Raw genomic sequence first — 57501 nt, 5'->3', positions numbered from 1 at the left:
AAGTAGACGAAGTTAAAGAATTTGAACGTGCGATTACATTTTATAAAAATCATTTAAACGAGGTTTTTAAATAGAGGAGTGAACGTATGAATGCCACACTATCACGAAGGCGAAAAGGCATTTGGATTGGACTCGTATCTTTCATCTTGTTATCAAACTATTTATTGTATGCCCTTCCGATTGTACCAGCCGCTCCGAAAGAAGTAGTGCTTGGTTCTTTGTTAGATTGTATGTTTGTAATTCCGGTTATTACATATTTCTTTATTATTCGAAAAAGATACTCGCTAACGTATATATTTCCTGTCGTAATAGCTGGATATATATTTGCGAGATTTATTATTCCAAGTGACTATTTACAAGCTTTTTCAAACGTTTCTTATATTATAGTTGCGGGAGAAATTGCTTTTGTAGGTCTAGAACTATTCCTGTTGTATAAAATCGTTAAAGTACTTCCTAATACAATCAAAAGATATAAAGAATATAGAAGAGAATATTCTTCATTTTCTTATGCGATTGATGCAGCGTTTGATGCTACTATGAAAAGAAATAAATTAGTAGATATCATTGTAACAGAGTGTAAGTTAATCTATTATGCATTTTTATCGTGGCATATAAAAGTACCGGAAGGTGAATCCGTATACTCATATCACAAAAAGACCGGTGCAATAGGTGTATATATCATGATCATTCATGCGACCATAATAGAAAGTATTGGTTTTCATTATTTACTTCATCAATGGAATCCAGTAGTAGCATGGATTTTACTTATTTTAAACGCATACGCAATGTTTTATTTTTTAGCTGAAATACAAGCAATGCGTAAAAATCCAATTATTGTTACAGAAGAACGAGTAATCATTCAAATCGGATTAGGAAAGAAAATTGTTATACCATTTACACAAATTGATAAAATTGCGTTTTATAAAGGCAAACCTTTAAAGAAAGAAGAAGAGAAAGAGGTTCTTGACGCAACTGTGATGGAATTTATAAAGGAACCTCCGACATTTGAAATAACGCTAAAAGAGCCAGTGAAAGCACAATTGTTATATGGATTTTCTAAAACAGTAAGTCGTGTTCATTTAAATGTTGATGAGGAACGGAAGTTTTATGATATGGTTACGGAAAAGTTGAAACATGAATAATACTATTGGAGTTCCTTCTAATTTAGAAGGGGCTTTTTTGTGGAGTAGAAAATGAGATTATATGGATTTTATCTTTAAAAACAAGAAACAAATTAACTGAACGTTTTCTTAGTGGAAATATAAAGGGGTATAATGAAAGAACTAAAATAAAAGGGGAAATAAAAAATGAGTTGCTTACGTACGTCAGACATTGAAATTATTGAAAGAAAAATCCGATATGATGGTACAACTATAGATCATGCTTGTTTACTAATAGAAGCGCAGCAGGACAAAATTATTTTATATCATGAAGTACAGTATTCTTTTACAATGGCAGCAAACGATAAGAAGTTAACAATCCCGAAAGGAAGTTATACAGTTGCATATTACTGGGTAAATCTTCCATATAATTTATACGTTTGGAGAGATCAGGATGGGGGGTATCTAGGTTCGTATTTTAATATTGTAAAGAATACATGTATAACGGATGAAGTGGTATCCTTTGAAGATTTAATCCTTGATATTATGATACTTCCAAGTGGAGAATTTTTTATATTGGATGAGGATGAATTACCTGAGTCGTTAGAACAATTTGAAGACGGGTATGTAGAAAAGGCTCTTCATACAGTCAAAAACACAATTCAAGAGTCACTTCCAAAAATCATTTCAGAAACTGCTACTCTTTATAAAAAAATAAATATCGTTCATTAAAACCTAGTTGACTTATCGGAAATATTTGTATAATATGTAGTTAATTCTATAACGTATTGCTGATTGGAGAAACCAAAGGCATTTTATCTATTGATAAAATGCCTTTGGTTTTTTTATTATACAAATGCTGAATCTATTCATTTAAATGAATCATTTCAAGGAGGGGAAGAAGTGACTGTTTCAATTGATGGGGTATCAAAATATTTTTCGAAACAAACTGGTACGGTTCAAGTATTAGAAGATATTAATTTTCAATTAGAGAAAGGTGATTTTGTCACTGTAATCGGACCGAGTGGTTGTGGGAAAAGTACGCTTTTGAAAATTGTTGCGGGGTTAGATAACGAATTTGAAGGTGAAGTTATCATCGATGGAGAGCAAATTGTAAAACCGAGTAAAAAACAAGGTTTTATTTTTCAAGAACATCGTTTATTTCCGTGGTTAACAGTTGAAGAAAATGTTGCTGCAGATCTGTCGTTAAAAGATAAGTATGTAAAAGACAAGGTAAAGGAATGGGTTGAAATCGTTCGATTGGATGGTTTTGAAAAATCATATCCGAAAGAAATTTCAGGCGGAATGTCACAACGTGTTGCGATTGCGAGGGCTTTATTAAGAGATCCGAATGTATTATTACTTGATGAACCATTTGGGGCACTGGATGCTTTTACTCGAAGTCATTTGCAAGAAGTGCTGCTGAACATTTGGGAACAAAAGAAAACGACAATGATATTTGTTACTCATGATATAGACGAGGCGATATATCTTTCAAACCGAATTATCATCATGAGTGCAAAGCCTGGGAAAATACATAAAGTTATTGAAAATAGTTTGCCTTATCCGCGAAATAAAACTTCTCAATCGTTCCAACAACTTCGAACGAAGGTGCTACATCAGTTTGAACACGGGGGACTGATTCAAACAAGTATATAGGAAAAGGGTGGATTATATATGTATAAAAAATGTAAGGTTCTTTCTTTTGCATTAGTTATATCTTTACTTTTATTAGGATGTGAAAAAAACACTGCAAGTAGTAAGAAAGAAGAGGTAACAATACAAATTGGTATACAGCAAGGATTAAGCCCGCTCTTACTGGCACAGAAAAAAGGGTGGTTTGAAGAGGAGTTAAAAAAAGAAGGAGTTAAGGTGAAATGGACAGAGTTTCAAAGCGGACCTCCTTATTTTGAGGCAATCGCATCAAATCGGTTGGATTTTGGTGAAGTGGGGAACTCCCCAGTTATTTCAGCGCAAGCTGCAGGTATTGAATTTACTGAAATTGCTAATACAAGTTATGCGAGAAAAGGAACAGGGATTCTTGCACAAAAAGATAGCAAGATTACGAGTGTAAAAGATTTAAAAAGTAAAAAAATTGCAGTAGCAAAAGGAAGTAGCGCATTTAATTTATTATATCGAGCATTAGAAAAAGAAGGTATAAATGCGAAAGATGTAAATGTCATTCAACTGCAACCAGATGAAGCGCAGCCGGCATTTGAATCCGGATCAGTAGATGCATGGGCCATTTGGGATCCATTCATTTCACTACATACGTTAAATAAAGGGGCAAAGGTTATTGCAGATGGTGAACTATTAAATGTTTCTTCACCAGAGTTTTTAATTGCGAGAACAAAATTTGCGAAGGAACATCCAGAATTAGTTGAGAAATTCCTTAAAGTTTATGAAAAAGCACGTGTATGGCAAGAGTCAAACTTAGATGAAGCGATAAAAATATATACTTCTGCAAAGAAGATAGATGAAGAAATTGTAAAAGAAGTGTTTGATCACGACAAACCAATTTTAGTTCCGGTAACGAAAGAAATAATAGCCGAACAGCAAAAGTCAGCGGATTTTCAATATAAGCTCGGCTCTATAAAGAAAGAAATCAAAACAGATAAAGTTGTAGATAATTCTTTCGTAGAAAAAGCATTAAAGGCGAAATGAAAAGAGGTTTTGTAAATTGGAGAATACGAAAGCTGTTATGAAAAGGGCGAGTATAACGATTGGCAAAAACAATGTAAAGAAAGTGCGAAAGACGAATGTAAAAGTGCTAGTAAGAGCGATTACTATACCGATTATCGTATTAATTATTTGGCAGTTAGCCGGCGTATTCGATTTAGTTTCTAAAACAGTTTTACCAACGCCATTAGATATATTACTAGCTTTTCAAGAACTTATTAAAACAGGAGAGTTATTCGGTCATTTAAGTATCAGTGTATTTAGGGCTGCGGCTGGTTTCTTTATCGGCGGGAGTTTAGGAATTATTTTAGGAACGATTGTTGGATTTTCAACGAGAAGTGAGCAATATTTAGATCCATCTGTACAAATGTTAAGAACTGTACCTCATTTAGCTGTTGCGCCACTTTTCGTATTATGGTTCGGTTTTGGAGAAACATCGAAAGTATTATTAATTGCGGACGGTGCATTTTTTCCTCTATACGTAAACGCGTTTTTAGGGATACGAGGTGTAGATTCAAAGTTATTCGATGTTGCCAGAGTGTTAGAGTTTAGTAAAAGAAAATTAATTACAAAATTAATTTTACCAGCAGCATTGCCGAACCTATTACTCGGAGCAAGATTATCATTAGGAGTTGCATGGGTGAGTTTAGTAGTAGCAGAACTTATGGGGTCTACAGAAGGTATCGGCTATATGATTATGGATGCAAGGCAATTTTCAAATACAGATATCGTATTTGTCGGCATTATTATTTTTGCATTCGTTGGAAAGTTTTCTGATTCACTCGTACGTTTACTAGAAGTGAAGTTTTTAAGATGGCGAGATAATTTTAAAGGAGAGACAGGGAATTAACATATAAAGTGAAACTTTAATCAGTAGGGGACATCCCCCACTGATTATCAGCCCTCACCAATCGGGATCTTACTGCCCGCAAATAGCGGGGTAAATTATTAGGGGTAATTTATATAGAGTATGTTAGTATACGTTTCAAAATAAATAAGGGGTGTGTAAAGATATGGAATTATTATGGTTTATTCCGGCATATGGAGATGGTCGATATTTAGGAACGACAAAAAGAGGAAGAGCAGCTGAATATGGTTATTATAAGCAAGTTGCACAGGCAGCTGATTATTTAGGATATACTGGTGTATTACTTCCAACTGGTCAAGGTTGTGAAGATCCATGGGTGTTAGCATCAGCTCTTGCGGCTGAGACAGAGAAATTAAAATTTTTAGTAGCAGTTAGACCAGGGTTAATGTCACCGACAGTTGCAGCGAGGATGGCATCTACATTTGATAGAATTTCAGATGGGAGATTACTTATTAATGTAGTAGCTGGAGGAGATCCTGTTGAATTGCAAGGTGATGGATTGTATCTTGAACATGATGAAAGATATGAAGTTGCAGATGAATTTTTAAAGGTTTGGAAGTCAGTATTACAAGGTGAAACGATCTCTTTAGAAGGAAAACATATTAAAGTTACGGAGAGTAAAGTTGTATTTCCTCCGGTTCAAACACCGTATCCACCAATTTATTTTGGCGGATCGTCCGCTGCAGGTAAAGAAGTTGCGGCTGAACATAGTGATGTATATTTAACTTGGGGAGAGCCACCAGAGCAAGTGAAAGAGAAAATAGATGAAGTAAAAAAACTTGCGGAAGAGAAGGGGCGTAACGTACGATTTGGTATTAGACTACACGTAATTGTAAGAGAGACAGAAGAAGAAGCATGGGAAGAGGCTGAAAGGTTAATTCAATATGTAGATAATGAAACAATTGAGCTCGCTCAAAAAACATTTGCAAGATATGATTCAGTTGGACAAAAACGAATGACACATTTAAATAAAGGAACGAGAGAGTCGTTAGAGATAAGTCCTAACTTATGGGCTGGAATTGGGCTTGTAAGAGGTGGTGCTGGCACTGCGCTTGTTGGAGATCCGCATACAGTAGCAGAAAGAATAAAAGAATATGAAGCGTTAGGAATTGATACGTTTGTATTATCAGGATACCCCCATTTAGAAGAGGCATATGAAGTGGCAGAACTGTTATTTCCTTTATTGAAAGACGAGAAGGAACAAGAAAATAAAATTGTTGGTGAAATGATAGCTGATGCATATGCATTAAAAAAATAGTGAGAAATAAAGTTGAACCAATCGGCTATTAACAGGCAGTTTCACTTATGTTTTGCTTCATTTTGTTTACTGCCTGTTAATACGGGATAAAAAAACTCGCAAGTATTTCACTTGCGGGTTTTCGTCGTAAACTATTAGAAAATATGGTAAAATTAAATAGTAACTTAAGGTACGGTTGGTTGTTCAATTATCACTTCTCCAAATAGGAGGGGGGTGATAATACGTGAGTGAAATAGCGTTGCTACTGCAGGGTGGACTGTTTCTCGTTGCATTGTTAACGTTCGTCGTCGTTTTAATAGACAAGCTCAAAAAATAACAACCCACCTATGCCAATAGAATGTGGGTTGTTTTGTTTGTAAGAAACAAATAGGATAAATGAACAATCCAATCTGCTAAGTTACGTGGACTAGTGTGTAGCCGCACACTGGTCTTTTTTATTTATTTACAATTAATAATTGGTTTATGTGATTGTATTGTTCTTTTCATACTTATTATAACACAGTGTCTTTTCATCAAGAAAGGAGACCGTATGTTCTGATTTCGATTAAATAGTAGGTTTTTTTTCTTTAAATAGCCCATCCATATACTGTTTTAAAGTTTGGACATAAAATTCCTGCCTATTTACATCATTTACGCCGACAATTGGAGATGAAAGTTCATATCTCTTTTCTGATAAATGAACGACAACGTCAAATATATCAAATAGACGAATGAAACAGAACAGGCCATCTTTATCACTTAATAAAATAAAGTAATGGTTCTCGCTATTTGTATTTAATGTATTCCATAAAGAACTTTTACTTAAATCGCGAACTATACTTTTTTCTTTTAATTCCATAAAATCGGCATTTGATAGAATGTTAGAAATAACAATCGCATCTGGATCTTCAAAATAGCCATCAACAGCTTGGACAGCGAAAGTATAAGCTGTTTTTAATACACTCATTTTGTATTTACGGTTATCTAAAAGTAATTCACGTTGAATAGAGCTAGCTACTTTCGTTACACGTTCTTCTTTCCAAATTTCATTATGTAGCGAAATATCGTGCTTTTTACATAGTTTCATAATTAATGCATTGGAATAAAGTATTTCATCACTTACTTCAACAACATCTGTCTCAGCAGCCGCAAGTTCCTCACCATGTTCATTCGTATAGAGCGGGGAATCAATTTGTTTTTTCATTTGCTCAATCTTAAATTGACTTAATTTATGCCGAATTAAGGGGCGATCAATATTTGCTGTCATTTGTTCATGGCAAGTATCACAAATTGAGTTTGTGAAATAATATCCACATAATATTTCGGGGATGACATATTGTTCACTAAGTTCTTTCGTATCTTTTCTGCATATGATGCATTGTGTCATTTTTATCACCTTTACCTGCAAATTTGTATGTAATCTCATTGTAGTGTATTTATTGGTATTTTGGAATATTGTAAAGGAAAATATTATGTGAAATTCTTGCTTATTTTGGTACAATGAAGAGAAGTGCTAGTTTAAAGGAGGACGTTTTTTTGAAATCGAAAGTGCACTTTTGGACATTAGAAGTGCTAATGGTTGTAGCGATCATATTTATTTGCACAAAAATATCGTTTCTATTTCAACCGATTGGTATCTTCATATCAACGTTGTTTTTCCCAATCTTAATCGCGTTATTTTTATACTTCATATTTAACCCATTGTTAGTCTTTTTGGAGAATAAAAAAGTACCTAGAAATTTAGCGATTTTACTGTTATATCTTTTTATTATAACATTAACTGCAGTTGGAGTTGGGGTAGTTGTTCCAACGATCTCGCAACAGTTAATGGATTTAGTAAAAAATATGCCCGGTTATATTAAAGAGGGAAAACTATACATACAAGATTTATCCCATCATAGATTGTTTGAATGGTTATCTACACAAAACTATGTTTCCATTGAAACAATTGAAAAAAATGCAATTGAATACTTAAAGGATATACCAAACACAATTACGTCGAGTGCAACGGCTTTATTTGGTATTATAACGAACGTCGCATTAGTTATCTTTACAGTACCGTTTATTTTATTTTATATGTTTAAAGATGGACATGCGTTTCCAGGGAAAGCAGTTAGTCTATTACCTGAGTCTTACCGTGAAGAAGGACTTCGTATCATTAAGGAAACGAACGAAACATTATCTGCATATATTCAAGGACAAGCGCTCGTTTGTATATTTGTAGGTGCTTTTACTTTTATCGGTTATTTAATTATCGATTTACCGTACGCTTTCGTTTTAGGAATTATAGCAGCATTTACAAATATCATTCCTAACCTAGGTCCATTTATCGGTGCAGCACCAGCTGTTATTGTAGGTCTGTTCGTATCTCCGATGCAAGCGTTGTACGTAATTATTATCGTAACAATTGTACAACAGTTTGAAAGTAACATCATTTCACCGCGTATTATGAGTTCAAAATTAAATATCCATCCGTTAACAATTATTATTTTAATTTTAGGGGTAGGTAACTTTGCGGGAATTATCGGAATGATTTTGGCAGTACCAGTTTATGCAGTAACAAAAACAGTTGTATCGAACTTAGTGAGATTGTTTAAGACGAAACGAAGTAATCGAAAATAGTATAAGTTGAGAAAGATACACCGCTTTTTAAGTGGTGTATCTTTTGTTTGTTAATCAATGTAAAAAAGTGTATGCATAAACTTTTATTATATATTTATTACATATCAAATATAATGATAAACTTGTATGATATAGCCCCAATAAAAATTATGTTATGTGGAATCCCTCTGAACTATCCAAATCATTTCCTTACAGCGTGCTAGCAACATCATAATCGACCCCTTTCAAATTTTATATTTTTAAAAGATTATAGATGAGAGTAGTACTTGCTTCTACGATCTCGAATTTCGTCTATAACCTGTTTATATTGTTGTTCTTGTTTTAATTCCGCATCAGAATAGTTTTTTTTCTGAATTGTAATTGTTAAAAAGAAAAGGTGAAACTTCATGATACATTCCTCCTTTCGAAAGGAATTATAGATGGCTACAGTAGTGACTTTGACGTTCTTTTACATCCTCCATAGCTTTATTAATTTGATGGTCATGCAATATCTCACTGTCTGAGAACTTAGTTTTGTGAATGGTGATCGTTAAAAAGAATACTTTAAATTTCATTTGTTTTTTCCCCTTTAAAAGTTATTTAGAAAAGACGGCTGTAATAAGAAGCTTGGTGCTCTTTCACTTCGTCCATAATAGTTTGAATGTGTTGCTCACGCAAAATCTCACTTTGAGAAAGCTTACGTTTTTGAATGGTGATTGTTAAAAAGAATGCTTTGAATTTCATGAAGGTATTGCTCCTTTAAAATATATTTTTAATACATTTGCGTATAGTATGAACTTTTAATGTCAGTCATTTTATCAGTCAGTTGTTTTAATTGTTGTTTACGAATGATTTCATCTTCAGATAAAGTGTTTTTCTGAAGTACAGTTGTAAAAAAGAAAATATGAAAAGTCATAAATGAATTCCTCCTTTCGAAAAGGAATTACAGGTGATCACAATAAAGCGCTTGGCGCTCCTTAACATCATTCATAGCTTTTTCAATTTGCTCATTATGAAAAATTTCATCTTTGGAAATTGTATTTCTTTGAATCGTAATACTTAAAAACAATACGCTAATGGTCATCGAATGTTGCTCCTTTCTTTAAAAAATAATATAAGAGGCTAAAAAATCGCACAAAAAAGCCACAGGAAGATATAGTTCTCCTATGGCTGGGCGTCAAAAGGCCACAGGAAAGTATACGACCTCCTGTGGCGAATTTATGAATTAATAGAAATAAAGTGCGATTTTCAATTCTCCATTAGGGTGGTCGAATTCATATTTAATTGTCCGAAAAACAAAGGTGCAGTTAACGCTAAAGTTAAAGCATGTAATTGTAATTTCATCATTTCCTTCGACCTCCTTTTAGAATTTTTTCTTACGTTAGTAAGTATATACAATTAATGGATAATTGTAAACATAAAAAATGAAAATTTTTAATTTTGATTAAAATGCGTATATTTTAAAGGGTTTTGGAAAGAAGTATTGTAATGAACGAAATATCGATAAAATGGGGGATGCTAAATGAAATATATGCATCGTAATGTAGTTGTTATGCTAACAATTTTTTTATGTATTACTGCTTGTTCTAGCGGAGAAAGAATAAAAGAAATATCTGATGTTGAACCTAGTGACTTTAAGAAATATGCTGGGACATACGTTGGTAATAACTCAGATGTAGTTGCAATTGTTAATCATTTACCCGGTGGTGATACATTTCAAAGTATTAGTTTGGAGAATGAAAGTATAAAGGTAAACTATGGTGCAAATGGAACTCTGACAGAAGACATGGTTGAGACGTATTGGTTTGATGGCAAGGACACAATGGAGAAGAATTTTCTCTTTAACGTTATTTATCTAGCGATTTTAGTACCAAATGCGAAAAGTTACGAGTTTCAAGTAGAAAATAAAAATTTCACGATAAAAAGAGAAGATATACTATCAATCTTGTATGAAAAATTTGATGATTTTCCAAAAGAAAATGATATATGGGATAAAAAGAAAGTAGTAAAGTTCCTTAACGATAATAGCGAAAAAATTACAATGTTTATAAATGAGAAAGAGTTTCGGAAATCTATATTTGTTAAATATCCAGTGCAGTAGTTGAAATGATAGGAGGAGAATAGGTGGAGTTAGTATACAAAATTACTTATCATCGAATGCAAGATCATTATTTACCTAAGTTATTACAGGCAATTAGCCTCGTTAGTGAAGAAGATTTGTGGAAACAAAGGGACTCTATTAATTCAATTGGTGGAATCGTACTGCATATTAGTGAACATATACAGAGAAATACTAGTCGTTATAAAAATCCAAATATAGTTTTTGAAAAGGGAATCGAGGAGTATTTTCCAGTAAAGCGACAACGTACTGAAGTTTTGCTACAGTACGTTGAAGAAGTATTTGATGAATGGAGAAAAGCATATTTACAAGCATGCGAAGAAAAAAAGCATATGGATCTTCATAGCTTATTACATTTAGCGGAGCATACAAGTTATCATTTAGGGCAAGTAGTAGATCGTACAAAGTCCATAACGGAACAACAATTTAACTTTTGTCAAAATGGAATAAATGAAAAGAATTTGAGAACAAGAGTTGAAACTTTGGAATTTTAGAAAAGAGAGTCATTCTTAAACGAATGACTCTCTTTTTTTGTAAAAGAAATTTATGGAAATAAAAATTTTAATGTGGTATGGTTAATTACATAAGTAATGAACCTAAGAACCTAAGGTGGTGAAATTGTGAAACCTACTCTGGAGCAAAATAAATTAATATACTTACAAATTGCAGAAACGATTGAATCTGATATTTTAAAAGACATATTACTTGAAGAAGAACAAGTTCCATCAACAAATCAATTTGCGAAGATGTTACAAATAAATCCAGCTACTGCAGCTAAAGGGGTAAATGTATTAGTGGATGAAGGGATTCTATATAAAAAGAGAGGGATTGGGATGTTTGTTGCAAAGGGAGCGAAAGAAGTCGTACTTAAAAAAAGACAAAATACTTTTATGACTGAATATTTACCTAAAGTGTGGGAAGAAGCAAAAGTACTAGAAATATCCAAAGATGAATTGATGGATATGATTCAAAAAATTACGAAGGAAGGGAAATAGGGATGATTGCACTTGAAACAAAAGCCGTAACGAAAAAATATAAAAAGAAAATAGCAGTAAATGAAGTAACGATTTCATTGGAAGAGCATAAAATATATGGTTTGCTCGGTAGAAACGGGGCAGGAAAAACGACACTATTAAATTTACTTGCAGGCCAAATTACTTCAAGTAGTGGAAGTATATCAATATTTGGCGAACATGTTTTTGAAAATAGTAAAGCGATGCAAAATATTTGTTTTATTAAAGTGAAAGAAGCTGCGTATCTAAATAATAAAATTAAAGAAATTTTTAATTTATGTAACATGTTTTATAAAAACTGGGATCAAGAGTTTGCTGAAGAACTTGCCAAGAAATTTCAACTTAATTTGAAAGAAAAATACCATAAACTATCACATGGAATGCAAACTGTTGTAGGAATTATTCAAGGATTAGCAAGTAGGGCGCCAATTACCATTTTTGATGAACCAACTACAGGTTTAGACGCAGCACATCGCGAGTTGTTTTATAGTTTACTACTAGAAGATTACGGTGAGTATCCACGAATAATAATATTATCAACACATTTAGTAGAAGAAGTAACCCATGTTATTGAAGATGTAATCATCATAAAAGCAGGCGCACTTGTTGTTCAATCATCGGTGGAAGATTTATTGCAACAAGCTCATATTATTTCAGGAAAAAAAGATAAAGTAGATGAGTTTTCGATAAATAAAAAAATAATAAATCGAGAAGTTTATGGAAATAAGGGGATTGCTGTTATATGGGAAGAACTTTCTAATGAAGATTATTACTCTCTTGAAAAAGAAGGGTTACTGATTGATAGAATTACATTACAAAAACTATTTATACACATAACTGGTGGTGAAGTGAAATGACGATGTTAATGAAGCAAATGCTGCTCATTTAAATGGAGCGAACATTGGTTATTTACCTGAAATTATAAATAACCCTTCAATAGCAATTATGTTATTTATAGTAGGGAGTGTTTTCATCATACAAGATGAGCTATTTCGTTTAGCAGTTTCATTCGGTGTAACGAGAATACAATATTTTATCGGAGCAATTTGTTACATTGTACTTCAATCTGCATTATTTTCATTTCTTCAAGTTATGCTTTTACAAGATTTAAAATATAACTTAGTAAATGTTAATTTTGGACAGCAATCGGTACAACAATTTATTTTGCAATTTTTATTTTATGTTACAACAGCATGTTTCTTTCAAGTGGTAGTAGTTTTTAAGCAACGATTTAAGTGGATTGGTCTTATGATTGGTGGAACACTTTTCTTATCAACAAATAGTGTGCTTTATGGGGAAGCAGGAGTAACCAGTTTATTATTTACGAGTGATGTATCCTCAGTAGATATTCCATATTTTACTGTTATTTCAATTGGATTAACTGTTCTTTATATCATAACTAGTAGTATATTTATTCGAAAAGTATCATTCGAAAAAACGATTTAAAATAGTATTAGATTACTATAGAGAGAAGGGTAGCAAATGGGAGACACATCTTCACTCATTACATTTTTTTTATGCATTGCACTAATAATATTCTGGCGTCGTTATCGATCTATGTATAAACCTATAAAGGGAACTGGGCTACGTATTTTGTGGCCATTATTATTTTTAACACCGGGTGTTTTATGGTTTTTTGGTCCCGTACATCCAGCTATAGTACAAGTAGTTATAGCAGTATCGATTGGAATTCTTCTCGCCGTACCACTTATAGTTTTAACAAATTATGAACGAAGAGATGATGGGAATATTTATACGAAAAAAAGTGCAGCTTTTTTAATTACTTTTATTGCACTTGTCTTTTTAAGATATGGTTCAAGACAATATATTGTTGACTTAGATCAACAAACAATTGGTTTATTATTTTATGTTGTTGCTGTCTCGTATATTATTCCTTGGAGAATTGCTTGTTATATAAAGTTTAGGAAAGTTTGGCGGGAAAATAATAATCATGCTTTATAAGAAAAAACTTTTCTTTTGAGAAGTTTTTTCTTTTTATATGTAATTGAAATCATTTGTTGAAGTGCAAGCTACCATACAATATGATGAATATAAAAAGAGAAAGTAGGGGATATAAAAATGCGTACAATTTTACTTTTTCTAAACGACATGTCTATTAATGAAATAGAGAACATTAGGAAAAAATATGATCCTTTATTTGGTTTAATCCCACCGCATATTACAATTGTATTCCCATTTGAAAGCTCGATTTCAAATGATGAGCTGAAATTACATATTTTAAAATTATCAAAAGGGATACAAGAGATAGAAATAGAATTTGCGAATCAAATTTCGGGTGAAGGGGAATATTTATTTTTACGAGTTGAAAAGGGGCAAAAACAAATAGAAGAACTACATGACTTGCTATATACAGGAGCCTTATTACAATTTTTGAAAGAAGATATTCCGTATATACCGCATGTAACAGTCGGGAGAAAAGAACGTACTGAGTTAGCTGCTGAAGTAGCTAAGGATATTCATAATTTCCCTGAAAAGTTACAATGTATAGTTGATAGAGTTAGTGTAGAGCGAATTGGAGAGAATGGGGAATCAATTATAGAATTTGAAGTACCGTTGCAAAAAAGCTGACAAGTGTCAGCTTTTTTTATCCGTAATATGAAGTAAAGCACCAATCGCACCGCTATTACCACCATCTCGTAAAAAGATTGGTGTTTTCTTTTGATATTTTGTGTAGTTACTAATAATATTTTGAAGGTGTACGTTATTACATAGAGTGGAACCAATATAAATAATATGGTCAATGTTTTTTGTTTCGGCGAATTGAAGGCTTAATGCAGTAACAACTTCACCGACAAGTCCTTGCACAGTTGCTAGTATATCAGCACTACTAAAATTTGAATCTGTTTTGGTAGCTTTACCAAAATTGCTTGCAGTTAAGCTATTATCAATAGGAGAGAGAATGCCACCATAAATATCACCGACCGTAATATCTAGTTCTTTTCTAGAACCTAATTTTGTTAAAGGAATCACATCTTCAAAATGATCTATATTTGTTAACAATTTTGAAAGCCCCATAATAGTACCACCGCCAACACCCGTTCCACCAGCTCGAATATATTTTTCATTATAAACGTAATGAATGGAAGTACCTGTACCTATATTTGTTAAAATAAAGTTGTTTATATCATATTGCTCTTCTTTTAATATGTATCGGACACCTACAAGAGTAGCTTCAAATTCGTTTAGTTCTACTATATTATATGAGTCTGAAAGTAGTTGCTGTAATTGTTTTGCTTTACCACCTGTTATACATATTTGTTTTATACGAGTGCTTTTCTTAAGCCAATCTATTATTTTATCTTGTTCATTTGAATAAAATTTTTCAAAAGCTAATTGCTTTTGTTCGTTCAAATAAGCAATTTTCGTTAATGTTCCTCCAGCATCGATACCGATAGTACTTTCCATTTTCCTGCTCCTAACCAAGTAATTTGTTTACTCTGTTCATGTTGGTGAGACGAATTTGTAGGAGGGAGATATCCTGACGAATTACATCGTCTCTATTCTGCTTGATATATTAATAGCTTTTCTATAGTTACAATCGGCTGATCGTTAATAGTTGCAGTACCTTTACCGAGAATAAAACCTCGACGATTGCGAGTAAGCTTATAATGTAAATCAAGTTTATCACCGGGATATGCGTTTCCATGGAATTCAACCCCATCCAACGAAGAGAGGAAGCCTAGACCTTTAGAGTCACTTGTATTTACAAATGCACTAAGCTGAGCAAGTGCTTCTACAATTAACATATGAGGCATATGTTTTTGATTATCATTTATAAACCACTCATTATTTGAAATCAGTTTATATCCCGTAACAGATTCACCATGTTTTACATTTGTTACTTTATCAATCATTAAAAAAGGATAACGATGAGGAAGAGTGTCTTGAATATGCATATGAAAATACCTCCAATAAATAATACCCCTGCTACAGTTAAGCAGGGGAGTTATCATTAATTTTTAACTAATTCATTTACTTTTTCAAGAGAAAAAATACCGCTTTTTCTAATGTTTTCAACAACTTGTTGTAACACTTCTTTATCTTGAACAAGTGCAATACGTACAAAGCCTTCTCCATGAGGTCCAAATGCATGACCTGGTGTAACAACGACATTCGCACGATCCATTAATGCATAAGCAAAATTTATCGAAGTCCAGCCTTTCGGAATTTCGGCCCAGACGAACATACTACCAGCTGGTTTATCAACATTCCAACCAAATGTTCGGAATCCATCAACTAAAGTATCTCTACGTTCTTGATAAATACCGCGATTTTTCTCACAAAACGCAGCGCCATTTCTTAGTGCCGCTGATGCCGCTTTTTGAATTGGTAAAAACACACCATAATCTGTATTTGATTTAAATTGAGTAAGTGCACGAACAATTTCTTCGTTTCCAATCATATATCCAATACGGCTACCTGCTAAACTATAACTTTTTGATAAAGAGTTGATTTCTACTCCAACTTCTTTAGCACCAGGTACAGAGAGGAAGCTAATTGGTTTATTACCATCAAAATAAAATTCAGCATAAGCAAAATCATGGACAACAATAATGTTATGCTTTTTCGCGAATGCAATTACCTCTTTAAAGAAATCTGCATGAGCCATTGCTGGAACCGGATTCCCTGGGAAGTTTAAAATCATCATCTTCGCTTGATCGGCAATTTCTTCAGGAATTAGCTCTAAGTTAGGTAAGAAATCATTTTCTTTCTTTAATGGCATGTAGTAAGATGTTGCACCAGCCATTTGAATTCCAGTTTCATAAGCTGTATATCCTGGATCCGGAACTAATATAATATCTCCCGGATTTGCATAAACCATAGGTAAATGAACGAGTCCGTCTTGTGAACCCATTAATAATAAAACTTCTTTATCGGCATTTAATTTAACGTTATGAGTGTTGTTGTAATATTCAGTTACAGCTTCGTGAAATTCTGGAATACCACTTAATGTGTATCCATAGCTTTCTTTTTCACTTGCTGTATGTACCATTTCTTCTCTTACGAAGTCAGCAGGCGGCATATCCGGATTCCCGATACTTAAATCAATCATTTTGTGACCTGCTGCAATTTTTTCTTTTTTATAAGCCCCTAATTCACTAAATATAGAAGATTGGAATGCTTTCATTCTAGTTGCTAACGTGTAAGTCATCAAAACCCCTCCTAAAAACAGTGTTTTCTTTCTGCGTTTTTAATTATTCTGAAAACACATGTTTACATTTTATCATTTTTTTATGAAAATTAAAACGATTGACAAATTTAGAGGGAGGATAATAAGGAGAAACATATAAGACGCAGAAAATATTTTCTGCGTCTTATATGAAGTGTAATCATTTCTTTTTATATGTACATAACTTTTCCACTGCATAAAAGTATACATTTAATTTGCCATCGACAACTTTTAAAGTTTGATCCGATGTAAATGAGTTACCATAATCAATGTGATATACATTAGAATTCTTTACAAATGAGCCTTTGTATAAATCTTCTTTTTCCTTTGATGTTTGCATCTCCACTAAATATTGAACAATTTTTTCTTTCTTTTCTTCTTTTACAACTGTTTCAAATTTATAAGATGCAGGGCAAAGACCATTTTTGTTGTCAACGACTTCCCAAGAACCGTATATATCATTATTGCTACATCCGCTAAGTAGAACGATGAATATTGGAATAATTAATAGAACCTTTTTCATTTTGTACTCCTTTCTTTTCATTTTTAATAAACGTGCGAATACGATACGAATATTGTAATAAATAAAGTTTAAATTTTTATAAAGAATTATTTAATTTCACATAAAAATTTAGGCGGAATTGAAAAAGCATGAATCTAGTGTAAAGTCAGATCCATGCCGAGTACAGTAGCCTATGTTATGTCTCTTTTGAGGAAAAATAAAGAGGAAAATAGGATTACTATCCCATTTAAAATATATATAATTGCAACAATGAAGGCTAGCCCACCTGCGCCAAATCCAGCTTTATCAAATATAGAAGCGAATGCTACGGTAGCAAAAAAACAATAGGAGTTAGTATTAAAAAAATGAAACCTGCGATAATTCTTCTTTTAAGGTTATGTCCAGATAAGGAAATTGCTAAAAAGTTTATGATGCTAAACAGAGCTAATACAAAAATAAAGATACTAAATAACTGCATACCATCAGACAATTTCGCACCTCCTGTATATATCATGTTAGTATACTGTATTCGAAAGTGAAAGAGGGTACTCCTTTAAATAATTATAATAAGCGTAATAAATAAGGCTTTATATAACAAAGACGCATGGATTAATCTAATATGGTCCATGCGTCTTTATTTATGCTATAAATTCGCAGATTGCGAAGGTTGTTTTTCATATTGTTTCTGTTTAGATAATGAAATGAAAATAATTAATAATGAAATCACACCGAAAATGAGAACCATATATTGCAATCCAATCGTATCTAAGAAGAAGCCTGTGCCGAGTAAGACAATTTGGAACATAACTCTCTCAAACATATTACGGAATGAGAAGAGACGACCATGATAGCTTTTTTCCACTTTCGTTTGGAAAATTGTCGACATAATAGGGAAGAAGCAACCAACACTAAAACCAAATAAACCAAATGATGTAAGAGACATCCATTTTATATCGCTAAAGAACAAGGAAAGGTGTGCAAAAGCGGTACAAACAGCGAAGAAATATAATAATTTTTCAGGTTTGAAATGGTCAGATAAACGTTTAATAACGAAGGCCCCTAACATAAATGCGACACCTTCAATTGTATATATAAAGCCTTTAATCGTTGGATCATGTTGCATTTCACTAATGTTGATTACCATTAAATTAAATCCGGCTATAAATAATAGAGGGATAATACTTAATATAAGTGCTGTAAAAGCAATAGGAATTCCTTTTAAAATACGAAATACTTCCATAAAGCTATTATCTTTCGCAGCTTGTTTACTTGGTGTTGTTGATTTCTTATCTTCGAATTGTAGGAAGAAAGTTGAGAGGAATAATAAAGCGTATGCTGCCATTGAGAAGGCATACATATACTGTAAACTCATTACAACTAAAAGAATTCCACCTAGTGAAGTACCTGCAATACGAGCGATTGTACCTACATTCATATGTACACCGTTCATCTGTAATAACTCATGCTCACGTACGATGAGTGGAATTACAGATTGTAATGCAGGGAAGTAAAATGCTGCAGAAATTTGAAGAGCAACCATAAATGCAATCATGAAGGCAATGCTTTCAAATTGGATAGCGAAAAACATAAAAATAACACTAATAACGCGACCGAACCCAGCATAAAGAAGAACTTTTTTCTTTTCATACTGATCGATAATACGACCAGCCATAGGACCAACTAGTACACCAGCTAATAGTCCGATAAATAATATAACTGATTTCATGAAATCAGAAGGGACATATTTTTGCATAAATTCAAGGTTGCCAAGAATACCAAGCCATAGCCCTAGACCAGCAATAAACTCCCCAATTAATACAATCCAAACATTTTTATTATGCCACATAATGTAAAACCTCTCCGTCTTTTAAAATGAAAAACTCGTATATAAAACCTCCTTATTTTATGTATTATTTTTAACGAACTTTTTTAGAGTCAGAGTCTATATTACGTGTTTCATGAGTGGATTTCAATCTTTTTGATTTGTCAAAAATTTGATTTGTTAGTTGCTAAAATAAGCAATGAAAATGTAAAAATTTTATGATGAAGTGTCTATTAAAAATAAGGATAAATATAAAGAAATTAGAAAAGCAAGAACGCATATACTACGTCTTGCTTTTCTCAAGTACAAAATTAAATATTAGATTGGCTTAGCAGCATTTACGTTCTTGTCCAATAGCTAAAGCGCTAAAAGATAGAGGACCAATAACTTCTGCACTTGCACCACTAGTTAGGTTTTCTACAGTTAATGAGTATTCGTGTGTTCCACTACTAACATTTTGATCTATAGCTTGAAATGTTTGAGCATAGAATTGTTCAGAATCTGTAGATTCAATACCTACTTGTGTATTAAAAATTTCAATGTTATCACGGAAAATTCGGAATAAAATTTGTGAAATCTCAGTTATACCTTCTACACCAACTGTAGCTATTAATTCTACTCGATTATTACGTGAATCTCTACTTGAAATTCTTAATTTCAAATTTGCTAGAATTGCTTTATTTGGAGAAGCTGGGATTGCAAAAGTTGTTTCACCAGTTTTACTTATAGGTTGAGTAGCTTGGTAATCAATGATATGAGTCATATTTGTCACCTCCTCATATACTAAAATATGAAATTTACGATAAAATAGCTTGGACAAATAATAGAATGTTTTAAGAGAATTGAGCAAAATTGATCAAAAGAGGGAGATTACATGAGGGCATCAAGAAATATATCACAATTACGTGATATATTTCTTGATGCTTTTTTTAATTAAGCAGAATATTCTTCTTTACGTACTTCGAAAAATTCATTACGACGTAAGTAATTATAAACTTTCTCGGAAACCTTTTCTTCTTCAGACATTAAGAAACGATGATCAAAAGCATAGAATGATTGACCTTTAATTAATTTTACGTAGTATATTTTACACGCCTCCTCTAGCATAATTGGAACTTAATTAATATTATGATGGCCTATATGCTTGTTAATCATACTTGGAGTTTCAAAGGATAGAAGCTACGTAAATTGAAAAAGCTTACAAAACTGTAATGTTGTTGTCACGTTTTCCGATAGTTAAAAATAACCAACCTCTCCTATACTAGAAATATGTAACATAAAATAAGGGGGGAAAAAGATGGATGAAGTAATTGGAGAAGTTGTAGCAGGTATGTGTGAATTTGTAGTTGAAGTAACGGCAGATGCTATTGGAAATTTAGTTTCTAGAAATAATGAGGAAAAAGAAACGATATAAAAATATAAAGGCTGATTTCTAAAGGGAAATCAGCCTTTATATTTTTACATTATATTAATATTATTTAAATATTTGTTTGTTAGGATGGAGATGAAACCAATATTGGAGGTGATTAAAATAAATATGCCGAGTTTGGGATTAGATTTATCTAATTCTCGTTTAATTATGGCGAATATAGACGAAAGGGAATATCATTTTATTATACGTGAACATCCGATTTTAGGGAAAATTATATCGCTACTTGAAAATGGAAAAGAATACGGCTTAATGGATAAACAAATCGCTAATAAAGATAAATTTATAAAATCGGAGCTTATTAAATTAGATTATTTTAACATAGATGTTCTACAGCATACACCTGAATGGATATGGATTGGTATGGATCAATTTGGTTTACATGCTCGTGAGGCTACTTATAACGAAGTAGACGTTATTATGAAGTTAAAAGAGGATTTATATTATATAGATGTATATGAAAAAGTAAAAATGTAATAAATATTTAGTCAGGTTAGGGGACAAGTTTCCGTAGCCTTTTTTGTTTAGGAATAAAACGTAAAATTTATATTATATTGATGATAGGAAAGCATGATAAGAAGTAAGCTGAAAAGAGGATTTGAAAATACATAAAGAGAACTTTAATTATTATATGAATCCTATATGTAAATAACAATAGAAAGCAGATGATAAAATGAGTAAAGAAGAGCTTGTGAAACAACAGTTTGGTAATAATGCTGAAAAATATGTAAAAAGTAAAATTCATGCTAATGGACCAGACTTACAATATGTAGTTCAACAAGTTGAGTCTCGTCATAATAATCGTCTTCTTGATATTGCTACTGGCGGTGGACATGTTGCGAATATATTAGCTCCATTGTTTAAAGAAGTAGTTGCCTTAGACTTAACAGAAAAAATGTTAGAGAATGCGAAAAATTTTATTATCAGTAATGGACATGAAAATGTATCTTTTATTGCTGGAAACGCTGAAAGTTTACCGTTTGCTGATGGTTTTTTTGATACAATTACGTGCCGAATTGCAGCACATCATTTTACGAATCCACCTCAGTTTATATATGAAGTAAATCGTACGTTAGAACATAATGGATTGTTTATTTTAATAGATAATGTTTCACCGGAAAATAATGAATACGATACATTTTATAATTTTATAGAAAAAAAGCGGGATCCGAGTCATGAACGAGCGCTGAAAAAAACAGAATGGATTACCTTGTTAGAAAAAAACGGTTTGCAAATGCAGTCATGTCTTACTTTTGACAAGAGATTTGAATTTGACTGGTGGTGCGATATGATGAATGTACCTTTGCAGAAACGTATGAAATTAACAGAGTGTATGATGAAAACACCAGTTGAAATGCAAGAATTCTTTAATATTCAAATTGAAAATAATAAAATAAATTCGTTTTATACTGAAATGGCATTGTTTGTATGTAAAAAAAGCGCGACATTAAAAAGATAAATTTCTTGCAGTCTTTTCAAAGTACGTTATACTTAGTACAGAGAAAATGAGAATTGAGGAAAAGTAATAATGATTCGCGTACGTATTGAAGGAACTGAAGAAGAAATGCTTGAATTTATGGAGAAAATGCCGGACATTCCTGGATTTGAAAAAACACATATGAGAGAACCGAGAAAAGGGAATAATCCAAAATACGATTCAAGTAAGAATGTATTAGCATATTTATCATATAAAAGGATTGAAGTCGCCAATAAATAGGCGGCTTTTTTAGTTTGCACTGTTTCACAGCCTTGTCTTTTTTACATAATAATAATAGTAGATTATGTTGAAGAGGGGTGAGGATAGTTAAAAAGAAAATCATCTTTTTTGGAGACTTTGGTATTGACGATGCTGTGGCGTTAATTTATGCAAATAAAACATGTAAATTAGATATTATAGGTATTGTTGCTGAATATGGGAATGTATCGCGAGAAATCGTAACAGAAAATGTGTATTTTTTAGAAAGATACTATGCTACAGAAGTGAAAATCATTGAGGGTGCAGCTAGACCAATGACAGCGGAAGAACCATTTTTCTTTCCCGAAATTCATGGGGATCACGGTTTGGGACCGATTATTCCACCTGATATGAGGATTTGTAAACGGGAAAATTTTTGTGAGTTAATTAAATTAATCGAGCCTTGTCCAGAAGATATTATTATCGTAGCGACTGGACGATTAACAACATTGGCAACGTTATTTTTATTATATCCAAATGTAATGGATAAGGTATGTTCATATTATATTATGGGCGGTGCGTTTTTATTTCCTGGTAACGTTACTCCTGTATCAGAAGCTAATTTTTATGGAGATCCAATCGCCGCAAATATTGTGATGAAGTACGCAAAGAATGCGACTATTTATCCGTTAAATGTAACGCAAGCGGCCCTCATTACTCCTGAAATGGTGGATATTATTAATAAAGAAGGAACAGGACAGGCGAAACTTATTAAACCGATGATCGATTTTTATTATGAGAACTTTTATAAAAAAGAATACCCGGGTATTGCTGGAAGTCCGATTCACGATTTACTTCCGTTCATTTCCTTTATTAATGATGATATTTTTGAATATAAAAAGTCAGCAGTTTGGATCAGTACGACAAATGACGTAACAAGAGGACAAAGTGTGGCAGACTTTAGAAAAATAGCCGAGCCAACAACATTTGATAATAGACCAATTCAAAAAATTGCAGTTGGTTTTAACTATCCTGCATTTAAAGAAGAGTTTATGCGGACAATATTAAAGCCTGACTGTCCTTAATATGTGTATTACGAATAACATCAACCTCGAGTCGAAAAACTGGCCTTTCATTATTTTGAAATAATCTAATAGTTGATCTGTATGAATAACTATTGAAAAATGTAACATAACTAATGGTAAGCAATTGTTTCTAATTATATTTTGATTGGTAAAATATAAAGGAGGTTATCATATGATTTGGTCTTTAATCGTCGGTGGTATATTAGGATGGCTTGCGAGCTTAATTACTGGAAAGGACGTACCTGGTGGTGTAATTGGTAATATTATTGCTGGTATTATCGGTTCATGGATTGGTTCGAAATTACTTGGTAGTTTTGGTCCAGTCATTGGTGGATATGCAATTATTCCAGCTTTAATCGGTGCGATCGTTTTAATTTTCATCGTAAGCTTCTTATTACGAGCAATGCGAAAATGAATGTAAGGACTGTTTACATTTGTAAGCAGTCCTTTTTATATGTTATGCTAGTATTATACAAACAGGAGGTGTCAGCATTGAAAACATTTACAGTAAATTTCCATCAAGAAGATAATGCTAAAGCGACAACAGTACATAAATTAAGTGAAGAGGACTTCAACAAAGCAACAGAAAAAGGCACTCGTCATCTATTTGATTTAGATACAAACGTTGGATTCTTCGTATTCTTTGACGCAGAAGATGCAGAAGGAAACGATCAATACTTAATGTTACAATACGAAGGTGATCATGAAGAGCCAACTGCGTGCTACGGATTTGATTTAAAACTATACTATCAATTTTTAGCACTGTACTTAAATGATCTTGAGTTCCAAGGTGAAACAGATGAAGAAGAGGAAGAGTATGGCCCAATTCATCATTTAGCTCACTTACTTTATCATATTGTTGAAGATGGTAAGTCAATCGAAGTGTAAAAATACATATGTAAAGCTGTCCTTTTTGGATAGCTTTTTTTTATTATTATGATGAATGTTATGGTTTGCATTATGGTAAATGGATTTCTGATGGTGATAAATGGTTTGATTAAACAGAAAAAGCAACAAAGAAGACTCATCTTTCTTTGTTGCTTTTTCTACGTTTCAGGAAGGATTGCAGTGTAAATGGCGAGAAGGGATATATAAGGAGATGGAAAAAATGATAAATAATACAATTCCAAGTTTTTTAAAATTATGGGAAAGTAACGATGTAGAATTAGCAGTCCTCAACCAATACTTTACTTCGCATCCAGAGATATTTGAAGAATACTTTAAGTATCATTGTCCATATACGAGAGAACGAGTTTCTAATGCCATTAAACGATATCCCGCAAAAATAGAAGATATTCATATCATTGCAGAAACATTACCGATTATTATTCAAGAGATAACGAATGAATATCATAATAATTATAACTTTGATGTAAATATGAAGTTTCATTTATTTGTTGGAGCTTTTGGCTCTAATGCATTTGTAGAAAGGGAAATTATTGGAGACATCTTTTTTGCGGCAGAAAAATTATCTCCAGATGTAAATCACCTTCGTGTTATTGTCGCTCACGAAATAGGACATATATATCATAATGTTATGTTACAAAATGATGGAATGGATTGGACAAAAGCTGAGTGGACTGACGCGGCAGTTACTTTGTATCGTGAAGGTGTTGCAACATATTTATCAAAGCAAATTATAAAAGGTGTAAATGAATCAGTGTACTACTCATATAACAATGATGGTGAACGTTGGTTACAATGCTATATAGAAAATGAAAAACAAATAAAGAATCGTTTTTTGGAAGATTATATAGAAGGATGGACGTTCGAAAAAGAGAAAGAGTGGTTCCGGTTATCTGGCGGACAATACTTTGGATACAACCGAATGGGTTATTTTTTAGGAACAGCTTTTGTAGAGGATGTTGTACAAGCACTAGGAGAAAGTGAAGCATTTATTTTTTGGAACAAATATAATTTGAAAAGTAGCGTAATGGATTGGTTATCGAAAGGAATAAGATTATAATAGGGGGCTGAAATGTATGAAAGTGTATGTAAAGATAGCTATGTTATTTCTCGCTTTTACATGCCTATTGGCATTAGTAGCATGTAAAGGGACAGACGAAAAAAAGGAAACAAATCCAACTTCGGAAAATAGTAAAAACGAACAAAATAATTCTTCTGAAGAAAAGAAAGAGCCTGAAGCAAAATCAAATAATGAAGGATCAACAAAATCAGGTACAGATTCACGCTCGAAAGATACAGTAATCAATCAAAAATCAATTAACCATGTGAAAGAATTGTTTGAACTAGCGAAAGAAGGAAAAGTACCTAATGTTCCGTTCGCAGCTCATACAGGGGATATTGAAGAAATAGAAAAAGCGTGGGGAAAAGCAGATAAAACGGAACAAGCAGAAAACGGAATGTACGCTACCTTTATAAATAAAAATGTTTCCTTCGGTTTTAATAAAGGATCACAAGTTTTTGATGTACGCTCCTATCATGCAGAGCTAAAATCAATTACATTAAAAGAAATAGAGAAAGTATTAGGAAAATCATCTTCAGTTAAAGTGAATGGGGAAGATAAAATATATGTATATAAAGTGAACAATCAGTTTGAGTTGAAATTCATTATTCCAAAATCGACAGGTAAAGTTAATCATATTTCTGTATTTTCACCAGAGGATAGTATTAATAAAATGGCAGGGTGATGAAAAAGGATGTCACAAAGTCTTAAAACTTTGTGACATCCTTCTTTTTACTGTTAAAAGGAAAAGGAAAGCAGCTTATAAAATATGAGGGGTATGCTCCGAAATGTCTTTTTTTATTTTATTACGTTCTACACTTTGAACAAACAGCGCTTGCATAATGCCTCCAGCTATTAAGAAACAAGTACAAATATAAAATAGTATACTACCGTTAAGTTTACTTAATAAAACCGCACCAATAACAGGACCGCACGTACGAGATATATCCCAATGTAACCCGTAAATTGAAAAATACAATCCACGCTTATCTGTAGGAGCGATTTCTGAAACGAATCGAAGTAAATGGTTTAAGGCGATACTTTCCCCAATGACTAAAAAGAGTAATGTGAAGAATAGTGACGTGATTGTTGTTGAAATCCCGTAGCCAATTGCAGCTATTGTATAGCAGGTGTAAGAAATAAGAATAATTTTCGCCATAGAAAATCGTTCAGACCATTTCACAAGGAAAACTTGCAGGAAGATTTCCATTGTAGCCTTGCATGTTGAAATAAAAGCGAGCATGAATACGAAATCTGGAAATATATCTTTAGCGAAAATGCGATAATTTGTCTCAGTTTGAGCATAAAAAAAGCTAATAGGGAGTGTAGTAATCATAAGTCCTAAAACGGCGTAATGCTTGCTTACAAATTGTTTTGAAGATGATACTTCAACTTTTTGCTTTGGCTTTGTAAATACTGGAGCGGTTTCTGGAAGCTGCGTCCATACAACTACTGCATATACCATAAGTGTAATGCTTTGCATTATAAATAAATATTCAGGGTGAGTATGATAAAATATAGCACCAATTATTGGACCGATTACGGAACCAATTGCAGCAATCGTATGCAAAAGAGCAAAAATTTCTGCTTGTTGTTTTTGTTTTGTTAAATCAGCAATTTGTGCACGTTGAGCGGGAATATATAAGGAACGGCCAACCCCATTTATGACGTAAAGCAAAGCAAATATAAAAACAGACTGAGCAAAGATGAAGCTACCGATTGCAACGCCTTGTAGCAATAAGCCGATTAACATAATTTTCTTTCGCCCATATTTATCAGTCACCCCTCCAGCAATAAGTGTAAATACAATGTCTGAGAGAGGTTGTAGTCCGAAAATGAGCATAGTTATTATTATATTACCGTTTAACATTTTATTAACGTAAATAATCATAATGAGAGCTAACATAGATTCAGTCGTTCGGGTTAATAATTCGCCGCACAGTCTAATAATAATGGGTTTATTATAACGTAGTATGAGATTGTTCAATATTAATTCCTCCTTTCTATATTGAAATGATAAGATGAAAGGAGGAGTGGAAAAAGGGTAGAAACAAAAGGGGTTATTTTTCACCTTTTAGGGGGATTATGATGTTTATTTTAAATCAATATATTGAACTATGGTGTGCCTATGGTAAAGGTAGACAAGAAGGAGAACAATTAGAAGTTACCGTACAAATGATAGCAGAAACTTTATTTTGTACGGAGCGTAATAGTAAATTAATAATAAAAAAATTAGAAGAGTTAAATTGGATCGCTTGGTTTCCAGGGCGGGGGAGAGGGAATCGCTCTAAATTAATATTTCAAAAGCAACCGATGATATTAATTTTAGACAGAGGAAAAGAACTAACGAAAAAAGGGGATGTGAAAAGTGGAATCTCATTTGTGGAACGCTACAGCTCACAATTTCCATTAGTAAAGAAAGAGTATGAAGCTTGGATAGATTCCATATTTGGTCATAAAATAGAAAGGACACCAGAAGGAAGAAAAGATGTACTTCGGTTGCAAGTACAAATGAATCTAGACATCGCTTTGGATCCGGTTTACGCTACGATGCGCTCAGAATGTCATATGGTTAAACATATTTTTGATACACTCGTATATGTGAATGAGGAAACAAATTGTATAGAGCCAAGACTTGCTTTTCACTGGCAATATAATGACGCTGAAAAGGTTTGGACATTTTATTTAAGAAAAGGTATTCATCTTCATAATAGAAAACGACTTACCGCACATGATGTTATACATTCATTGAATCGATTTATGAAAGCGGAAAACAACCCACACGCATGGATGTTGCAACATGTTGAAAATGTCCGTGCAGTGGATGAATTTGTTGTTGAAATTCAATTACATACGGAAAATAGGATGTTTTTACATATGCTAAGTGCAGAACAGTGTTCTATCGTAAATGAAGATGAAGCAGGAAACTTTATTGGTACAGGACCTTTTATATTACGCGAGAAAAATGCACAATTATTTGTTTTAGAAGTGCATGATTTATATTATCGTGAAAGACCTTTTCTTGACCGAATTGAACTAATGAATGTAGAGCAAAATGTAAATACGTATGACGTGTTAGTAAAGGCGCAATATAAAGATAAAGAAAAGCCTAATAAAGAGTTGTCTCGGCTTGAATCGAACGTGACATATGTAACGTGCAATCTTGTAAAAGAAGGACCAATGCAAGATGAGCTGTTTCGAAAGGCACTACATAAAATCATTCATGGCGATAGGATTGTTCAAGAACTCGGCGGAGAACGTGGAGAAGTGGCTAAGAAACTAATATTAGCAAATGAAAGAAAAGTAGAGATTAAGGAAGAGATAGAATGTTTAGTGAAAAAGAGTATGTATCATCATGAAGTGCTACAACTCTACACATTTACAGGACAAGATCATGTAGAAGATGCACAATGGATTCAGAAAGAGTGTGCGAAGTATGGGATTCGTGTAGAAAATAATTTTCTTGAAGTTGAAGAGTTATTGGAAATCAGTACGATACAAAAGGCTGATATGATGCATGATAGTGCAACGATTAGCGAACGAATAGAAGATAGTCTGCTATATATGTTTCTTACAAAAAATAGTTTTATTCATGGGCAAAGCAGCATGGACTTTCATAAAAAGCTCTTCCCTTATTTTAAAGAAGAAGATTTAGAGAATAGAGTTACATTGTTACGCGATATTGAGGACACTTTGTTACGTCACATTCATATTATTCCTTTATATCGTAACAAACAACAAGTAACTTCTCACGAAAAAGTACAAAATATAATGATTAATTCACAAGGGTGGATTGATTTTTATGAAATATGGTTTACATGTTGATAAATAAGGGCTTTTACGCATTTTACATGATGTGTAAGAGCCTTTTTTTCGTGTGTGAAACAGGTTTGTTTTACACATTGTTACGCTACTTACGATAAAAGTCTATTTACAGCGTAACAGTGTTATGTTACATTGTTGTCAGGAAGGAGTGTTATACAGTTGAGTACAGATTTAATTTCAAAAAAAGATTTATTAGAACTAACTGGTATTTCATACGGACAGTTATATAGGTGGAAAAGAAAAAATTTAATACCGGAAGATTGGTTTGTACGAAAGTCAACATTCACGGGTCAAGAGACATTTTTTCCGAAAGAAAAGATATTAGAGCGTATTGATAAAATCCAAACGATGAAAGAAGATTTATCACTTGATGAACTAGCAAATATGTTTTCACCGAGTGTTAGAGAAATTCTTTTAACAAAAGAAGACGTCTTACGTAAAGGAATTGCATCAGAGCCAGTTTTACAATTCTTCATAGAACAAACGAATAAAACAACAGAGTTTCAATTTGTAGATATTCTTTATGTGTATATGTTAGAAGAGTTACTACAATCGGGAGAGATTAGTTTAGAAGAAGGAAAAATGGTCTTGCAAGTTTTACGTGAAAATTATGAAGCAATTAAGCATAAAACTTGTGACTTAATCATCGTCCGAAAGTTAGGGATTTCTACATGTTTCTTAGTTTCAAACGTGGACGATTTAATTTTTGAAAAAGGTACCAAAATTGTTTTACGCGAAGCGATTATGAAATATACCGAAGCATTAAAAACGAAACTGTTGTAGTGGAGGAGAAAGTATGCGTACAGATAATTTGATTATAAATGGTTACGGTTCATCGAATGGCGGCGAGTTTCATAAAGTGCAATTAAATGGAAAAGGGACTGTTAATGGAAATATTGAATGTGACCAATTTGAATGTAACGGATATGGTGCTGTTACTGGAAATTTGAAAAGTAGCAATGCGAGAATTAGTGGATCGGGTAAAGTCGATGGCACAGTACACGCGGAAACGATGCGCATTGATGGAAAAGCAACAATTACGCAAGATGTGAAGGCGAACAGTTTGAAAATTGCAGGAAAAGGTACGATAGGTGGAAATGTAACTGGTGAAGAGTTTAAAGTCAATGGTCAAGCGACGATTGATGGTAATTGTGAAGTGGATACTTTTTCTTCAGAAGGCCAATTTACAATTGGTGGATTATTAAGTGCCGATGAAATAAATATTAATATTCACGGTACATGTCGAGCGAAAGAAATTGGTGGTCAAACGATTAAAGTAAAACATAGACTAGGTACTTTTAGTAGACTGTTTAAATCAGTATTTGGTATGCAGTTAGAGGCTGAACTATTAGAAGGTGACAATATTGATATTGATTATGCTCACATAAAAACGGTAAGAGGAAACAATGTGACAGTAGGAGCGAACTGTGAGATTGAACTCATTGAATATACGGGTGTTCTTACTGTCGATAAAAGCGCAAATGTAAAAGAAATGAAGCAGGTTTAATGGGAGGGAGAAAGTAATATGGAACATCAACATAGTCTTACTGTCAATGGCTCTGGTAGTTCAGCAGGTGGGGATTATAACAAAGTGAATATTCGCGGTGAAGGAACGATTTCTAATGATATGAGCTGTAATGAATTTAAAACGTACGGCACGAGTGAAGTGCGCGGTAATATGAAAGTGAAAAATTATGTCGTGTATGGAGATAGTGAAGTACAAGGAAATGTAGATGCGGAATATGTAAAAGTATACGGAAATACACAAATGAATAGTGATGCCCATATTGAAAAAACGAAAGTAAGAGGTATGATAGAAGTTAAAGGGAAGTTTACTGGTGATTTCGTAGATGTGAAAGGCGCTTTAAATGTGAAAGGAGATATTGAAGTTGAAGAACTATCACTAACTGGTGGCCTTGAAAGTGATGGATTACTTAATGCTGAAAATATTGAAATTTCACTTCGTTATGAAGGCAGCAAAGTGAGAGAAATCGGCGGTAAAAAGATTACCGTTCGTAAAAAAGCGAGATTTATTCCATTTACAAGTCATGCTGGAAGCCTCCAAACGTCTATCATTGAAGGAGATGAAATTTATTTAGAGCATACGATTGCTGAAGTAGTACGAGGAAATAACGTTACCATTGGTCCAGGATGTGAAATTAGTGTTGTAGAATATCATACTAGTTTTAATCAAAAAGGTAATGCAGTTGTAAAAGAACATAAACAAATATAAGTAGTACGAGGGAGAGCAAGGTTATGGTTGAGAAGAATAATAAGCTCGGCTTTGTTGTGGCGGGCTTATTGCTAGGTATTTTAATGGCATCAATGGACAATACCATTGTCGTAACAGCGATGGGAACGATTGTTGGTGACTTAGGAGGCCTTGAAAACTTTGTATGGGTCGTTTCTGCCTATATGGTCGCAGAAATGGCAGGTATGCCGATATTCGGAAAACTATCAGATATGTATGGTAGAAAGAGATTCTTTATTTTCGGTTTAATCGTCTTTATGATTGGTTCGGCACTTTGTGGTACTGCTGAAAATATTACACAGTTAGGTATTTATCGTGCCATTCAAGGTATTGGTGGCGGGGCATTAGTGCCGATCGCGTTTACTATCGTTTTTGATATTTTCCCTCCTGAAAAGCGCGGGAAAATGGGTGGATTATTCGGAGCAGTATTTGGTTTATCAAGTATTTTTGGCCCGCTGCTTGGTGCGTATATTACAGATTACATAAGCTGGCACTGGGTATTTTACATTAACTTACCGCTTGGCGTTTTAGCACTTATTTTTATTACATTCTTTTATAAAGAATCACGAGTTCATAGAAAGCAAAAAATTGATTGGTTTGGCGCAATTACTTTAGTTGGTGCAGTAGTTTCGCTAATGTTTGCTTTAGAACTAGGTGGACAAAAGTATGATTGGGATTCTAACTTTATTTTAAGTTTATTTGGCGGATTCGCTATTTTAATTATTGCATTTATTTTTATTGAACGTAAAGTAGAAGAACCGATCATTTCATTTGAAATGTTTAAACAACGTTTATTCGGAATGAGTACCATTATTGCATTATGTTACGGTGCTGCGTTCATGTCAGCAACTGTATACATACCGTTATTCATTCAAGGTGTATACGGTGGTAGCGCAACAAACTCAGGATTATTACTTTTACCGATGATGTTAGGATCAGTCGTAACAGCGCAGTTAGGTGGATTTTTAACGACGAAGCTTAGCTACCGAAACATTATGATTATTTCTGCTGTTATTATGCTAATTGGACTATTCTTATTAAGCACATTAACGCCAGAAACAAGTCGTATATTATTAACGGTTTATATGATTATTATTGGATTTGGAGTAGGTTTCTCATTCTCTGTACTAAGTATGGCAGCTATTCACAACTTCGGTATGGAACAGCGCGGATCTGCAACTTCAACGAGTAATTTCATTCGTTCATTAGGAATGACACTTGGTATTACAATCTTCGGAATGATTCAAAGAACAGGTTTCCAAGATCAATTAGAAGAAGCTTTTAAAGGTATGAGCGGAGGAATGAATACAAACGCTTTAGGAGATTCAAGAGCTATTCTATCAGAATCGGCAAGATCTCAAATCCCGCCGCACATATTAGATAAAATTATTGACGCTCTTTCTAGCTCCATTGTTCAAACATTTATGTGGGCATTAGTACCAGCAGGTCTAGCATTCATATTTATTTTCTTTATGGGAAATGAGCGTATGGTAATTAAGAAACAGCAAACGAATAAAAAGAGTGAAACATCAAAAGCGTAATGAAAAAGCTCCTTTCCAATTGGAAAGGAGCTTTTTCGTATGTACGGATTTAGATTAGCCTTCGATAATTTCGTATTCTTCGTCTGCTAATAATAAAATTTGTGTTTTCTTACCTTTGTTTTGAACTTCGATTACATCGTATGCACCTAAGTCTCTTAGTTTGTTTTGAGAAGCGTTAACCATAACTTCCATAGAATCAATTAAGATATCTTCTTCAATGTATGATTCAGGCAATGCCATATCTTCTGTTTCTAATACACATGCATATAGATTTTGTAAGTTTTCAGTAGTTGGGTTTTGTTCCTCAACATCAATGATGTTCTTTACTGCATCCATATTTTCTTCTTTTGCTTGGTATACTTTAATTTTAGCCATTGTTTTATTCTCCTTTATAACGTAATCGTAGAGGCTACACCTTATTATAACGTTTTTTTCATGAAAGATGAAATTGTTATATGTATTTATAGGGAAATTTATGTGCTATTACTCATTATTGGCGTAATTTCATTATTAATGTGATAAGTAAGTACCTATATTCCTGAGTTAAAGTTATATTGTCCAAGCTTTTTTATACTCCGTTCATAGTATATGTATTAGATAAAACATATAGGGAAGGGATGGAGTGTAAGTGGATTGTGAGCCGAAACGAAATTATCAATGCTGCCAAAATAGTATTTGTGAATTTTTGCGAAGTCTAGAGCCTTTTACAAAAGTTGAGAGTATTGTAATCGCCGGAAACGAAATTGTAGTATCTTATTTTCTTTCATTTAATAAGAGGAATGGTATCGTATCCTTCGTACAAGAGGACAATGAGGTTATCTTTGTAGATTGCTCTAGGATTGATGCAATTCGAATAGGAAAAGTTTGTAGTTGTAAAACGAAAGTTAAATTTATTGAAGAGGATTTTAGTTTACTTGGAAATGTTTGTCCACAATGTTTAACAGAGGGTAGTACACTCTTTTTTGACTTTTACAATCCAGAATTGAATTTATCACTACAAGCAAAAACAATTGATGCACCTAGTTGTACTGAATTTATAGATGAGATGGGGAATGTCGTAAAGCAAATTACTATAATAGGTGAAGCGATTGTTTCTAAAGATTTTGTTCAAGTGCCGGAACTATTAAACTTTCTATTAGTTTTATCTGATACGACTACGAATCCTTTAAAGTTTGGAATACTGTTCATTAATTTCCCTGATCTTACGTTTATTATTCTTTTCGCATCGAGTGGATACCTCAACATTTCGAACTGTTTGAAAATCGAGAGTGGAACTGGTAATGCTGAAATAGAAGATATGAAAAAGATGGTGACGAATGACAATAATATGTACAAGTCAGTTGTTAAATTGACTAAAGTATATAAAAATGGAGGAACAGAATCATATATTTATAAGAATGAGTTATAACATACGTATTTAAATGAACCCTCAAACGAGTATTGAGGGCTATTACATAATAAAAGATGATAATCGGTTACATGTAGATTGCAAATTATTATTAAGTATATTTACTGTTAACCTTTATACAGGACAGTCGCTTACTATTTATTAGATGTTATAATAATTTTATATTTACGAATATTTTACGATTATATATAGTTTAATAAACTTTTGTTTATATATGAAAAGTAGAGTTAAACTGGTTCCAAAGAAAGCGGGAATGTAAATGATATATGAAGCGAGTATACATACGAGAGAAAAATTAGTTACTATGTTCGAGGATTTCAATAACGTTGTTTTACTTTCTTATTTACAAGGACATATGGGTACTGCTTGGGTAAATGATCTTGAAAACCCAACAGTAGCGCAAGTTACGGTAGGGATTTTCACATTTTATGCTGGGGATCCAAATAGGAAAGAAACAGAAGAATTACTACGTAACATTCCTGATAGAATGTTAGTAATCGTAAATAGTGAAGAGTGGAAAAAGCGTTTAGAAACATTTTACGAAAGAAAAATAGATAAGTTTTTACGCTATAAATTCAAACGTAATGCGGAAGTTTTTAATCGTTCAAAATTACAATCTTTTATATCAGCGCTTCCAAAAGGATACGAGTTACGAAGAATAGATGAACATATCGTAAATATCCCTACACTACATAAGGTCTCTGAAGATTTTACAAGTCAATTTCAATCAGTAGAAGATTATTTAAAACGAGGTATAGGGTATAGTATTTTGTACCAAGGTGAAGTTGTATGCGGTGCATCATCGTATAGCATTTATGATAATGGGATTGAAATTGAAGTGGCGACTGATCACAATCATAGAAGAAAAGGGTTGGCGACTATAGTTAGTGCAGCGCTAATCTTGGCCTGCTTAGAAAAAGAGATATATCCAAACTGGGATGCTGCGAATACTACGTCTGCTAAACTGGCAGAAAAACTAGGATATGTTTTTGATAAGGCATATGATACGTATTTTGTGGATAATAGATGAAATCATTTTTAAATAAAAGAGCAGCTAGCAAAAGCTAACTGCTCCTCTCCAAAGCAGAATGGAGAAATACAATCATGTTACTTACATTATTGACAGAACAGTAATTTTTAATCAAATAACTATAAAAGTTTAGATAAAATATCTTTGATTAAACCTGAGGCACCGATAAAGAGTACTGATAAAAAAACGATTGAGAATATACTTTTTTTAGGTTTTTTAAATTCTAGGTAAATGTTAAAAATAGCACCAATTGCAACTACAATAAAGATAACGAGTCTTATTACATCTATCATGAATAACGCTCCTTTTAATTACTTAATTGTATTATATAGGAATTCACCTTCAGATTAGTTTATTGGAATACGAATTAAGGTAATTTTAAACAAAATAATCTTTTATACAAAAGTAAGGTTAGTGGAAAAAGGAAACGTATGTAGTAATTGTATAACTTGTAGAAGCTGATGGTGACCAAATAAAGTACGGTTATTATTTGAGTGGTCTAGTAATTTATATTTTTGTATACGCTCTCTTTAGGCATACTTACAACTTAAATAATAAAACATGCTTATCATAATGATCTAAACACCAATTATATTTTTTTAGAATAATTGGATGAACTACTTCTTTCGTAGTATCAACCTCAGTATAGCCATATTTTTTATAAAAGTTTTGTAATTCCTCAAAAGGAAGACAGTATACATGTTGTACTTGTAATTTCTTCGCAGTTTCTACTAAAAATGAAACAAGTTCCCCAGCTAATTGTAGGCCTCTAAATTTAGTGAGAATAAAAATCCCGCCCATTTCTATAGTATCTTCATCTATTTGGACTAATCGGCCAACACCTGCATACTCGTTGTTGTAAGTAATAATTGCAACTTTATCCCTTTTTAAATCACTTCTTACAAAACCTATTGAGTCATATTGATTATTAATCCATTCTAAATCATTAGATGTGGCTAGTTGAATACTCATATACACCCTCCTTCAGAATACTAGCTCTATCTTCAGTATATAGAACGTAAGATGCTATATCAAAAAAAACTAGTATAGCACATTTGTTTAAGTTATTAGTTGAAGGTCTGGGTTTGTTGGTATTGAAATGATAGCTTCACCAAACAGAGGATAATAACCTTGTGAATTTAGTGTTACATAGTCAAAATGAAAATTAGTTCATGCGTTCGGTAACGCATTATTGTTTAAGCGTATAGAGTTTATAGGGTTAGTAGCTACTGTATTAATTGAAACTATTAAGGGAAAGTGGTAATCATCAGTCTGAGTGATAAAAATCCTCCAGAAAAAGAAAAGGGATATAAATATAAGAGCACTTCGAAAAGTGCCCTTCAGTAACGACTACTCATTCTAAAAAGAAAGGATGCAATATATCATATGAAGTTAAGTGTATTTAATTATGGGCCTTTATATAAAAGTTTTATTTTGTTTTAAATAAATAGGCGGTTGTTTCCTCAACTACCTTTCAGTAAAACAAAGCACTTTTTCTGAAATAAATTATGGATGTTTCCTCAAAAAGGCTATAGGATATACTCATATTTTTATAACTAAAGTGACGAGCTTAGGTTATAAGAAAGGAAAAATTATATTGTATGAAATCTATTCTAGAATAGTCACAAACAAAGCTGTCTTCCTATTAGAAGGCAGCTTTTTGTTATTAGAAAAAAGAATTAGAAATAAAATAAAAATTCAAGTTACTTGTCCAAACAATATTTTTTAAAATACATAAAATGCTAGTAGTTAGCCAATATTGTCATATTGCTAATTTTTTAGACTACAAGGGGTGATTTTATGTGTGATTGTGAAGTTTGTAGAAGAAAGAAAAACCGAGATCCATTAAATCGGGAGTTTGAGCCGAAAAAACGATTTTCTGAGCCAATAAAACAGGATTGCGAACCAAAAAAAGGGGATTTTGCACCAATAAAACAGGATTGTGAACCAAAAAAAGGGGATTTTGCATCAATAAAACAGGATTCCGAAATATTAAATTCTTATTCATTTAGTAAAAATTCAAATTTTTTAGAAGAAGCTATACAAGCAGATGAAATCGATCAAGTTTCTGAGGAATATATTGAAATAGTTGATTCAGCAGATGTACAAGTTACTACTACAGATACAAAAGCTGCGCTATCTATCCAAGCGGCATTACAAGCAGCTATTGTGGTTGTAGTAAGTATTTCTATAGCAGATAGTGAAAAGGCAGATAAAATAACACAAGAATTATTTCAAAAATCATCTATTAAACAAATTAATAGACAAAAAACATTTATTAAAAATTCCAGAAACGTAACCGTAACAACTACTGATACAGATATTGCAGTGAATGTTCAAATTCTCCTTCAAATTTTATTAGCTTTATTAGTTAAACTAAATATTTTATAATGTTTCTAATCTGTTTATATTTAGCTATATGGGTTCAATCTAAGTAAATATTTTTTGTTGTAATATGTGGTACAAGCTTGGAATTCTTATTATGACTGAATTAATATTCAAGATTAATGGGGAAGTAAGTGTGGAAAACTACAAAATAGTAAAATTTAAATACATTATTTAACAGTAAATGAAACTTATGTTTATGTGAAGGAAAGCTGTCTTCTTATTAGAAGTCAGCTTTTTGATTTTATTAGTAAAAATAAGTGGAAATAGAAGATTGAGTTACTTGTCCAAGCAATTTTTATTAAATTACATATAATGCTGGTAGTTATTTGAAATTTTTATAGAAAATTGATTGGAGTGAATATTGTAAATGGATGATTTAAACAAATTTTCTTCCTTTAAGTTTGATAAGGATCAAAAGAATATAATCATAGACCTTTTACTCTCAGATATTTTTAATAGGCATGGGATAAATGAAGAAAGGTTAAAAAATTTATCGCCAGAAAAAAAACAGCAAATTAAAAGTATTGTTTCTGAAATACAATCACAGGTTAATAATTATTTAGATTGAAAGGGGGTGAACTTATGGACAAAGCATGCCATACAGATGAAAATAAAAAGTGGAGTGCATTAGATTCTTCAAATCCTCATCCATCTTTTAAAAATGCCAATGTTTCAGAAGCAGCTGCACAAGAAAGCAAAACTTACCAAATTTCTGAAGAATCTATTACAATTGTTGATTCAGCAGATGTAGAAGTTACAACTACAGATACAAAAGCTGCGTTATCTATTCAAGCAGCATTACAAGCAGCTATCGTGGTTATAATAAGTATTTCTATAGCAGATAGTGAAAAAGCTGACCGTGTAGCACAAGAATTGTTTCAAAAATCATCTGTTAAACAAGTTAATAAACAAGAAACTGTCATTAGAAATTCTAGAAATGTTACAGTTACGACTACGGATACAGACATAGCAGTAAATGTTCAAATTCTTCTCCAAATTTTATTAGCTTTACTAGTAAAATTAAATATTCTATAAAATATTTGACCTGTTTTTTAAATATGGTGCTTCTTAGGGATAAGTATTCACTTTTTTAATTATAGTACAGGCTAAAATATTAATCATAATTGGACTAATATTTAACATTGCATGAATAATAAGGTTAACAAACAATGTGATGGAAAATAAAGTTTGGTTATTTTTTTAAAAATTAAAAAGCCGTTTCCTTTATTGGATTTGGCTTTTTAATTTTAAACAGTATAAATTTGAAAAGACCACATTAAATTAAATAATTTAAATATAATAATGAAAAATCCCTAAAATTATTCGTGGTATAGAAAAAATAACAATAAACAATTGGTTAAATTGGAATGATTTTTATTAACAGTTCAACATTTGAAGAATAGTGCATACAATATAAAGTCTTTTCCTTTCTTCATTTAAGTTTTACGTATATAATTTAAAAGTACTATTTTTATTTTATATTTTTTATATTTATAACAGAATAGAGGTTTAAAAATGGGTGTTAAAATCATTACGGATAGTGCGGCGGATTTACCGGTAGAATTGCTGCAAGCATATGATATTGATTTAATTCCACTCCGTGTTTATGATGAAGCAGAAACAGAGTATTTAGATGGAGTTACATTAGAGTCAGTTACATTATTGCAAAACATGAGAGAAGGCGCTGTTTATAGAACGTCATTGCCTTCACTTGAAACTTTCCAAGAAAAATTTGTTTCTTATGCAAAAGAAGGTAATCCTTGTATATATTTAGCTTTTTCATCTGAACTGTCTGGTACATATCAATCGTCAGTTGTTATTAAAGAAGAAGTGAAAGAAACATATGCTGATTTAGATTTAGAAATTATTGATACGAAATGTGCTTCGCTTGGTCAAGGGCTTGTCGTATTAGAAGCTGCTAAAATGGCGAAAGACGGCGCATCAAAAGAAGATATTTTAAAACGTGTTGATTTTCTAATGAACCATATAGAACATATCTTCACAGTAGCTGACTTGCAGTACTTAGTGAGAGGTGGGCGTTTAAGTAAAGTAGCTGGTTTTATCGGTGGTTTACTAAACATTAAACCGATCTTAAACGTGCAAGAAGGAAAACTTGTACCACTTGAAAAGGTAAGAGGGAAAAAGAAAGTACTAAGCCGAATTGTAGATATTATGGAAGAGCGTGGAAAAGGCCTTAAAGGTCAAACAATCGCTATGACTCATGGTGATGATTTAGAAACTGCCGAAGCATTAAAGGCATTAATTACTGAAAGATTCGGCTGTGAAGTATTTATCGTAAATACAATTGGAGCTGCAATCGGAGCGCATACAGGACCTGGTGCGTTAACATTGTTCTTCTTAAATGAAGTAGAGTAAAGGATTGATCTTTTGATCAATCCTTTTTTTCTTATTAATCAGTAATAATCGGTCGATATGGTATCGGTGAAGATAAAATCATCGAAGTTTTTACTGTACCAAATGGTATAACGATATCAATTAATTCCTCTAATTCTTTCATTGAGTGAACCGCTACTCTTAAGTAATAGCTACTTTCACCTGTCACCCGATGACATTCAAGTATTCTATATTCTGTGTATATTTTCTCCTCAAATTTTTTGCATGGAATCTTTAAATTTTCGATTCTTAAAAATGCTTGAATTGATTTTCCAACTGCATCTAATGATATCCGAGCCGTATATTTCTCAAGTATTCCAGTATCTTGTAATCTCTTTAGTCTTTCTGTAACACTAGGGCGGCTGAGGTGTAAGTGTTCGGTCATTTCTGTAATTGTCATTCTGGCATCTTCTTGTAGTAATAACGTAATTTTCTTGTCAATTTCATCCATGAATTATGCTCCTTTACAAAATTGAAAGTAAATTTCTGAAATAAATACATAATATAAAATCTCATGTTAAATTACATGCACTTTTGTATATTGAATAGATTGATAACTTTCTATAATTAAAATATAAATGGAGGTGCATGTAATGTCTAATCATTTTGATGAAACAATTTCTATTAAAAAGGGAACAGCCTTATATGTCGGAGCGGTTTTAGGATCAGGAATTCTTATATTACCTGGTATGACAGCGAGTGTTGCAGAAGGGAATGCGATTGTTTCTTGGCTTATTATGATATTACTTAGTATTCCACTTGCATTCACATTCGCTTTTTTATCGATTGAGTACCCAAGTGCAGGTGGAATTGCCACGTTTGCAGAAAAAGCTTTCGGTAAAAATATAGGTGCTATTATAGGATGGTGTTTTTTTATTGCAGGTAGCGTTGGGCAAATTGTTGTCTCAATGACTGGTGGAATGTATATCGTGAAAGTGTTTGCTTTATCACCGTATTTCTCTTACGTAATAGCGTTTATTATTTTAAGTATTTCAATAGTTTTCAATTTATATGGATTAAAAATGAGTGGATTGTTTCAAGTATGTATTGGTTTATTAACTTTCTTTATTTTGCTAATAACAATTATTAGTTCACTACCTTATATTGAAATAAAAAATATAAATGTACATATTTCTATGCAAGAAATAAATCCGATTTTAGAGGCATCATTATTAATTTTTTGGTCGTTTTTTGGGTGGGAAGCTATTGCAAGTTTAGCTCCTGAATTTAAATCACCTAGAAAAAGAAATATTATTTTATCTACGGGATTTGCAATTGTTATTATTGGAGTTTTATATATAGGTATTGCATTATCAGTAATTGGAACGAAATCCTATCATATAAATGCTGATAATACTACAGCTCTTGTGCTTGTAATGAAGCAAGCATTAGGCGACCAATTTGCATGGATAATTGGATTTGTAGCTTTTATCATTTGTTTAGGGACGACAAATGCATTTATCGCAAGTATCGGGCGCTTAGGTTATTCACTAGGAAAAGAAGAAGTTGCACCGTGTTATTTAGCGCAGATTAATAAAAAAAGAGAAACACCAACAAATGCAGTAAAAGTTGTAAGTTTTATTGCAATAATAGGTTTGTTAATAAGTTTCGTTTTCCATATTAGCATAGATAAAATTGTTTTAATACCGAATTCGTTGGGGATTGTTACATACATAGTCGGTACTGCAGCTGGAATGAAATTAATAAAGAATAGGTTAGGTAAAATTTTTTCTATAGTAGCTTTTACATGTTGTGTGGTTGTTTATCCTTTTATTGGAGGAGTAATACTGATTCCAGTAGCTGTATCGTTTATCTGTTTATGCTATGTACGTTGCAGTAGCAGAAGAAAAGAATATAAATAAGAATGCGTTTGTAGAAATCTAAATATTTAAAGATATTAAATTTTTTACATTTCGTTTATAATTGTGAGGGTAAATATCTGTAACTATTTGTAAAAATAGGAGGCGGCTATAAAAATGCATGAAATTACTAGGTGGGATTTAGATCGATTGTATCCAATTGAGGATATTGTAACTCCAATATTGAGGTTGAAAGAACAATATTATGCGACAAAAGATGTAGAGATTCTTTCAAAACTTATACAATCTATTGAAAAAGCAGAATACTATTTGTATTGCCGATCTGCTGAAGAAAGTATTTCATCTGACCTTACTATATCGACTATGACAGTAAAAGATTTGAAAAAAGAAGTACAGCAAGTAATACAGAAAAGTGAAATGGAAACTTCCAATAATATTAATACTAATTTAATAAAAGATGAACTTGGTGCATGGGAAAATATGTACATACAATTAAGAAATAAGATAGAAATAGAGCACAATAATAAGCAAATATCATTTGGACAAGCAAATAATATTGCAATGAATAGTGATAATGAAAAGGAAAGAGTAGAAGTATTCGAGTTATTAACAAATGCCTTACATAAGGAAAAAGAAATTTTTGCTACTGTATTAAATCAAATAGGGAGATTACGTAATACAAAGAGTAATGAATTAGAAGATAGAGAGATTTTAACGCAATCTCTACATGCTAATGGTATTACTGAAACTGTATTATTACAAATGTGGAATGCGACAGAAGAAAATCTTGATACATTAGTAAGTGTTTTAAACGTGTATAAGAAGGGGGAAGCTTCGATTACATGGCATGAACTTATGACCGTAAAGGAAAATAATGAGATTCATATCCCTTTTTCAGTAGCAGTTCAAAACATATACGATGCGTTTGAAAATATAGATAAAGAATTAGCAGAATTTGCACGGAATGCAATAGAGAGTGGATGGGTGGATGCGGAACCGAGAGATAATAAACCACCTGGTGGATTTTGTGCTCCTTTTTTCAGTGAAAAAGAATCACGAATCTCTATGCGTTATGACGGAAGCATCGATAGTGTAAGAGTACTTGCGCACGAACTAGGACATGCTTGGCATTTTTATAATATGAGTTTTGAGCAATCTACTTCTTTTTTAGATGATTATTTGCCAATGAGTACGGCTGAATCGGCGTCTATTTGCTTTGAAACGGTACTCTTAAACTATCTAATTCAAACAACAGATAGTATAGATATGAAAAAGTCATTGCTTAGTTGGAAAATAAGAAACTGTTTTAATTATGTAATGGCAATTCGAGCATCATTTGAATTTGAGAAGAATTTTTATGAAAAGTGTAAAGAAGGTCCATTAAGTGCTGATGAAATCGAGAAATTATCTATTATATCGCAAGAAAAAGCATATGGGCATGCGTTATCAGAATATCAGCCGTTTGTTTGGATGAAATACATTCAATTTTATATTGCAGATGTTCCTTTTTATAATTATCCATACACATTTGGGTATTTAGCTAGTTTTAGTTTATTAGAGATGGCTCAAGAAAGTAAAAATACTTTTCATCCGAAATATAAGGAGTTTTTACGAGAAACAGGAAAAGCTCCAGTGGAAGAACTTATGAAAAAACATTTTGAAATCGATATAACAAGCTATGTATTCTGGTATAAAGCTTTTAGACAAATTTCGAAAGATGTTGATGAATATTTGAGGCTTATGTAAGGAGAGAGTATAGTGGATCACCAACTTATAAAGGGAATACCTTTTTCAACTTTAGAATATGAAAAAGCTATAAGTTTATTAAAAGGTTGGCTACATGAACAACAAGAGAAACCAAGGTTTGTAGTAACTGCAAATCCTGAAATTGTTATGTCTGCAAAGGAAAGCACGGCTAAATCAAAGCAGTTTAAAAAGATGTTACTTTCTGCAGATTTAATAACAGCGGATGGGATTGGCGTCATAATAGGCTCGAAAATATTAAAAGGAACTTTGAAAGAACGTGTTACTGGGGCAGATATCACTCACGATTTAATAAAATATTGTAATGACAATGAATATCGTGTCTTTCTTTTTGGAGCTGCGCCAGAAAGTAATAAAAAGGCACTAAAAAAATTAAATGAGCAGTTCCCAGGAGCACAGTTTAAAGGACAGCATGGATTTGTAAATGGCGAAGAAATAGAAGAAGTAAAAATGAAAATTAAGCAATTCAAGCCGCACTTACTACTAGTAGGACTAGGTTCACCAAAACAAGAAGAATTCATCTATGAAAACATACAAACATTAAACGTGCCGCTATCTATTGGTATAGGAGGCATGATTGATATAATATCTGGTACTGTAAAAAGAGCACCAAAAATTATGAGGGATACAGGAACTGAATGGCTGTATAGGTTACTTTCGCAGCCGAAACGGTTAAAGAGACAACTCGTACTTCCGAAATTTTTAATTTCAGTTATGGTAGAGAGGATGAAAGGAACACCAAGTTAAGAAAGGATAAACAAGATGATAGAGCCGTTATCTAATGAAAAAGCTAAAGAAATTTTTCGAGAGCTGAAAGTAGAATGTGAATATTTATTTGAATTTAAAATTCAAAAAACAATACCTATTCATCGTGGTTGGCTAAATTTGAAGTGGAAACTCGAAACGGATGCAGGATCTTTTGTATTAAAGCAATATAATAAAGAACGGTACAAAATGTATAACCCAGAACTTTTAATACAAGCATTACATCACCAGCAAAGACTACATAATAATGGTGTATGTTGTCCGAAGCTTCTAACTTATAAAAATAATGTAATGCATACATCAAAAAATAATGAAAGATTTATAGTTTTAGAACATAAAGAAGGTAATCTAATTTCACCAGGAAAATTGAATGAAAAGGAAATCTACTCTCTTGGTAAGACAATAGGTCTTATGCATAATTTGTTAAATGATGGCTCTTTAATAGAAGGAGAAAATCCTAAATTTGTTCCGCCTACTAAAGAGGAAAGGCTGGAACATTGGGAAGATAAAAGGAAAGAAGCAGAACAGTTAGGAAAAGAACATATTCTCTCCCATATAAAATTACAACAAGAGGCAACACAATTAGTAAATATAGATCAATTTTATAGTAGTAAAAGAGGATGGGTGCACCGCGATCTATGGGTAGATAATTTCTTATTCCATAACGATGAAGTCTCAGCAATTCTAGATTTTGATCGTATGGATTATGATTATGTAGAGTTGGATATTGGGCGTGCGGTTATATCTTGTGCCTTACATGATGGAGTATTAAATAAGGGCCTTGTTGCATCACTTTTAGCGGGATACCGTCATAAATTAGACTTTCCAGTAGGGAGTATTGTTCGGGCAATTCAAATGCTTTGGTATATGGAGAGTACATGGTGGATTCATGCCAATATAGATCAGCATAGTGTACCACCTTCACGTTTTGCGGATGAAATGAATTGGATAGCTAAAAATTACAGTGCATTACATAATATATTGGCAGATTTATAAGAAAAAAGGAGACTACATTCATGAAAAAAATCGGCATTATCGGAGCAATGCAAATTGAAATAGACTTACTTTTAGAAAAACTAGCTATACAAGAGGAACAGACGATTGCGGGAATGCCTTTTTACATTGGCGAATTTATGGGAACTGAAGTGATTGTTACAAGATGTGGTGTAGGAAAAGTAAATGCAGCCGCATGTACGCAAACATTAATTCATAAATTTGATGTAGATGCTATCATCAATACGGGTGTTGCTGGCGGGTTACATCCGGATGTAAAAGTTGGTGATGTAGTCATTTCAACGAATGTTACCCATCATGATGTAAGTAAAACTCAAATGAAAAACTTATTCCCGTTCCAAGAAGAATTTATCGCAAGTAAGGAATTAATAGAGTTAGCACGCATTGCATGCAATAGTAGTAGTTTACATATGGAGATTCATGAAGGAAGAATCGTTAGTGGTGAATGTTTTGTTGAGGATTCAAAACTAAAAGCAAAATTAATAGACGAATATGCACCTCATTGTACAGAGATGGAAGGTGCAGCAATTGGACATGTTGCCCACATAAATGATATACCGTTTCTCGTTATACGATGTATTTCTGACAGTGCAGATGATGAAGCGCAAATTTCTTATGACGACTTCGCGAAAACTGCCGCAAATTATTGTTCAGAAATTATCGTTGAGATGCTGAAAAATATATCGAGTAAAACTTATAGTTCAAAAGGGGAGAATGACATGTTACAAGCATTAATTTTTGATATGGACGGAACGTTATTTCAAACTGATAAAATTTTAGAATTATCGTTAGATGATACTTTTGATTACTTAAGATCACTACAATTATGGGATACGGTAACACCTATTGAAAAATACCGTAAAATTATGGGTGTACCTTTGCCGAAAGTTTGGGAAGCTTTATTACCGAATCATTCTATTGAAGTAAGAGAACAAACAGATGCATATTTTTTAGAAAGATTAATTGAAAACATTAAGAGCGGAAAAGGTGCTTTATACCCGAACGTAAAAGAAGTTTTTACATACATAAAAGAAAATAATTGTTCAATATATATTGCTAGTAATGGTTTAACTGAATATTTACGAGCAATCGTATCTTATTATTCTTTGGACCTGTGGGTTACTGAAACGTTTAGTATTGAACAAATAAACTCTCTTAATAAAAGTGACTTAGTAAAAAGTATTTTGAACAAATATGATATAAAAGAAGCAGCGGTAGTTGGCGACCGTTTATCTGATATACGTGCAGCGAAAGATAATGGCTTGATTGCGATTGGATGCAATTTTGATTTTGCACAAGAAGATGAACTTGCGCAGGCGGATTTAGTAATAGATGATTTACTTGAGTTGAAGGGAATATCGCCTACTGTGCAGAGATTATAAATTCATTAAAAAAATCATACAATATTTTAAAAATCCTTCTTCCACGAATGGAGTAGAATTCATTTGTGATAAATTAGTAATAGTTTGATTTTTTAAAAAAACTGAGTAGAGGATTATAAAGTGTGTGCAGTTTTTTGCCAATTCCTATATATCTTATTCCACGGAGGAAATATGCTTAAAGATAATTTTAACATTAGTAATATTCCCGCGGTTTTGTGGGGAGATAAAAGTGAAAAAGTTTTTATTGCAGTACATGGAAATATGTCAAATAAGGAAGATACAGTTATTCAAATATTAGCTGAAGAAGCTAATCAAAAAGGTTATCAAGTATTAAGCTTTGATTTACCTGAGCATGGAGACAGAAAAAATGATAATACTCCTTGCAAAGTACAGTTTTGTGTTAGTGAATTATCGATAGTTATGAATTACGCAAAAGAACATTGGAAAGAAGTAAGCGTGTTTGCATGTAGTATAGGAGCTTATTTTAGCCTTTTAGCTTATCAAAATGATGTGATAGAAAAGGCATTATTTTTATCACCAGTAGTTAATATGGAACGAATTATCGAAAATATGATGAAATGGTTTAATGTAACACCAGAGCTTTTGCAAAAAGAAATGACTATAGAGACACCGATTGGTCAAAAGTTATATTGGGATTATTTATGTTATGTAAAAGAACATCCTATTAATACATGGAATACAGATACATATATTATGTACGGATCCAAGGATGAACTGTGCGAATTTGAAACTATTAACTATTTTACAAAAAAACATCGTTGTAAATTAGAAGTCATGGAGACAGGTGAACATTATTTTCATACTGAAGAACAGTTCAAGATATTTGAACAGTGGTTACACAAACATATCAATTAACAAATTATAATTTATCTTGAGTCTGTTAGAGAAGAATGACGAATATATAAACTAATACAATATTTGAGAGATATTATAAATGTATTTACTTAAACGGCTTTATTCATGATTTTGAGTACAAATAACTTTAAATGTATAGAAATTAAACAATTATATTATCGATTTACATCTGAAGTGAAGAATACGCACACTACGAATTAAATAAAATAACAACCATAAAAATGCTCAGAATAAATAATTCTTGAGCATTTTTACGTATTTTTATATTAAGGGGGAATTTACTTGAAAGATATACATATTCAACAAATTGAAGATTTAATGAAATACGAGCACGATTATCTTGTTTAAGAAAGCAAAGAAGAAGGATTTAATTTCTTAATAAAACTAATAAGTGAATATGAAAATAAAATAAACATATTTAATAAAACTGGAGAATGTTTATATGGTATTTTTCAAGGGGAAAAGTTAATTGGAATAGGAGGGTTAAATGAGGATCCATATACAGAAAACAATAAGATTGGTCGATTAAGGAGATTTTATATTTCAAAGAACTATCGTCGTAAAGGGCTAGGGAACTTGTTATTAAACCGATTATTATTACATGCAGAAAAATATTTTAAAGTGGTTGTTTTACATACAGATACGAAACAAGGTGATGTGTTTTATAATGCAAATGGATTTGTGAAGGGGGAAGTATATAAAGGGTCTAGTCACTATAAAGTATTATATTAGTAAAAAAGAGACCGCAGCTTCGAAAAATAAGCTTATGAAGTCTCTTTTGCTACTCAATTATGTTTTAACATTCATTTGTTTCAATAATCCCTTCGGATCACCTTTCACATAATAAAAATGCGGATTGTTTTCATCATCGTAAAGCATAATATAAGGTTTTTGATTAAGCGGGAGGAGAATAAGTACTTCATCAATTGTTGTATGTAACCATTGATTTGTAATAGAAATTGGTTTAGATAATGGGATTTTTATCATGTGACCATCTTTTGGAACGACGTTTAAGTTTTTGAACGGGCCAGTAATGGATTTAGCGTATTGAACAGCTTCTTTTTGAATAGCTGGATCTAAAGATTGTTTTTGAACGACCATTTCTTTTTGACAATCAAACACTTCAATTTGTTGATTTGTATTTGCGAACACATTTGTTGATAATAAGAAACAAAGAAGAGTAATAACCCCGATTTTTTTAATCATAATACAACACCTCGTTTTTACTATACCCTTAAAACGTTCAAATATTTTTCTGTCACATTGATGTAACAAAGAAGTTGTATAATACAATTGGTTTTTGTTTAATAGCAATGGAGGATAATGTATGAGAGTATTAATAGCAGATGATGAACAAGATATGTTAAGGATTTTAAAGGCTTATTTCGAGAAAGAAGGCTTCGAAGTTTTATTAGCAAAAAATGGAGAAGAAGCACTTCAAATATTTTATGATGAAAAAGTTGATTTAGCTGTTTTAGATTGGATGATGCCGAAACATAGTGGTATTACTGTCTGTCAGGAAATAAAAAAGAATTCAAGCGTAAAAGTGTTAATGCTTACAGCGAAAAGTGAAAGTGAAGATGAATTAGCAGCACTTCAAAGTGGCGCAGATGAATATGTAAAAAAACCATTTCATCCAGGCGTATTAATAACTAGAGCGAAAAAACTTATACAGCATGATGATGTCATTCAAGTTCAAGATTTGAAAATAGATTTCACTAAAAATAAAGTTTATAAAAATGACAAAGAGTTAGATATTACAAAAACAGAGTTAGAATTGATAAAGTGTTTTTTAAATCATAAAGGCATGATTTTAACTCGAAAAAAATTGTTAGATATCGTATGGGGATTTGACTATTTCGGAGAAGAGCGAACTGTTGATACACATGTAAGAAGATTACGTAAAAAAGTAGGAGAAAATATTATAAAGACGCATCGTGGTTTAGGATATAGTTTGGAGGAGCAGAGTGAATAAACTTGGAAAAAAGCTATTTCTCAGCATTTCTTTAACTGTTATTCTTATTTTTACAATCTCTTTATTATTAATTAACTATCTTTTACCGAAATATAATATTTACAAAACGCGAGAAAGTTTAGAAGGTATTACAGCACAAATACAGTCCATACCGAGCAAACAACTGGATGAAGCAATTACTAGCATTGAAAATAAAGGAAATGTTACGATTGCGTATACATCAATTAACAATTCGGAAGATCGAATTAATGATGAGTTACGTATGCAACTTACAAGGAAAAGGGTTGCCCTTAATAAACTTTGGATTACAAAAGAAGAAGTAATGAAAGTAAAGAACTTCGGGCAAGCGAATAAAATATATGATCAAGAAAAGATTAAATCTAGTTTTTTTGTGAAATACATTGCGAAAGACGATATGTTAATTTTAGTAGGAGTTTCGATCGCACATTCTAATGAAATAATAAAAGTGTTAAATTCATTTTATTTTTACATTTTTGGCATTACGATTTTTCTTATTATCGTACTTGTATGGATACTTTCAACGACAATCACCAGACCATTGAAAGAATTAAGTAATGTTGCAGAAGATATTTCAAATTTGAAATTTGAACGAGCGAAAGTGAAAACAAATGATGAAATAGGGGACTTAGCTAATAGTATTAATATCATGAGTGAAAAACTAAATGAAGCGCATGAAGATTTAACAGATCGAAATGAACATTTAAAACGATTTATGGGTGATGTGACGCATGAATTAAAGACTCCAATCGCATTAGTGAAAGCATATTCTATGGGAATAAAAGATGGTTTAGATGATGGTACATACATAGATACAATCATTAAACAAACTGATCACATTTCAAACCTAATTGAAGAGTTATTACGATTTTCTAAACTAGAAAGAGATGTTTTACAAAAAGAAGAATTCGATATTAAATCACTAGTCCAAAGTATATTAGATAAGCATAAGATTGAACTGGAATCGAAAGAAATCAATTTGCAAGTGAACTATAATGTTAGCGATGCAGTTGTTAATGCTGATGTAAATAAAATGAAAATGGTCTTTCAAAATTTAATATCTAATGCGATAAAATATACAGCAAATCAAAATATAAAAATTACTTTAGAAGATCGAAATGAAAATATATATTTTCAAATTCAAAATGGTATGAATGCTGAACAAATGAAAGATATCGATAAAATTTGGGAACCTTTTTACGTCTTAGAATCTTCTCGTAGTAAAGACCATTCTGGTACAGGACTAGGTTTAGCGATAGTGAAAAGTATTTTAGAAAGACATGGTTTTGATTATGGAGTCTCTACAATAGAGGGAGATATAAGATTTTATATTAATATGAAGAATGACTAATTCGAAACTATAAAAAGCATCGTCTATTATTAGGCGATGTTTTTTTTGATTATATGAGAGTAGTAAATCAGAATGTATAACCTCGAAAGCTCGTTTGAAGAGTGTTCTACAAATTTTTCAAGTTGTTGCATGAAATATAAACTGAATTTTCTGTTATTTTGTTGTATAGTAAAAGGAGACATATATGGGGAGGAAAAAGTATGGGGAAAAAGAAAATAGCAATTACATTATCAACAATCTTATCTTTATCAGTCACATCAGGAGTTTCTAGTATGACTGCGTATGCAGACAAGAAAGAAACAAACTACATAAATGAGAATGGCGTGAAGTTAAATGGGAAAGGTGCAGAAGGACTACAATCAAATACGAAGATTGAATTAGAAAATGGGATGACAAAGCCGATCTACTCGCTTGATGAAGCAATTATCGAAAATTTATTTGTAGAGACGGAAGTTGATAGTGATCGAGATGGAAAAAAGGATCGTGTATCAGTAAAAGTTATGCGTCCAAAAACTGATTCAAATGTGAAAGTTCCCGTTATATATGAAATGAGTCCATATCGATCTGGCTTAAAAGATGTTCCTGTATATAATGTAGATGAAGAATTGTATGCGTATGAAGGGAAACCGTATGGAGCTGTTAATCTTGGTTCATACGGAAATTATTATGTGCCAAGAGGCTATGCAGTCATTTTAGGTGAAAGTATAGGAACTGGGAAATCAGACGGATGTCCAACTACTGGGGATGAGCAAGAAATATTAGGGACGAAATCTGTCATTGATTGGGTAAATGGGCGAGCGAAAGCATATACAGAAAATGGTGAGGAAGTTAAGGCTGATTGGTCAACAGGAAATGTAGGTATGACAGGCGTTTCTTATAATGGTACGTTACCAAATGCAGTTGCGACGACTGGCGTGGAAGGGTTAAAAACAATTATTCCAATCGCAGCGATTAGTAGTTGGTATGATTATTATCGTGCAAACGGTGCAGTCATTGCGCCTGGTGGATACCAAGGAGAAGATACAGATAACATGGCAGAAGCAGTTTTAACAAGAGAAAATCCTGAAGTTTGCGGACAAGTAATAAAAGAGCTAACAGCTGGACAGGACCGGAAAACTGGTAATTATAATGATTTTTGGGATAAACGTAATTATGTAAAAGATGCTAAAAACGTAAAAGCGAGTGTATTTGTTGTTCATGGTTTAAATGATTGGAATGTAAAGACGAAGCAGTTTGCGCAGTGGTGGGAAGCACTTGGAGAAAATGATGTCCCTCGTAAAATGTGGTTACATCAAGGTGGACACGGTGGAACATCAACAAATGATTGGCAAAGAACACAAAATAAATGGTTCGATTACTGGTTGTATGGAATTGAAAATGGGATTATGAATGAACCGATGGTGGATGTACAACGTGAAAATAAAACTTGGGATAAAATAAAAAATTGGCCGGATCCAGCAGCTGTACCGTCAAAAGTTCGTATGTATTTAAGTAACAAAGCAGTTAATTTGCCATTAAGTATGGGCTCAGCAAATAAAGTTTTCTCATTCGTGGATGATGCAAAAATGAAATCAAATCAATTAATAGCAAACCCAGAATTAGAAGTAGCCAATCGATTAGTGTATACAATGCCTGTACTTCAAAAAGATACGCGTATAAGCGGTACACCAAAGATTTCAATTACAGGAAATATTGATCGATCTGTATCAAATTTAACTGCTTTACTTGTTGATTATGGTGGAGCAAAGCCGGAAATTGTAACGAGAGGCTGGATGGATCCACAAAACTTAAAGAGTATAGAAAATTCAACAGCGATTCAACCGGGCAAAGATTATACATTCACATGGGATATGCAGCCTGATGATTATGTATTTAAAGCGGGGCATCAAATAGGGGTCATTTTAATCGCTAGTGACTATGATTATACGATTAGACCGAAAGCGGGCACGAAGCTTACAGTAAAATTAAGTGAAGTAACATTGCCGATTGTGAAATAAATAGTTATGAATAAAGAGCTTACTGCATAGTAAGCTCTTTAAACTTTGAAATGGGGAGTTTAAAATGAGTGTATTAAAAGTGATAAGAAGAAAAATAAATCCAATTAATGAATTCATCATATCCTCCTTTCAATATAATTCTGAATTTTCATATGTTTATTTTGAATGGAATATTATACAATATAATTATATTGTATGGAAAGCGAGTGATATATTATGACAGTCAGCTCTTTCGAATTTTTATTAAAAATAAAGGTACAGGAAGATTAATTGAATGAAAATCTTCCGTACGTATAAAACGGAGGAGAAAATAAATGTTTAGTTTTTATAGTACACTTTGCACGGAACTTTACGATTTCACTAAGCCTGTCGGTTATTCTTTAAATGGTGATATTGAGTATTACGAAGAACGTTTAAAAAATTGTAGGGGAAGAATTCTCGAAGCAGCGGTAGGATCAGGGCGTGTCATTATCCCGCTTCTTGAAGCTGGTTTTACAGTAGATGGGATAGATTATTCACCTGAAATGCTAGAATCGTGCCGCGTGCGATGTAAAGAGAGAAACTTACATCCTAATTTATATGAAGGAAGCTTACAACAATTTTCACTGCCACATAAATACGAGGCAATTATCATTCCAACTGGATCTTTTTGTTTAATTGAAAATCGTACAGATTCTATAAACGCATTGAAATGTTTTTATGAACATCTTAATCCAGGCGGGCGATTAATCGTAGATATTATGCTTCCGCATGACTGGAAAACAGGAGAGATTCATACATCGACTTTTTCTTTGCCGAGTGGAGACGGAATTACATTAGAAAATAAATCAATTGAAATAGATTGGCTGAACCAAGTTACTCTATCATATTTAAAATATGAAAAATGGAGTAAAGGGCAGTTAGTACAAACAGAACTACAACGCTTTGCGATACGCTGGTATGGAATAGAAGAGTTTAAACTTCTGCTAGAAAGTATAGGTTTCTCTAACATTACTTACTCCGCTGACTATGTTTATGAAAAAGAACCGTCAAATGCAAGTCAAATGTTTACTTTTGAAGCTGTGCGAAACGAAAAATAAAGAACTATGTATGAAAATAAGGCAATCGATATAATATCGGCTGCCTTATTTCAATTGTATATTACTTACATGGTATTACGTTCCGGTTGTCCAAGCATTCTTCTACTAACTACATATACTACTTATATTAAAGGCAGTTACTATTTCAAATAGAAATGTTATTTTTCTATAAATGATATTTTAGAGAAGTAGGGGATAAATTTGGAAAACGTAGAACAAGACAGAATTGAAAATCAAGTGTATTCCAATCGTGTAGTAAGATCAGAATTTGATGCGAATTGGGAAACATGTATATCAAAAAGTGGCTATGTAATTTATGTAGCAACAAGTAATAATGCTGAAGTAATAGTACTTCTTGCAGATGGTTCAAGTAAACTATTAATTTTTGAAAAAGGCGGTAAAGTAGTAGTAGGCGGTGGTGGTACAAGTCATTACAGTAAGCCGCATATTGCAAGAAATATTTAAGGTAGTACATGTATTTGAGAAGAAGCTGGAAAACGGTTATTCATTCATGTTTAGAGTATGATAGACTAACCGTTTTTATTTGTTTATATTATTTTAGAAGAACTCGATTGATTACAAATACATCGGTATGACCAGCAAAAATTAGGAGGAAATTGTACGGATAAGAATTCGAAATATAATGTAAGTTTGGAAGAAACATATAAGCAATTTTAAAAAGTATTTCCTATTTCGGGAAATGCTTTTTCTATGTTATAGTATAATAGTGTTTCGAAACGATGTTATTTTAATATACTTCAAATCTTGTTGTGTATTATTTTTATATTAAATTAGTTGTGCAAGTATTTTTTTATATAAGGAGTAACAATTAGAGAAATGAAAAATATAGACTTTATACTAGAAAGTGATGAGGCATTAAAACCGTCGGAACGATTAGTACTATTATTATTAGAGAAGCATAGAATGTTATATACGAACGATTTATTAGCGTTATCTAATTTATCATATAAAACATTAACAGATTCATTAACAGCGCTTGTTTTAAAATCATATGTGTTAAAGGAAACAGGTAAGGGAAGAAGACAGAATTGTTATAGATTAGTATGATAAGACTGCTTATTTTAGAGAATTTATATTGATATTTTTCGAATGTAAGGAGAAATAGAATTTTAATTTTCAAATGGAAAACGAACCGCAATACGTACTTGAATATTTGAATTTCATTTTTGTTAATGATAATTTTATAATTATCGAAAATAGAAAAATAAAATAAACTGCATAAAAAAGAAATAAAAAACAATCCGTTTTTAAAATGGATTGTTTTTTATTGGAATAATATTATTTGATGAATGGAAAACAGGAATGATTATTCTACTTCACTTGTGTACTTTTCAGGTAATAATTCTATTACGTTACATTTTACAAGTTCACCATTATAAGAAAGTATAACGTTCGTATTTTTTCCGTAATCACTTATTAATTCTCGACACATACCACATGGAGCAACAACCCAACATTTTTCTATATCTTCATGAGGGTGTGGGTGAGCAACTGCGACAATGGTATCAAATTCATGATCACCTTCTGAAATAGATTTTCCGATCGCCATAGCTTCACCGCATACTGTTATTCTTCCAACATGCACTGCTGCATAAATATTACCTGCTTTAGTTCTTACAGCTGAACCGATATGATGACGACCGTATTTATAGTTTTTTTCGATTACTTTTTCAGCAGCTTTAATTAAATCATAGTCTTCACTATTTAAAGGCATTACTTGTAACATAATCTCTCCTCCATATTAAACATGATTAGTGTTATTTTAACGGAAAAATTTAATATTTAAAATAACAGATAATTATTGGAGAGATAATATTATTATGTAAACTGTAGTTTTAACAGGAAAATATCATAATCAATAGAACATATAGAAGAAGGGGAAACTTAAATATTTTGAAAGATGGGGGAACAGCATATTATATTGCATTAGAAAAAGAACATGATCACCTTTTACATCATTTAAAACAGGAAGTGAACGTATGATAAATAAATGGAGTGTGGGCATATTTTTATTTAACGAGGTAGAAGTGTTAGACTTTGCTGGGCCATTTGAAGTTTTTTCTGTAACCGAAGCGGATGAAGAAAAACCATTTACTGTGTATACAGTTAGCCAAAATGGAGAAATGATTACAGCAAGAAACGGATTAAAGGTAAAACCGGATTATAGTATTGAAGATTTCCCACCAGTTGATATTTTAATCATTCCCGGTGGTAAAGGCGTTCGGGAAAATGAAGTGAAAAATGATATTATAATAAATTGGGTTTGTCAGCAAATGAAAGAAGTAAAGCTAATGACATCAGTTTGTACGGGAGCGCTATTACTTGCGAAAGCCGGTTTACTAGAAGGCTTAAAAGCAACAACGCATTGGGCTAGTATTCAAACTTTCAAAAAAGATTATCCGAATGTAGAAGTAATGGAGAATGTGAAATTTGTAGATGAAGGACACATTATTACATCTGCAGGTATTTCAGCTGGTATTAACATGTCATTTCATATTGTAAAAAATTTGTTAGGTGTGGAGATTGCTGAGGAAACAGCTAAAAGTATGGAATATGATATTGATTTACAAAATTAAAAAGCCCAGGCTGGGCTTTTTTATATTGATTGAATATAGCTAATCTCCTCATCACTCAAAATAGGGCGAACAGACGCATTTGCATTTTCTTGTGCTTGTTTTTCTGTTTTTGCACCTGGGATTACAACACTCACTGCTGGATGAGTGAGTATATAGCGAAGTGCAAGTTGCCCTAAGGTCTGATTTTTATTTGAGAGCAACCGAAGTTTCTCTACCTTTTGTAAGTCTTCTTGAAACCAATTTTCATTTGGCCAATCTTTGCGTAAATCTCCATTTGGAAAAGTTGTTTTATTTGTGAATTTTCCAGTTAAAATACCCATTTTTAACGGCCCACGAATAACAGCTCCTAGATTTTTTTCTTGTAAGAATGGCAAAATATCATTTTCTGGTTTTCGATTCAATATATTGTAATCAAGTTGTACGATGTCAATTTCATTGTTTTTATTGAAATGACGAATGTATTGTAAATCATGTGTCGAAACACCGACTGCTCTTACTTTTCCATCACGTTTTAATACTTCAAATGCACGTAAAAATGCTTCTGTTTCTCTACGGTTATGCCACCAAATATGACAAAAATAAAGATCAATGTAATCTGTTTGAAGACGTTGTAAACTTGTTTCAAATACGGCGATGATTTTTTCGGGAGTATCATATACAGGTTGTGCGTGATAGGTAAAGCTTTGATATCATCTCCACCTTTTCCCCCACCTAACACCGTACGTGACAGTTTCCCGTC

68 protein-coding genes and 4 pseudogenes (1 of these 72 only partly in view) are annotated in these 57501 nt (G+C 32.4%); 50 read left to right on the top strand and 22 right to left on the bottom strand.

The window, feature by feature from the left end; translation table 11 throughout:
- The 8 genes from RBB48_RS24485 to RBB48_RS24450 form a co-directional block, all read left to right on the top strand.
- A protein-coding gene (locus tag RBB48_RS24485; protein WP_306008201.1) for a tetratricopeptide repeat protein crosses the window boundary here: on the top strand, window positions 1-74 show its end. It extends 400 nt beyond the left edge of the window; only the last 74 of its 474 coding nucleotides appear in the window; its start codon lies off the left edge, out of view; its stop codon occupies window positions 72-74.
- 12 nt (window positions 75-86) lie between these two features.
- A complete protein-coding gene (locus RBB48_RS24480) occupies window positions 87-1142 on the top strand; it encodes a hypothetical protein (RefSeq protein ID WP_098189762.1) in 1056 nt (351 codons plus the stop codon).
- A gap of 165 nt (window positions 1143-1307) precedes the next feature.
- Complete coding sequence (locus RBB48_RS24475; protein WP_088063766.1) at window positions 1308-1832, top strand: ribonuclease FAU-1 family protein; 525 nt, start codon at window positions 1308-1310, stop codon at window positions 1830-1832.
- 171 nt (window positions 1833-2003) lie between these two features.
- The gene (locus RBB48_RS24470) at window positions 2004-2759 is read left to right on the top strand and encodes an ABC transporter ATP-binding protein (protein ID WP_088608859.1); all 756 of its coding nucleotides are present in this window, start codon (window positions 2004-2006) and stop codon (window positions 2757-2759) included.
- Between the two features lie 18 nt (window positions 2760-2777).
- A complete protein-coding gene (locus tag RBB48_RS24465) occupies window positions 2778-3764 on the top strand; it encodes an aliphatic sulfonate ABC transporter substrate-binding protein (protein WP_306008200.1) in 987 nt (328 codons plus the stop codon).
- A 16-nt stretch (window positions 3765-3780) separates the two neighbouring features.
- The gene (locus RBB48_RS24460) at window positions 3781-4629 is read left to right on the top strand and encodes an ABC transporter permease (RefSeq protein ID WP_048566196.1); all 849 of its coding nucleotides are present in this window, start codon (window positions 3781-3783) and stop codon (window positions 4627-4629) included.
- Window positions 4630-4792: 163 nt separating this feature from the next.
- Entirely contained in the window at window positions 4793-5905 is a 1113-nt protein-coding gene (gene ssuD, locus RBB48_RS24455; protein WP_098133257.1) for an FMNH2-dependent alkanesulfonate monooxygenase, read from the top strand.
- Between the two features lie 223 nt (window positions 5906-6128).
- Window positions 6129-6221 carry a putative holin-like toxin gene (locus tag RBB48_RS24450; protein WP_001289320.1) on the top strand — a complete coding sequence of 31 codons (93 nt, stop codon included), beginning with the start codon at window positions 6129-6131 and terminating at the stop codon, window positions 6219-6221.
- 228 nt (window positions 6222-6449) lie between these two features.
- Here RBB48_RS24450 and RBB48_RS24445 read toward each other — a convergent pair whose 3' ends face one another.
- Window positions 6450-7271 (bottom strand): HNH endonuclease, encoded by an 822-nt coding sequence (locus RBB48_RS24445; protein WP_060487133.1) that lies wholly within the window; start codon window positions 7269-7271, stop codon window positions 6450-6452.
- 149 nt (window positions 7272-7420) lie between these two features.
- Between RBB48_RS24445 and RBB48_RS24440 the strand changes: the two genes are divergently transcribed.
- Complete coding sequence (locus RBB48_RS24440) at window positions 7421-8506, top strand: AI-2E family transporter (RefSeq protein WP_000837880.1); 1086 nt, start codon at window positions 7421-7423, stop codon at window positions 8504-8506.
- A 247-nt stretch (window positions 8507-8753) separates the two neighbouring features.
- On the opposite strand, the gene RBB48_RS24435 is transcribed toward RBB48_RS24440, so the two are convergent.
- From RBB48_RS24435 to RBB48_RS24415, 5 genes are read right to left on the bottom strand one after another with little or no spacing between them, the layout of a single operon-like run.
- The gene (locus RBB48_RS24435) at window positions 8754-8894 is read right to left on the bottom strand and encodes a YrzI family small protein (RefSeq protein WP_064473550.1); all 141 of its coding nucleotides are present in this window, start codon (window positions 8892-8894) and stop codon (window positions 8754-8756) included.
- Window positions 8895-8919: 25 nt separating this feature from the next.
- Window positions 8920-9060: a YrzI family small protein gene (locus RBB48_RS24430; RefSeq protein ID WP_064469812.1), complete on the bottom strand. Its 141-nt coding sequence runs from the start codon at window positions 9058-9060 to the stop codon at window positions 8920-8922.
- A 25-nt stretch (window positions 9061-9085) separates the two neighbouring features.
- Entirely contained in the window at window positions 9086-9229 is a 144-nt protein-coding gene (locus RBB48_RS24425; RefSeq protein ID WP_017560126.1) for a YrzI family small protein, read from the bottom strand.
- Window positions 9230-9257: 28 nt separating this feature from the next.
- Window positions 9258-9401, bottom strand: coding sequence for a YrzI family small protein (locus RBB48_RS24420; RefSeq protein ID WP_000142721.1), 144 nt, complete (start codon window positions 9399-9401; stop codon window positions 9258-9260).
- Window positions 9402-9428: 27 nt separating this feature from the next.
- The gene (locus RBB48_RS24415) at window positions 9429-9569 is read right to left on the bottom strand and encodes a YrzI family small protein (RefSeq protein ID WP_000156189.1); all 141 of its coding nucleotides are present in this window, start codon (window positions 9567-9569) and stop codon (window positions 9429-9431) included.
- Window positions 9570-10007: 438 nt separating this feature from the next.
- Here RBB48_RS24415 and RBB48_RS24410 point away from each other — a divergent pair, with 438 nt between their 5' ends.
- The 7 genes and pseudogenes from RBB48_RS24410 (at window position 10008) to RBB48_RS24380 (ending at window position 14206) form a co-directional block, all read left to right on the top strand.
- Window positions 10008-10586, top strand: coding sequence for a DUF4825 domain-containing protein (locus RBB48_RS24410; protein WP_088608858.1), 579 nt, complete (start codon window positions 10008-10010; stop codon window positions 10584-10586).
- Between the two features lie 23 nt (window positions 10587-10609).
- Window positions 10610-11098, top strand: coding sequence for a DinB family protein (locus RBB48_RS24405; RefSeq protein ID WP_306008199.1), 489 nt, complete (start codon window positions 10610-10612; stop codon window positions 11096-11098).
- Between the two features lie 126 nt (window positions 11099-11224).
- Entirely contained in the window at window positions 11225-11599 is a 375-nt protein-coding gene (locus RBB48_RS24400) for a GntR family transcriptional regulator (RefSeq protein WP_000805192.1), read from the top strand.
- A gap of 2 nt (window positions 11600-11601) precedes the next feature.
- On the top strand, window positions 11602-12474 hold the full coding sequence (locus RBB48_RS24395; protein ID WP_098133254.1) for an ATP-binding cassette domain-containing protein: 873 nt from the start codon (window positions 11602-11604) through the stop codon (window positions 12472-12474).
- 16 nt (window positions 12475-12490) lie between these two features.
- Window positions 12491-13063: pseudogene (locus RBB48_RS24390) on the top strand (DUF4052 family protein); the annotation flags it as partial.
- A gap of 36 nt (window positions 13064-13099) precedes the next feature.
- Window positions 13100-13579, top strand: a complete 480-nt coding sequence (locus RBB48_RS24385) for a CcdC family protein (protein ID WP_098133253.1) — start codon at window positions 13100-13102, stop codon at window positions 13577-13579.
- Window positions 13580-13696: 117 nt separating this feature from the next.
- Window positions 13697-14206 (top strand): 2'-5' RNA ligase family protein, encoded by a 510-nt coding sequence (locus tag RBB48_RS24380; protein ID WP_306008198.1) that lies wholly within the window; start codon window positions 13697-13699, stop codon window positions 14204-14206.
- Between the two features lie 6 nt (window positions 14207-14212).
- Here RBB48_RS24380 and coaW read toward each other — a convergent pair whose 3' ends face one another.
- From coaW to RBB48_RS24340, 8 genes and pseudogenes are all read right to left on the bottom strand, one after another.
- Window positions 14213-15043: a type II pantothenate kinase gene (coaW, locus tag RBB48_RS24375; RefSeq protein ID WP_306008197.1), complete on the bottom strand. Its 831-nt coding sequence runs from the start codon at window positions 15041-15043 to the stop codon at window positions 14213-14215.
- 92 nt (window positions 15044-15135) lie between these two features.
- The gene (locus RBB48_RS24370) at window positions 15136-15534 is read right to left on the bottom strand and encodes a 3-hydroxyacyl-ACP dehydratase FabZ family protein (protein WP_088063756.1); all 399 of its coding nucleotides are present in this window, start codon (window positions 15532-15534) and stop codon (window positions 15136-15138) included.
- A gap of 56 nt (window positions 15535-15590) precedes the next feature.
- Window positions 15591-16790, bottom strand: a complete 1200-nt coding sequence (locus tag RBB48_RS24365) for an LL-diaminopimelate aminotransferase (protein WP_142291760.1) — start codon at window positions 16788-16790, stop codon at window positions 15591-15593.
- Between the two features lie 178 nt (window positions 16791-16968).
- A complete protein-coding gene (locus RBB48_RS24360; RefSeq protein WP_061673347.1) occupies window positions 16969-17331 on the bottom strand; it encodes a hypothetical protein in 363 nt (120 codons plus the stop codon).
- 170 nt (window positions 17332-17501) lie between these two features.
- Window positions 17502-17788: pseudogene (locus RBB48_RS24355) on the bottom strand (hypothetical protein).
- 165 nt (window positions 17789-17953) lie between these two features.
- Window positions 17954-19156 (bottom strand): MFS transporter, encoded by a 1203-nt coding sequence (locus RBB48_RS24350; protein ID WP_306008196.1) that lies wholly within the window; start codon window positions 19154-19156, stop codon window positions 17954-17956.
- A 304-nt stretch (window positions 19157-19460) separates the two neighbouring features.
- Window positions 19461-19895: an exosporium protein ExsC gene (gene exsC, locus RBB48_RS24345; protein WP_088063754.1), complete on the bottom strand. Its 435-nt coding sequence runs from the start codon at window positions 19893-19895 to the stop codon at window positions 19461-19463.
- Window positions 19896-20065: 170 nt separating this feature from the next.
- Window positions 20066-20218: a YqbF domain-containing protein gene (locus tag RBB48_RS24340; RefSeq protein ID WP_071723536.1), complete on the bottom strand. Its 153-nt coding sequence runs from the start codon at window positions 20216-20218 to the stop codon at window positions 20066-20068.
- A gap of 451 nt (window positions 20219-20669) precedes the next feature.
- Here RBB48_RS24340 and RBB48_RS24335 point away from each other — a divergent pair, with 451 nt between their 5' ends.
- The 8 genes from RBB48_RS24335 (at window position 20670) to RBB48_RS24300 (ending at window position 25972) form a co-directional block, all read left to right on the top strand.
- Window positions 20670-21038 (top strand): hypothetical protein, encoded by a 369-nt coding sequence (locus RBB48_RS24335; protein WP_088063752.1) that lies wholly within the window; start codon window positions 20670-20672, stop codon window positions 21036-21038.
- 196 nt (window positions 21039-21234) lie between these two features.
- Window positions 21235-22020, top strand: coding sequence for a class I SAM-dependent methyltransferase (locus RBB48_RS24330; RefSeq protein WP_088063751.1), 786 nt, complete (start codon window positions 21235-21237; stop codon window positions 22018-22020).
- A gap of 69 nt (window positions 22021-22089) precedes the next feature.
- Window positions 22090-22278: a DUF3970 family protein gene (locus RBB48_RS24325; protein WP_088063750.1), complete on the top strand. Its 189-nt coding sequence runs from the start codon at window positions 22090-22092 to the stop codon at window positions 22276-22278.
- A gap of 77 nt (window positions 22279-22355) precedes the next feature.
- A complete protein-coding gene (locus RBB48_RS24320) occupies window positions 22356-23321 on the top strand; it encodes a nucleoside hydrolase (RefSeq protein WP_088063749.1) in 966 nt (321 codons plus the stop codon).
- A gap of 172 nt (window positions 23322-23493) precedes the next feature.
- Window positions 23494-23736, top strand: a complete 243-nt coding sequence (locus RBB48_RS24315; protein ID WP_000638305.1) for a GlsB/YeaQ/YmgE family stress response membrane protein — start codon at window positions 23494-23496, stop codon at window positions 23734-23736.
- Between the two features lie 77 nt (window positions 23737-23813).
- Entirely contained in the window at window positions 23814-24209 is a 396-nt protein-coding gene (locus RBB48_RS24310) for a hypothetical protein (protein WP_000847587.1), read from the top strand.
- 220 nt (window positions 24210-24429) lie between these two features.
- Window positions 24430-25287, top strand: coding sequence for a gluzincin family metallopeptidase (locus tag RBB48_RS24305; RefSeq protein ID WP_088063748.1), 858 nt, complete (start codon window positions 24430-24432; stop codon window positions 25285-25287).
- A gap of 16 nt (window positions 25288-25303) precedes the next feature.
- Window positions 25304-25972, top strand: coding sequence for a YjgB family protein (locus RBB48_RS24300; protein ID WP_088063747.1), 669 nt, complete (start codon window positions 25304-25306; stop codon window positions 25970-25972).
- A gap of 75 nt (window positions 25973-26047) precedes the next feature.
- Here the strand turns inward: RBB48_RS24300 and RBB48_RS24295 are convergent, their stop codons facing one another.
- Window positions 26048-27274: an MDR family MFS transporter gene (locus tag RBB48_RS24295; protein ID WP_088063746.1), complete on the bottom strand. Its 1227-nt coding sequence runs from the start codon at window positions 27272-27274 to the stop codon at window positions 26048-26050.
- Window positions 27275-27375: 101 nt separating this feature from the next.
- Here RBB48_RS24295 and RBB48_RS24290 point away from each other — a divergent pair, with 101 nt between their 5' ends.
- The 5 genes from RBB48_RS24290 (at window position 27376) to RBB48_RS24270 (ending at window position 32904) form a co-directional block, all read left to right on the top strand.
- Window positions 27376-29112, top strand: coding sequence for an ABC transporter substrate-binding protein (locus RBB48_RS24290; RefSeq protein WP_088063745.1), 1737 nt, complete (start codon window positions 27376-27378; stop codon window positions 29110-29112).
- A gap of 159 nt (window positions 29113-29271) precedes the next feature.
- The gene (locus RBB48_RS24285; RefSeq protein ID WP_087980731.1) at window positions 29272-29895 is read left to right on the top strand and encodes a YhbD family protein; all 624 of its coding nucleotides are present in this window, start codon (window positions 29272-29274) and stop codon (window positions 29893-29895) included.
- Window positions 29896-29908: 13 nt separating this feature from the next.
- Window positions 29909-30619, top strand: coding sequence for a bactofilin family protein (locus tag RBB48_RS24280; RefSeq protein WP_306008195.1), 711 nt, complete (start codon window positions 29909-29911; stop codon window positions 30617-30619).
- Between the two features lie 18 nt (window positions 30620-30637).
- Entirely contained in the window at window positions 30638-31345 is a 708-nt protein-coding gene (locus tag RBB48_RS24275) for a cytoplasmic protein (RefSeq protein ID WP_088063743.1), read from the top strand.
- A gap of 23 nt (window positions 31346-31368) precedes the next feature.
- Window positions 31369-32904: an MDR family MFS transporter gene (locus RBB48_RS24270; RefSeq protein WP_087983806.1), complete on the top strand. Its 1536-nt coding sequence runs from the start codon at window positions 31369-31371 to the stop codon at window positions 32902-32904.
- 54 nt (window positions 32905-32958) lie between these two features.
- On the opposite strand, the gene RBB48_RS24265 is transcribed toward RBB48_RS24270, so the two are convergent.
- Window positions 32959-33279, bottom strand: a complete 321-nt coding sequence (locus tag RBB48_RS24265) for a hypothetical protein (RefSeq protein ID WP_046954336.1) — start codon at window positions 33277-33279, stop codon at window positions 32959-32961.
- A 253-nt stretch (window positions 33280-33532) separates the two neighbouring features.
- On the opposite strand from RBB48_RS24265, the gene RBB48_RS24260 reads away from it, so the two are divergent.
- On the top strand, window positions 33533-34312 hold the full coding sequence (locus RBB48_RS24260) for a BC_2878 family exosporium-associated protein (protein ID WP_306008194.1): 780 nt from the start codon (window positions 33533-33535) through the stop codon (window positions 34310-34312).
- 259 nt (window positions 34313-34571) lie between these two features.
- Entirely contained in the window at window positions 34572-35342 is a 771-nt protein-coding gene (locus RBB48_RS24255; RefSeq protein ID WP_087983809.1) for a GNAT family N-acetyltransferase, read from the top strand.
- A 119-nt stretch (window positions 35343-35461) separates the two neighbouring features.
- Here RBB48_RS24255 and RBB48_RS24250 read toward each other — a convergent pair whose 3' ends face one another.
- Both RBB48_RS24250 and RBB48_RS24245 read right to left on the bottom strand, forming a co-directional pair.
- Window positions 35462-35635: a hypothetical protein gene (locus RBB48_RS24250; protein ID WP_088122379.1), complete on the bottom strand. Its 174-nt coding sequence runs from the start codon at window positions 35633-35635 to the stop codon at window positions 35462-35464.
- A gap of 247 nt (window positions 35636-35882) precedes the next feature.
- Window positions 35883-36314, bottom strand: coding sequence for a GNAT family N-acetyltransferase (locus tag RBB48_RS24245; protein ID WP_060487105.1), 432 nt, complete (start codon window positions 36312-36314; stop codon window positions 35883-35885).
- An 828-nt stretch (window positions 36315-37142) separates the two neighbouring features.
- Here RBB48_RS24245 and RBB48_RS24240 point away from each other — a divergent pair.
- The 4 genes from RBB48_RS24240 (at window position 37143) to RBB48_RS24225 (ending at window position 40106) form a co-directional block, all read left to right on the top strand.
- Window positions 37143-37733, top strand: a complete 591-nt coding sequence (locus RBB48_RS24240; RefSeq protein ID WP_306008193.1) for a spore coat protein — start codon at window positions 37143-37145, stop codon at window positions 37731-37733.
- 364 nt (window positions 37734-38097) lie between these two features.
- The gene (locus tag RBB48_RS24235; protein WP_060487103.1) at window positions 38098-38298 is read left to right on the top strand and encodes a hypothetical protein; all 201 of its coding nucleotides are present in this window, start codon (window positions 38098-38100) and stop codon (window positions 38296-38298) included.
- 14 nt (window positions 38299-38312) lie between these two features.
- Entirely contained in the window at window positions 38313-38765 is a 453-nt protein-coding gene (locus RBB48_RS24230; RefSeq protein ID WP_088063739.1) for a spore coat protein, read from the top strand.
- A 480-nt stretch (window positions 38766-39245) separates the two neighbouring features.
- A complete protein-coding gene (locus RBB48_RS24225; protein ID WP_306008192.1) occupies window positions 39246-40106 on the top strand; it encodes a DegV family protein in 861 nt (286 codons plus the stop codon).
- A gap of 34 nt (window positions 40107-40140) precedes the next feature.
- On the opposite strand, the gene RBB48_RS24220 is transcribed toward RBB48_RS24225, so the two are convergent.
- Window positions 40141-40575 (bottom strand): Lrp/AsnC family transcriptional regulator, encoded by a 435-nt coding sequence (locus RBB48_RS24220; RefSeq protein WP_306008191.1) that lies wholly within the window; start codon window positions 40573-40575, stop codon window positions 40141-40143.
- 142 nt (window positions 40576-40717) lie between these two features.
- Here RBB48_RS24220 and RBB48_RS24215 point away from each other — a divergent pair, with 142 nt between their 5' ends.
- The 7 genes from RBB48_RS24215 (at window position 40718) to RBB48_RS24185 (ending at window position 48477) form a co-directional block, all read left to right on the top strand.
- Window positions 40718-41986 carry an APC family permease gene (locus RBB48_RS24215; protein ID WP_088063735.1) on the top strand — a complete coding sequence of 423 codons (1269 nt, stop codon included), beginning with the start codon at window positions 40718-40720 and terminating at the stop codon, window positions 41984-41986.
- A gap of 114 nt (window positions 41987-42100) precedes the next feature.
- Window positions 42101-43690, top strand: coding sequence for a M3 family metallopeptidase (locus RBB48_RS24210; protein WP_306008190.1), 1590 nt, complete (start codon window positions 42101-42103; stop codon window positions 43688-43690).
- A 12-nt stretch (window positions 43691-43702) separates the two neighbouring features.
- A complete protein-coding gene (locus tag RBB48_RS24205; protein WP_088063733.1) occupies window positions 43703-44455 on the top strand; it encodes a WecB/TagA/CpsF family glycosyltransferase in 753 nt (250 codons plus the stop codon).
- Between the two features lie 15 nt (window positions 44456-44470).
- Window positions 44471-45469, top strand: coding sequence for a phosphotransferase (locus RBB48_RS24200; protein ID WP_306008189.1), 999 nt, complete (start codon window positions 44471-44473; stop codon window positions 45467-45469).
- Between the two features lie 20 nt (window positions 45470-45489).
- Window positions 45490-46869, top strand: a complete 1380-nt coding sequence (locus tag RBB48_RS24195; protein ID WP_306008188.1) for a 5'-methylthioadenosine/adenosylhomocysteine nucleosidase — start codon at window positions 45490-45492, stop codon at window positions 46867-46869.
- Window positions 46870-47040: 171 nt separating this feature from the next.
- Window positions 47041-47745: an alpha/beta hydrolase gene (locus RBB48_RS24190; RefSeq protein ID WP_306008187.1), complete on the top strand. Its 705-nt coding sequence runs from the start codon at window positions 47041-47043 to the stop codon at window positions 47743-47745.
- Window positions 47746-48123: 378 nt separating this feature from the next.
- Window positions 48124-48477, top strand: a complete 354-nt coding sequence (locus tag RBB48_RS24185; protein ID WP_306008203.1) for a GNAT family N-acetyltransferase — start codon at window positions 48124-48126, stop codon at window positions 48475-48477.
- 57 nt (window positions 48478-48534) lie between these two features.
- Here RBB48_RS24185 and RBB48_RS24180 read toward each other — a convergent pair whose 3' ends face one another.
- Window positions 48535-48951 (bottom strand): hypothetical protein, encoded by a 417-nt coding sequence (locus RBB48_RS24180; RefSeq protein ID WP_283881229.1) that lies wholly within the window; start codon window positions 48949-48951, stop codon window positions 48535-48537.
- Window positions 48952-49072: 121 nt separating this feature from the next.
- On the opposite strand from RBB48_RS24180, the gene RBB48_RS24175 reads away from it, so the two are divergent.
- From RBB48_RS24175 to RBB48_RS24150, 6 genes are all read left to right on the top strand, one after another.
- Window positions 49073-49720 carry a response regulator transcription factor gene (locus RBB48_RS24175; protein ID WP_306008186.1) on the top strand — a complete coding sequence of 216 codons (648 nt, stop codon included), beginning with the start codon at window positions 49073-49075 and terminating at the stop codon, window positions 49718-49720.
- Window positions 49713-51089 carry a sensor histidine kinase gene (locus RBB48_RS24170; RefSeq protein ID WP_060487093.1) on the top strand — a complete coding sequence of 459 codons (1377 nt, stop codon included), beginning with the start codon at window positions 49713-49715 and terminating at the stop codon, window positions 51087-51089. The genes RBB48_RS24175 and RBB48_RS24170 overlap by 8 nt, the downstream gene beginning before the upstream one ends.
- Window positions 51090-51289: 200 nt before the next feature.
- Window positions 51290-53086 (top strand): Xaa-Pro dipeptidyl-peptidase, encoded by a 1797-nt coding sequence (locus tag RBB48_RS24165; RefSeq protein ID WP_306008185.1) that lies wholly within the window; start codon window positions 51290-51292, stop codon window positions 53084-53086.
- A gap of 314 nt (window positions 53087-53400) precedes the next feature.
- Window positions 53401-54165: a class I SAM-dependent methyltransferase gene (locus tag RBB48_RS24160; protein WP_088063725.1), complete on the top strand. Its 765-nt coding sequence runs from the start codon at window positions 53401-53403 to the stop codon at window positions 54163-54165.
- A gap of 201 nt (window positions 54166-54366) precedes the next feature.
- Window positions 54367-54630, top strand: coding sequence for a hypothetical protein (locus tag RBB48_RS24155; protein WP_000432423.1), 264 nt, complete (start codon window positions 54367-54369; stop codon window positions 54628-54630).
- A 372-nt stretch (window positions 54631-55002) separates the two neighbouring features.
- Window positions 55003-55233: a hypothetical protein gene (locus RBB48_RS24150; RefSeq protein WP_000789031.1), complete on the top strand. Its 231-nt coding sequence runs from the start codon at window positions 55003-55005 to the stop codon at window positions 55231-55233.
- Window positions 55234-55492: 259 nt separating this feature from the next.
- Here RBB48_RS24150 and RBB48_RS24145 read toward each other — a convergent pair whose 3' ends face one another.
- On the bottom strand, window positions 55493-55912 hold the full coding sequence (locus RBB48_RS24145; protein WP_306008184.1) for a cytidine deaminase: 420 nt from the start codon (window positions 55910-55912) through the stop codon (window positions 55493-55495).
- Between the two features lie 173 nt (window positions 55913-56085).
- Here RBB48_RS24145 and RBB48_RS24140 point away from each other — a divergent pair.
- Both RBB48_RS24140 and RBB48_RS24135 read left to right on the top strand, forming a co-directional pair.
- Window positions 56086-56169 (top strand): annotated as a pseudogene (locus tag RBB48_RS24140) (ankyrin repeat domain-containing protein); the annotation flags it as partial.
- Entirely contained in the window at window positions 56166-56762 is a 597-nt protein-coding gene (locus RBB48_RS24135) for a DJ-1/PfpI family protein (protein WP_097907898.1), read from the top strand. The pseudogene RBB48_RS24140 and the gene RBB48_RS24135, both read left to right, overlap by 4 nt.
- Window positions 56763-56782: 20 nt before the next feature.
- On the opposite strand, the pseudogene RBB48_RS24130 reads toward RBB48_RS24135, so the two are convergent.
- A pseudogene (locus tag RBB48_RS24130) lies at window positions 56783-57427 on the bottom strand (aldo/keto reductase); the annotation flags it as partial.
- Between the last annotated feature and the right edge of the window lie 74 nt (window positions 57428-57501).

It is taken from the genome of Bacillus sp. MMSF_3353 (assembly GCF_030733445.1).
Lineage (GTDB): Bacteria > Bacillota > Bacilli > Bacillales > Bacillaceae_G > Bacillus_A > Bacillus_A wiedmannii.
This window is presented reverse-complemented; position numbering and strand designations above follow the sequence as displayed.

Coding starts and splice junctions, on each gene's coding strand:
- RBB48_RS24480 (WP_098189762.1), top strand. CDS start 87: ATGAATGCCACACTATCACGAAGGCGAAAAGGCATTTGGATTGGACTC.
- RBB48_RS24475 (WP_088063766.1), top strand. CDS start 1,308: ATGAGTTGCTTACGTACGTCAGACATTGAAATTATTGAAAGAAAAATC.
- RBB48_RS24465 (WP_306008200.1), top strand. CDS start 2,778: ATGTATAAAAAATGTAAGGTTCTTTCTTTTGCATTAGTTATATCTTTA.
- ssuD (WP_098133257.1), top strand. CDS start 4,793: ATGGAATTATTATGGTTTATTCCGGCATATGGAGATGGTCGATATTTA.
- RBB48_RS24445 (WP_060487133.1), bottom strand. CDS start 7,271: ATGACACAATGCATCATATGCAGAAAAGATACGAAAGAACTTAGTGAA.
- RBB48_RS24435 (WP_064473550.1), bottom strand. CDS start 8,894: ATGAAGTTTCACCTTTTCTTTTTAACAATTACAATTCAGAAAAAAAAC.
- RBB48_RS24430 (WP_064469812.1), bottom strand. CDS start 9,060: ATGAAATTTAAAGTATTCTTTTTAACGATCACCATTCACAAAACTAAG.
- RBB48_RS24425 (WP_017560126.1), bottom strand. CDS start 9,229: ATGAAATTCAAAGCATTCTTTTTAACAATCACCATTCAAAAACGTAAG.
- RBB48_RS24420 (WP_000142721.1), bottom strand. CDS start 9,401: ATGACTTTTCATATTTTCTTTTTTACAACTGTACTTCAGAAAAACACT.
- RBB48_RS24415 (WP_000156189.1), bottom strand. CDS start 9,569: ATGACCATTAGCGTATTGTTTTTAAGTATTACGATTCAAAGAAATACA.
- RBB48_RS24410 (WP_088608858.1), top strand. CDS start 10,008: ATGAAATATATGCATCGTAATGTAGTTGTTATGCTAACAATTTTTTTA.
- RBB48_RS24395 (WP_098133254.1), top strand. CDS start 11,602: ATGATTGCACTTGAAACAAAAGCCGTAACGAAAAAATATAAAAAGAAA.
- RBB48_RS24385 (WP_098133253.1), top strand. CDS start 13,100: ATGGGAGACACATCTTCACTCATTACATTTTTTTTATGCATTGCACTA.
- RBB48_RS24380 (WP_306008198.1), top strand. CDS start 13,697: ATGCGTACAATTTTACTTTTTCTAAACGACATGTCTATTAATGAAATA.
- coaW (WP_306008197.1), bottom strand. CDS start 15,043: ATGGAAAGTACTATCGGTATCGATGCTGGAGGAACATTAACGAAAATT.
- RBB48_RS24370 (WP_088063756.1), bottom strand. CDS start 15,534: ATGCATATTCAAGACACTCTTCCTCATCGTTATCCTTTTTTAATGATT.
- RBB48_RS24365 (WP_142291760.1), bottom strand. CDS start 16,790: ATGACTTACACGTTAGCAACTAGAATGAAAGCATTCCAATCTTCTATA.
- RBB48_RS24360 (WP_061673347.1), bottom strand. CDS start 17,331: ATGAAAAAGGTTCTATTAATTATTCCAATATTCATCGTTCTACTTAGC.
- RBB48_RS24350 (WP_306008196.1), bottom strand. CDS start 19,156: ATGTGGCATAATAAAAATGTTTGGATTGTATTAATTGGGGAGTTTATT.
- exsC (WP_088063754.1), bottom strand. CDS start 19,895: ATGACTCATATCATTGATTACCAAGCTACTCAACCTATAAGTAAAACT.
- RBB48_RS24335 (WP_088063752.1), top strand. CDS start 20,670: ATGCCGAGTTTGGGATTAGATTTATCTAATTCTCGTTTAATTATGGCG.
- RBB48_RS24330 (WP_088063751.1), top strand. CDS start 21,235: ATGAGTAAAGAAGAGCTTGTGAAACAACAGTTTGGTAATAATGCTGAA.
- RBB48_RS24325 (WP_088063750.1), top strand. CDS start 22,090: ATGATTCGCGTACGTATTGAAGGAACTGAAGAAGAAATGCTTGAATTT.
- RBB48_RS24315 (WP_000638305.1), top strand. CDS start 23,494: ATGATTTGGTCTTTAATCGTCGGTGGTATATTAGGATGGCTTGCGAGC.
- RBB48_RS24305 (WP_088063748.1), top strand. CDS start 24,430: ATGATAAATAATACAATTCCAAGTTTTTTAAAATTATGGGAAAGTAAC.
- RBB48_RS24300 (WP_088063747.1), top strand. CDS start 25,304: ATGAAAGTGTATGTAAAGATAGCTATGTTATTTCTCGCTTTTACATGC.
- RBB48_RS24290 (WP_088063745.1), top strand. CDS start 27,376: ATGTTTATTTTAAATCAATATATTGAACTATGGTGTGCCTATGGTAAA.
- RBB48_RS24280 (WP_306008195.1), top strand. CDS start 29,909: ATGCGTACAGATAATTTGATTATAAATGGTTACGGTTCATCGAATGGC.
- RBB48_RS24275 (WP_088063743.1), top strand. CDS start 30,638: ATGGAACATCAACATAGTCTTACTGTCAATGGCTCTGGTAGTTCAGCA.
- RBB48_RS24270 (WP_087983806.1), top strand. CDS start 31,369: ATGGTTGAGAAGAATAATAAGCTCGGCTTTGTTGTGGCGGGCTTATTG.
- RBB48_RS24265 (WP_046954336.1), bottom strand. CDS start 33,279: ATGGCTAAAATTAAAGTATACCAAGCAAAAGAAGAAAATATGGATGCA.
- RBB48_RS24255 (WP_087983809.1), top strand. CDS start 34,572: ATGATATATGAAGCGAGTATACATACGAGAGAAAAATTAGTTACTATG.
- RBB48_RS24250 (WP_088122379.1), bottom strand. CDS start 35,635: ATGATAGATGTAATAAGACTCGTTATCTTTATTGTAGTTGCAATTGGT.
- RBB48_RS24245 (WP_060487105.1), bottom strand. CDS start 36,314: ATGAGTATTCAACTAGCCACATCTAATGATTTAGAATGGATTAATAAT.
- RBB48_RS24240 (WP_306008193.1), top strand. CDS start 37,143: ATGTGTGATTGTGAAGTTTGTAGAAGAAAGAAAAACCGAGATCCATTA.
- RBB48_RS24235 (WP_060487103.1), top strand. CDS start 38,098: ATGGATGATTTAAACAAATTTTCTTCCTTTAAGTTTGATAAGGATCAA.
- RBB48_RS24230 (WP_088063739.1), top strand. CDS start 38,313: ATGGACAAAGCATGCCATACAGATGAAAATAAAAAGTGGAGTGCATTA.
- RBB48_RS24225 (WP_306008192.1), top strand. CDS start 39,246: ATGGGTGTTAAAATCATTACGGATAGTGCGGCGGATTTACCGGTAGAA.
- RBB48_RS24220 (WP_306008191.1), bottom strand. CDS start 40,575: ATGGATGAAATTGACAAGAAAATTACGTTATTACTACAAGAAGATGCC.
- RBB48_RS24215 (WP_088063735.1), top strand. CDS start 40,718: ATGTCTAATCATTTTGATGAAACAATTTCTATTAAAAAGGGAACAGCC.
- RBB48_RS24210 (WP_306008190.1), top strand. CDS start 42,101: ATGCATGAAATTACTAGGTGGGATTTAGATCGATTGTATCCAATTGAG.
- RBB48_RS24200 (WP_306008189.1), top strand. CDS start 44,471: ATGATAGAGCCGTTATCTAATGAAAAAGCTAAAGAAATTTTTCGAGAG.
- RBB48_RS24195 (WP_306008188.1), top strand. CDS start 45,490: ATGAAAAAAATCGGCATTATCGGAGCAATGCAAATTGAAATAGACTTA.
- RBB48_RS24190 (WP_306008187.1), top strand. CDS start 47,041: ATGCTTAAAGATAATTTTAACATTAGTAATATTCCCGCGGTTTTGTGG.
- RBB48_RS24180 (WP_283881229.1), bottom strand. CDS start 48,951: ATGATTAAAAAAATCGGGGTTATTACTCTTCTTTGTTTCTTATTATCA.
- RBB48_RS24175 (WP_306008186.1), top strand. CDS start 49,073: ATGAGAGTATTAATAGCAGATGATGAACAAGATATGTTAAGGATTTTA.
- RBB48_RS24165 (WP_306008185.1), top strand. CDS start 51,290: ATGGGGAAAAAGAAAATAGCAATTACATTATCAACAATCTTATCTTTA.
- RBB48_RS24160 (WP_088063725.1), top strand. CDS start 53,401: ATGTTTAGTTTTTATAGTACACTTTGCACGGAACTTTACGATTTCACT.
- RBB48_RS24150 (WP_000789031.1), top strand. CDS start 55,003: ATGAAAAATATAGACTTTATACTAGAAAGTGATGAGGCATTAAAACCG.
- RBB48_RS24145 (WP_306008184.1), bottom strand. CDS start 55,912: ATGTTACAAGTAATGCCTTTAAATAGTGAAGACTATGATTTAATTAAA.
- RBB48_RS24135 (WP_097907898.1), top strand. CDS start 56,166: ATGATAAATAAATGGAGTGTGGGCATATTTTTATTTAACGAGGTAGAA.